Source organism: Microbacterium sp. NPDC097977, from assembly GCF_040302605.1.
Taxonomy (GTDB): domain Bacteria; phylum Actinomycetota; class Actinomycetes; order Actinomycetales; family Microbacteriaceae; genus Microbacterium.
Genome location: NZ_JBEOUR010000009.1, coordinates 1 through 55,933 on the forward strand (window position 1 = coordinate 1; position 55,933 = coordinate 55,933).

General features: G+C 68.4%; 54 protein-coding genes (1 of these 54 cut by a window edge). 23 read left to right on the top strand and 31 right to left on the bottom strand.

Annotated elements, in window-relative coordinates:
- Positions 1-91: 91 nt before the first annotated feature.
- Positions 92-547, bottom strand: coding sequence for an SRPBCC family protein (locus ABTZ43_RS03795; RefSeq protein WP_149424109.1), 456 nt, complete (start codon positions 545-547; stop codon positions 92-94).
- Between the two features lie 119 nt (positions 548-666).
- Here ABTZ43_RS03795 and ABTZ43_RS03800 point away from each other — a divergent pair, with 119 nt between their 5' ends.
- Positions 667-1,701 carry an FUSC family protein gene (locus ABTZ43_RS03800; RefSeq protein ID WP_056413708.1) on the top strand — a complete coding sequence of 345 codons (1,035 nt, stop codon included), beginning with the start codon at positions 667-669 and terminating at the stop codon, positions 1,699-1,701.
- 118 nt (positions 1,702-1,819) lie between these two features.
- Here the strand turns inward: ABTZ43_RS03800 and ABTZ43_RS03805 are convergent, their stop codons facing one another.
- Complete coding sequence (locus ABTZ43_RS03805) at positions 1,820-2,002, bottom strand: hypothetical protein (RefSeq protein WP_149424110.1); 183 nt, start codon at positions 2,000-2,002, stop codon at positions 1,820-1,822.
- Between the two features lie 155 nt (positions 2,003-2,157).
- Here ABTZ43_RS03805 and deoD point away from each other — a divergent pair, with 155 nt between their 5' ends.
- Together deoD and ABTZ43_RS03815 are read left to right on the top strand one after the other, a co-directional pair.
- Entirely contained in the window at positions 2,158-2,871 is a 714-nt protein-coding gene (deoD, locus tag ABTZ43_RS03810) for a purine-nucleoside phosphorylase (protein WP_149424111.1), read from the top strand.
- A gap of 128 nt (positions 2,872-2,999) precedes the next feature.
- Positions 3,000-5,591: a DEAD/DEAH box helicase gene (locus ABTZ43_RS03815; protein ID WP_350537862.1), complete on the top strand. Its 2,592-nt coding sequence runs from the start codon at positions 3,000-3,002 to the stop codon at positions 5,589-5,591.
- Here ABTZ43_RS03815 and ABTZ43_RS03820 read toward each other — a convergent pair.
- From ABTZ43_RS03820 to ABTZ43_RS03830, 3 genes are read right to left on the bottom strand one after another with little or no spacing between them, the layout of a single operon-like run.
- On the bottom strand, positions 5,588-6,898 hold the full coding sequence (locus tag ABTZ43_RS03820) for a glycosyltransferase (RefSeq protein WP_350537863.1): 1,311 nt from the start codon (positions 6,896-6,898) through the stop codon (positions 5,588-5,590). The two genes, ABTZ43_RS03815 and ABTZ43_RS03820, sit on opposite strands and share 4 nt — an antisense overlap.
- A complete protein-coding gene (locus ABTZ43_RS03825) occupies positions 6,895-7,869 on the bottom strand; it encodes a hypothetical protein (protein WP_350537864.1) in 975 nt (324 codons plus the stop codon). The genes ABTZ43_RS03820 and ABTZ43_RS03825 overlap by 4 nt, the downstream gene beginning before the upstream one ends.
- Positions 7,866-8,795, bottom strand: coding sequence for a WcbI family polysaccharide biosynthesis putative acetyltransferase (locus ABTZ43_RS03830; RefSeq protein ID WP_350537865.1), 930 nt, complete (start codon positions 8,793-8,795; stop codon positions 7,866-7,868). Before ABTZ43_RS03830 ends, ABTZ43_RS03825 begins: the two co-directional genes overlap by 4 nt.
- On the opposite strand from ABTZ43_RS03830, the gene ABTZ43_RS03835 reads away from it, so the two are divergent.
- The 4 genes from ABTZ43_RS03835 to ABTZ43_RS03850 are packed head-to-tail and all read left to right on the top strand — an operon-like array spanning position 8,795 to position 12,985.
- On the top strand, positions 8,795-9,979 hold the full coding sequence (locus tag ABTZ43_RS03835; RefSeq protein ID WP_350537866.1) for a glycosyltransferase: 1,185 nt from the start codon (positions 8,795-8,797) through the stop codon (positions 9,977-9,979). The genes ABTZ43_RS03830 and ABTZ43_RS03835 overlap by 1 nt on opposite strands.
- Complete coding sequence (locus ABTZ43_RS03840) at positions 9,976-11,151, top strand: glycosyltransferase (protein ID WP_350537867.1); 1,176 nt, start codon at positions 9,976-9,978, stop codon at positions 11,149-11,151. The genes ABTZ43_RS03835 and ABTZ43_RS03840 overlap by 4 nt, the downstream gene beginning before the upstream one ends.
- Entirely contained in the window at positions 11,148-12,164 is a 1,017-nt protein-coding gene (locus tag ABTZ43_RS03845) for a hypothetical protein (protein ID WP_350537868.1), read from the top strand. Before ABTZ43_RS03840 ends, ABTZ43_RS03845 begins: the two co-directional genes overlap by 4 nt.
- Positions 12,161-12,985: a galactosyltransferase-related protein gene (locus ABTZ43_RS03850; RefSeq protein WP_350537869.1), complete on the top strand. Its 825-nt coding sequence runs from the start codon at positions 12,161-12,163 to the stop codon at positions 12,983-12,985. Before ABTZ43_RS03845 ends, ABTZ43_RS03850 begins: the two co-directional genes overlap by 4 nt.
- 32 nt (positions 12,986-13,017) lie before the next feature.
- On the opposite strand, the gene ABTZ43_RS03855 is transcribed toward ABTZ43_RS03850, so the two are convergent.
- Genes ABTZ43_RS03855 through ABTZ43_RS03870 form a run of 4 tightly spaced genes read right to left on the bottom strand, consistent with a single transcriptional unit; the run spans position 13,018 to position 16,758 of the window.
- On the bottom strand, positions 13,018-14,076 hold the full coding sequence (locus ABTZ43_RS03855) for an acyltransferase family protein (protein WP_350537870.1): 1,059 nt from the start codon (positions 14,074-14,076) through the stop codon (positions 13,018-13,020).
- Positions 14,073-15,029, bottom strand: a complete 957-nt coding sequence (locus tag ABTZ43_RS03860) for a D-alanine--D-alanine ligase family protein (RefSeq protein ID WP_350537871.1) — start codon at positions 15,027-15,029, stop codon at positions 14,073-14,075. Before ABTZ43_RS03860 ends, ABTZ43_RS03855 begins: the two co-directional genes overlap by 4 nt.
- Positions 15,026-16,162 carry an alanine racemase gene (gene alr / locus ABTZ43_RS03865; protein ID WP_350537872.1) on the bottom strand — a complete coding sequence of 379 codons (1,137 nt, stop codon included), beginning with the start codon at positions 16,160-16,162 and terminating at the stop codon, positions 15,026-15,028. The genes ABTZ43_RS03860 and alr overlap by 4 nt, the downstream gene beginning before the upstream one ends.
- Positions 16,159-16,758 carry a M15 family metallopeptidase gene (locus ABTZ43_RS03870; protein WP_350537873.1) on the bottom strand — a complete coding sequence of 200 codons (600 nt, stop codon included), beginning with the start codon at positions 16,756-16,758 and terminating at the stop codon, positions 16,159-16,161. Before ABTZ43_RS03870 ends, alr begins: the two co-directional genes overlap by 4 nt.
- A 103-nt stretch (positions 16,759-16,861) precedes the next feature.
- Between ABTZ43_RS03870 and ABTZ43_RS03875 the strand changes: the two genes are divergently transcribed.
- Both ABTZ43_RS03875 and ABTZ43_RS03880 read left to right on the top strand, forming a co-directional pair.
- Entirely contained in the window at positions 16,862-17,533 is a 672-nt protein-coding gene (locus tag ABTZ43_RS03875) for a response regulator transcription factor (RefSeq protein WP_045254451.1), read from the top strand.
- A complete protein-coding gene (locus tag ABTZ43_RS03880; protein WP_350537874.1) occupies positions 17,526-18,638 on the top strand; it encodes a sensor histidine kinase in 1,113 nt (370 codons plus the stop codon). The genes ABTZ43_RS03875 and ABTZ43_RS03880 overlap by 8 nt, the downstream gene beginning before the upstream one ends.
- Positions 18,639-18,738: 100 nt before the next feature.
- Here the strand turns inward: ABTZ43_RS03880 and ABTZ43_RS03885 are convergent, their stop codons facing one another.
- The gene (locus tag ABTZ43_RS03885; RefSeq protein WP_350537875.1) at positions 18,739-19,392 is read right to left on the bottom strand and encodes an FMN-dependent NADH-azoreductase; all 654 of its coding nucleotides are present in this window, start codon (positions 19,390-19,392) and stop codon (positions 18,739-18,741) included.
- A 77-nt stretch (positions 19,393-19,469) separates the two neighbouring features.
- Here ABTZ43_RS03885 and ABTZ43_RS03890 point away from each other — a divergent pair, with 77 nt between their 5' ends.
- Positions 19,470-19,808 carry a winged helix-turn-helix transcriptional regulator gene (locus ABTZ43_RS03890; protein WP_056413753.1) on the top strand — a complete coding sequence of 113 codons (339 nt, stop codon included), beginning with the start codon at positions 19,470-19,472 and terminating at the stop codon, positions 19,806-19,808.
- A complete protein-coding gene (locus ABTZ43_RS03895) occupies positions 19,805-20,302 on the top strand; it encodes a hypothetical protein (RefSeq protein ID WP_350537876.1) in 498 nt (165 codons plus the stop codon). Before ABTZ43_RS03890 ends, ABTZ43_RS03895 begins: the two co-directional genes overlap by 4 nt.
- Before the next feature lie 144 nt (positions 20,303-20,446).
- On the opposite strand, the gene ABTZ43_RS03900 is transcribed toward ABTZ43_RS03895, so the two are convergent.
- Positions 20,447-21,964: an SDR family NAD(P)-dependent oxidoreductase gene (locus ABTZ43_RS03900; protein WP_314094956.1), complete on the bottom strand. Its 1,518-nt coding sequence runs from the start codon at positions 21,962-21,964 to the stop codon at positions 20,447-20,449.
- A 340-nt stretch (positions 21,965-22,304) separates the two neighbouring features.
- On the opposite strand from ABTZ43_RS03900, the gene ABTZ43_RS03905 reads away from it, so the two are divergent.
- The 4 genes from ABTZ43_RS03905 (at position 22,305) to ABTZ43_RS03920 (ending at position 24,372) form a co-directional block, all read left to right on the top strand.
- Positions 22,305-23,369, top strand: a complete 1,065-nt coding sequence (locus ABTZ43_RS03905; RefSeq protein ID WP_350537877.1) for a M4 family metallopeptidase — start codon at positions 22,305-22,307, stop codon at positions 23,367-23,369.
- Positions 23,344-23,655, top strand: a complete 312-nt coding sequence (locus ABTZ43_RS03910; RefSeq protein ID WP_350537878.1) for a protealysin inhibitor emfourin — start codon at positions 23,344-23,346, stop codon at positions 23,653-23,655. Before ABTZ43_RS03905 ends, ABTZ43_RS03910 begins: the two co-directional genes overlap by 26 nt.
- A gap of 70 nt (positions 23,656-23,725) precedes the next feature.
- Positions 23,726-24,064, top strand: a complete 339-nt coding sequence (locus ABTZ43_RS03915; protein WP_149421725.1) for a hypothetical protein — start codon at positions 23,726-23,728, stop codon at positions 24,062-24,064.
- Positions 24,065-24,123: 59 nt separating this feature from the next.
- Positions 24,124-24,372 (top strand): hypothetical protein, encoded by a 249-nt coding sequence (locus ABTZ43_RS03920; protein ID WP_149421726.1) that lies wholly within the window; start codon positions 24,124-24,126, stop codon positions 24,370-24,372.
- A 21-nt stretch (positions 24,373-24,393) separates the two neighbouring features.
- On the opposite strand, the gene ABTZ43_RS03925 is transcribed toward ABTZ43_RS03920, so the two are convergent.
- Positions 24,394-25,449, bottom strand: a complete 1,056-nt coding sequence (locus tag ABTZ43_RS03925) for a mechanosensitive ion channel family protein (protein WP_350537879.1) — start codon at positions 25,447-25,449, stop codon at positions 24,394-24,396.
- 81 nt (positions 25,450-25,530) lie between these two features.
- Between ABTZ43_RS03925 and ABTZ43_RS03930 the strand changes: the two genes are divergently transcribed.
- The 4 genes from ABTZ43_RS03930 to ABTZ43_RS03945 all read left to right on the top strand — a co-directional run bounded on the left by ABTZ43_RS03930 (position 25,531) and on the right by ABTZ43_RS03945 (position 34,434).
- Positions 25,531-26,268, top strand: a complete 738-nt coding sequence (locus ABTZ43_RS03930; protein WP_350537880.1) for a ribonuclease H family protein — start codon at positions 25,531-25,533, stop codon at positions 26,266-26,268.
- A gap of 43 nt (positions 26,269-26,311) precedes the next feature.
- Complete coding sequence (locus ABTZ43_RS03935) at positions 26,312-26,731, top strand: DoxX family protein (protein ID WP_314094941.1); 420 nt, start codon at positions 26,312-26,314, stop codon at positions 26,729-26,731.
- A 405-nt stretch (positions 26,732-27,136) separates the two neighbouring features.
- A complete protein-coding gene (locus ABTZ43_RS03940) occupies positions 27,137-32,749 on the top strand; it encodes a DUF7927 domain-containing protein (protein ID WP_350537881.1) in 5,613 nt (1,870 codons plus the stop codon).
- A 110-nt stretch (positions 32,750-32,859) separates the two neighbouring features.
- Positions 32,860-34,434, top strand: a complete 1,575-nt coding sequence (locus ABTZ43_RS03945; protein WP_350537882.1) for a LuxR C-terminal-related transcriptional regulator — start codon at positions 32,860-32,862, stop codon at positions 34,432-34,434.
- Between the two features lie 134 nt (positions 34,435-34,568).
- On the opposite strand, the gene ABTZ43_RS03950 is transcribed toward ABTZ43_RS03945, so the two are convergent.
- The 9 genes from ABTZ43_RS03950 to ABTZ43_RS03990 form a co-directional block, all read right to left on the bottom strand.
- A complete protein-coding gene (locus ABTZ43_RS03950) occupies positions 34,569-35,546 on the bottom strand; it encodes an SRPBCC family protein (RefSeq protein ID WP_350537883.1) in 978 nt (325 codons plus the stop codon).
- Position 35,547: 1 nt separating this feature from the next.
- Positions 35,548-35,940 carry an ArsR/SmtB family transcription factor gene (locus ABTZ43_RS03955; RefSeq protein WP_149421735.1) on the bottom strand — a complete coding sequence of 131 codons (393 nt, stop codon included), beginning with the start codon at positions 35,938-35,940 and terminating at the stop codon, positions 35,548-35,550.
- Between the two features lie 524 nt (positions 35,941-36,464).
- Entirely contained in the window at positions 36,465-37,070 is a 606-nt protein-coding gene (locus ABTZ43_RS03960; protein WP_350537884.1) for a histidine phosphatase family protein, read from the bottom strand.
- Between the two features lie 270 nt (positions 37,071-37,340).
- Entirely contained in the window at positions 37,341-37,964 is a 624-nt protein-coding gene (locus tag ABTZ43_RS03965) for a recombinase family protein (RefSeq protein ID WP_350537913.1), read from the bottom strand.
- 427 nt (positions 37,965-38,391) lie between these two features.
- The gene (locus ABTZ43_RS03970; protein ID WP_350537885.1) at positions 38,392-38,874 is read right to left on the bottom strand and encodes a hypothetical protein; all 483 of its coding nucleotides are present in this window, start codon (positions 38,872-38,874) and stop codon (positions 38,392-38,394) included.
- Complete coding sequence (locus ABTZ43_RS03975; protein ID WP_350537886.1) at positions 38,874-39,833, bottom strand: caspase family protein; 960 nt, start codon at positions 39,831-39,833, stop codon at positions 38,874-38,876. The genes ABTZ43_RS03970 and ABTZ43_RS03975 overlap by 1 nt, the downstream gene beginning before the upstream one ends.
- On the bottom strand, positions 39,826-40,239 hold the full coding sequence (locus ABTZ43_RS03980) for a TIR domain-containing protein (protein ID WP_350537887.1): 414 nt from the start codon (positions 40,237-40,239) through the stop codon (positions 39,826-39,828). The genes ABTZ43_RS03975 and ABTZ43_RS03980 overlap by 8 nt, the downstream gene beginning before the upstream one ends.
- A 473-nt stretch (positions 40,240-40,712) precedes the next feature.
- Positions 40,713-41,612, bottom strand: coding sequence for a hypothetical protein (locus ABTZ43_RS03985; protein WP_350537888.1), 900 nt, complete (start codon positions 41,610-41,612; stop codon positions 40,713-40,715).
- Entirely contained in the window at positions 41,602-43,278 is a 1,677-nt protein-coding gene (locus ABTZ43_RS03990) for an N-6 DNA methylase (RefSeq protein WP_350537889.1), read from the bottom strand. The genes ABTZ43_RS03985 and ABTZ43_RS03990 overlap by 11 nt, the downstream gene beginning before the upstream one ends.
- Before the next feature lie 286 nt (positions 43,279-43,564).
- On the opposite strand from ABTZ43_RS03990, the gene ABTZ43_RS03995 reads away from it, so the two are divergent.
- A complete protein-coding gene (locus tag ABTZ43_RS03995) occupies positions 43,565-43,849 on the top strand; it encodes a hypothetical protein (RefSeq protein WP_350537890.1) in 285 nt (94 codons plus the stop codon).
- Between the two features lie 82 nt (positions 43,850-43,931).
- On the opposite strand, the gene ABTZ43_RS04000 is transcribed toward ABTZ43_RS03995, so the two are convergent.
- The 3 genes from ABTZ43_RS04000 to ABTZ43_RS04010 all read right to left on the bottom strand — a co-directional run bounded on the left by ABTZ43_RS04000 (position 43,932) and on the right by ABTZ43_RS04010 (position 45,958).
- Positions 43,932-44,411 (bottom strand): hypothetical protein, encoded by a 480-nt coding sequence (locus ABTZ43_RS04000; RefSeq protein ID WP_350537891.1) that lies wholly within the window; start codon positions 44,409-44,411, stop codon positions 43,932-43,934.
- A 111-nt stretch (positions 44,412-44,522) separates the two neighbouring features.
- Positions 44,523-45,065 carry a hypothetical protein gene (locus ABTZ43_RS04005; RefSeq protein WP_350537892.1) on the bottom strand — a complete coding sequence of 181 codons (543 nt, stop codon included), beginning with the start codon at positions 45,063-45,065 and terminating at the stop codon, positions 44,523-44,525.
- The gene (locus tag ABTZ43_RS04010) at positions 45,062-45,958 is read right to left on the bottom strand and encodes an HAD family hydrolase (RefSeq protein WP_350537893.1); all 897 of its coding nucleotides are present in this window, start codon (positions 45,956-45,958) and stop codon (positions 45,062-45,064) included. Before ABTZ43_RS04010 ends, ABTZ43_RS04005 begins: the two co-directional genes overlap by 4 nt.
- A 110-nt stretch (positions 45,959-46,068) precedes the next feature.
- Between ABTZ43_RS04010 and ABTZ43_RS04015 the strand changes: the two genes are divergently transcribed.
- Positions 46,069-46,272: a hypothetical protein gene (locus tag ABTZ43_RS04015; protein ID WP_350537894.1), complete on the top strand. Its 204-nt coding sequence runs from the start codon at positions 46,069-46,071 to the stop codon at positions 46,270-46,272.
- A 242-nt stretch (positions 46,273-46,514) separates the two neighbouring features.
- Here the strand turns inward: ABTZ43_RS04015 and ABTZ43_RS04020 are convergent, their stop codons facing one another.
- The 5 genes from ABTZ43_RS04020 to ABTZ43_RS04040 all read right to left on the bottom strand — a co-directional run bounded on the left by ABTZ43_RS04020 (position 46,515) and on the right by ABTZ43_RS04040 (position 50,737).
- Positions 46,515-46,637 (bottom strand): thioredoxin domain-containing protein, encoded by a 123-nt coding sequence (locus ABTZ43_RS04020; protein ID WP_350537895.1) that lies wholly within the window; start codon positions 46,635-46,637, stop codon positions 46,515-46,517.
- A 770-nt stretch (positions 46,638-47,407) separates the two neighbouring features.
- A complete protein-coding gene (locus ABTZ43_RS04025) occupies positions 47,408-48,064 on the bottom strand; it encodes a hypothetical protein (RefSeq protein ID WP_350537896.1) in 657 nt (218 codons plus the stop codon).
- 631 nt (positions 48,065-48,695) lie between these two features.
- Entirely contained in the window at positions 48,696-49,847 is a 1,152-nt protein-coding gene (locus ABTZ43_RS04030) for a Cmx/CmrA family chloramphenicol efflux MFS transporter (protein WP_350537897.1), read from the bottom strand.
- Positions 49,848-50,057: 210 nt separating this feature from the next.
- Entirely contained in the window at positions 50,058-50,384 is a 327-nt protein-coding gene (locus tag ABTZ43_RS04035) for a DMT family transporter (protein ID WP_350537898.1), read from the bottom strand.
- Positions 50,381-50,737 (bottom strand): DMT family transporter, encoded by a 357-nt coding sequence (locus tag ABTZ43_RS04040; RefSeq protein WP_350537899.1) that lies wholly within the window; start codon positions 50,735-50,737, stop codon positions 50,381-50,383. The genes ABTZ43_RS04035 and ABTZ43_RS04040 overlap by 4 nt, the downstream gene beginning before the upstream one ends.
- Positions 50,738-50,855: 118 nt before the next feature.
- Between ABTZ43_RS04040 and ABTZ43_RS04045 the strand changes: the two genes are divergently transcribed.
- The gene (locus ABTZ43_RS04045) at positions 50,856-51,464 is read left to right on the top strand and encodes a TetR/AcrR family transcriptional regulator (protein ID WP_350537900.1); all 609 of its coding nucleotides are present in this window, start codon (positions 50,856-50,858) and stop codon (positions 51,462-51,464) included.
- A 22-nt stretch (positions 51,465-51,486) separates the two neighbouring features.
- Here ABTZ43_RS04045 and ABTZ43_RS04050 read toward each other — a convergent pair whose 3' ends face one another.
- Positions 51,487-51,933 carry a hypothetical protein gene (locus tag ABTZ43_RS04050; RefSeq protein ID WP_350537901.1) on the bottom strand — a complete coding sequence of 149 codons (447 nt, stop codon included), beginning with the start codon at positions 51,931-51,933 and terminating at the stop codon, positions 51,487-51,489.
- 126 nt (positions 51,934-52,059) lie between these two features.
- Between ABTZ43_RS04050 and ABTZ43_RS04055 the strand changes: the two genes are divergently transcribed.
- Positions 52,060-53,088, top strand: coding sequence for a YdcF family protein (locus ABTZ43_RS04055; RefSeq protein ID WP_350537902.1), 1,029 nt, complete (start codon positions 52,060-52,062; stop codon positions 53,086-53,088).
- 47 nt (positions 53,089-53,135) lie between these two features.
- On the opposite strand, the gene ABTZ43_RS04060 is transcribed toward ABTZ43_RS04055, so the two are convergent.
- Positions 53,136-55,933: the 3' portion of a DUF5107 domain-containing protein gene (locus ABTZ43_RS04060; RefSeq protein WP_350537903.1), read on the bottom strand. The gene runs 196 nt beyond the window's last position; 2,798 of the gene's 2,994 nt are visible here — the last part of the coding sequence; its start codon lies off the right edge, out of view; it ends in the stop codon at positions 53,136-53,138.

A 55,933-nucleotide genomic window follows, 5' to 3' on the forward strand; every position in this document is an offset into this window, starting at 1 on the left:
GCCATAATTTTGCGACATCGACGGCCGCCCCGCACAGCACGAGGCCCGGGCGGAGATGCGAGATCTCCGCCCGGGCCTCGGGTCTCGTCGCTCAGGCCTCGACGTCGCCGCGCCAGGAGCCGGTCTCGGCTCCGCGCTTCTCGATGAACTCCTTGAAGTTCTTCAGGTCCTTCTTCACCGCGTGCGAGCCCGCACCGACCAGCGAGCCGACCTTCTCGAGGAGCCCCTCGGGCTCCCAGTCGATCTGCACGGTCACCCGCGTCGTGAGCTCCTCGAGCTTGTGGAACGTCACGACACCCGCGTGCTCGGTGTCGCCACCCACGCTCTTCCACGCCACACGCTCGTCGGGGTGCTGCTCGGTGATCTCCGCGTCGAACTCGCGCGTCGCCCCGCCGACCTTCACGACCCAGTGGTTGTGAGTGTCGTCGATCTGCGTGATGGACTCGACCTCGTCGAGGAACTCCGGGAAGCTCTCGAACTGGGTCCACTGGTTGTACGCGATGTCGACCGGAACGTGGACGTCGATGGTCTCGATGATCTGCACCATGGGATGCTCCTCTGCTGAGTCGTCGTTCGTGTCCTTCTATTCAGCGCGAGAGGCCGGGTCTTCGCGACGGGGTTGACAGACCGACGGCGAAGGGGCGCTTCCCGAGTAGCGTTGACGGCATGCGCATCCATGCCGCGATCCGCGCCTCGAAGCGCTCGCCCCTGTTGCAGGTGGTGAAGTCCGCCGCGGCCACGATCGCCGCGTGGATGCTCGCGGGATGGGTGGTGCCGGGGCAGCTGCCGGTGTTCGCCGCGATCGCTGCCCTGCTGGTCGTGCAGCCGAGCGTGAACCAATCGCTGTCGAAGGCGCTGGAGCGCAGCATCGGCGTCATCGTGGGGGTGCTGATCGCCGTCGCGCTGGGGCTGCTGCTCGGGTCGCCCAGTTGGATCGTGCTGCTCGCCATCGTCGTGGCCATGCTCGTGGCCTGGGCGCTGCGGGCGACCCCGGGCACCGGCAACCAGGTCGCGATCTCGGCGATGCTGGTGCTGGCACTGGGCTCGACCCCCGACTATGCGATCGCCCGCATCCTGGAGACCCTCATCGGGGTCGTCATCGGCATCGTCGTGAACGCCCTGATCGTGCCGCCCGTGCTCGTCGCGCCCGCCCGCCGTGATCTCGGACTGCTCGGCAGTGAGCTGGCCGCGAGCCTCGACCGGCTCGCCGACGCCCTGCCCGAGCCGCAGGCGCCGGCGAAGCTGCAGGAGCTCATGCTCGAGGCCCGACTGCTGCGTCCGATGAAGGACGTCGCGGAGGCCTCGATCGCTGCCGGCGAGGAATCACTGACCCTGAATCCACGGCGCTCGACCCACCGCGAGGAGCTCGTCGAGATGCGCACGCTGCTCGAACGGCTCTCACCGATCGTCACCCAGACGATCGGGATGACCCGCGCCTACTTCGACCACTACGACGACTCGATCGGACAGGAACCTGCGGTCGCGGCGATCGCCGAGCAGTTGCGCCGGGCCGGGCACGACGTGCGGCTCGCGGTGCAGATCGCCGACGTCTCCCCCGAGCCCGAGGCGCTGACCTCGGCGATCCCCGCGCTCACGGCGCCGCTGGTGATCCGCCCTCCGTCGTCGATGCACTGGATCCTCATCGGCTCCCTCATGGAGGACCTGCGTCGCATCCGCGGGGAGCTCGTCGAAGAGGAGTGAGCGCGGGAGCGCGGGAGCGCGTTCACAACTCAGCACAGAACTGCACCGCAGGCAGCTCCGGCGCCATTCCGGGGCCCGCTGCGGGATTCATGCTGAGTCGTGAACGGGAACCTCCCGGTCAGTCGGCGTCGGGGTCGTCAGCGAGCATGTCGCCGTCGTCGTCCGAGGCAGGGCCGGACGGGGCGGCCGCGGGCTCGCCCTTGTTGTCCTCGGTGCCGAGGTTGTCGTTCTCCTCCGCGCCGGGCGACGGCTCGCTGCTGATGTCGGTGCGGTCGGTGCTGATGTCGGTCTCGCTGTGCATCGTGTTCCTCTCGTCGGTGTGGGGCTGATCGGGCGAGGCTACGGTGAGCGGCGCTCCGAGACGCGGGCCTTGACAAGACCGACAGGCTCACACGAAGGCATGCCGGCGACGCGAAGGCTGAGCATCCTCATCGATCGGCCTCGTACGCTGGGTGCATGAGCACGCACATCGCCGCACAGCCCGGTCAGATCGCCCCCATCGTCCTGTTCCCGGGTGACCCGCTGCGCGCGAAGTGGATCGCCGAGACCTTCCTCGATGACGCCGAGCTCTATTCCGAGACCCGCGGGATGCTGGGGTTCACCGGCACCTGGGAGGGACACCGCGTCTCGGTGCAGGGCTCGGGCATGGGCCAGCCGTCGATGGCGATCTACGCGAGCGAGCTGTTCGAGGAGTACGACGTGCAGACGATCGTCCGGGTCGGATCGTGCGGTGCCCTGACGGAGAAGCTGAAGGTGCGCGACATCGTCATCGCGAACGGCGCGTGCACGGACTCCGGCATCAACCGGGTGCGCTTCCACGGGCTCGACTACGCTCCCGTCGCGGACTTCGGCCTGTTGCGTGCGGCGGTCGAGGCGAGCGAGGCCGAGCCCTCGGACTCCGCCGTGCACGTGGGACTGCTCTTCTCGAGCGACCAGTTCTACAGCACCCGGCCGGAGCTGACGGCGCCGTTCGTGCAGCACGGCGCACTGGGCGTCGAGATGGAGGCGGCCGGCCTGTACACCCTCGCGGCGTTCCACGGCCGTCGGGCCCTCGCGATCTGCACGGTCTCCGACCACATCGTCACCGGCGAGCAGACCACCGCGCAGGAGCGGGAGCAGACCTTCGGCGACATGATCCGCATCGCGCTGCGCGCCGCGACCTCGGTCTGAGCCGTTCGCGATTCAGCATGAGATCTCGCTGATCGCTCGAATCCCCGTCATCTCGGCTGCCTCCGACGGTTCCGTGCTGAAGACGGAACAAGGTTCGCGCGTGCCGGAGATGGGATGATCGACAGACCATGCCTGCGATCCTCGACCCGACCACACTGACCGACGGATCCGATGCGGATGCCGTCTACACGGCGTTCGTCGAATGGGCGGAGTCCACCGGCATCAGCCTCTACCCGGCGCAGGACGAGGCCGTCATCGAGATCGTCTCGGGCCACAACCTGATCCTCTCCACCCCCACCGGCACCGGAAAGTCGCTCGTGGCGGTCGCCGCGCACTACGCCGCCCTCGTCCAGGGACGCCGCTCGTACTACACCGCACCGATCAAGGCCCTGGTCAGCGAGAAGTTCTTCGCCCTCGTCGACGTGTTCGGCGCCTCGAACGTCGGCATGATCACGGGGGACTCGTCGATCAATCCCGACGCGCCGATCATCTGCTGCACGGCCGAGATCCTCGCGAACCTCGCACTGCGTCACGGCGCGGATGCCGCGGTGCACCAGGTCGTCATGGACGAGTTCCACTTCTACGCCGACCCCGACCGCGGATGGGCCTGGCAAGTACCGTTGCTCGAACTCCCGCAGGCGCAGTTCATCCTGATGTCGGCGACCCTCGGCGATGTGTCGCAGCTCTCGAGCGATCTCACCCGGAGGACGGGCCGCGAAACGGCATCGGTCACCGGCGTCGAGCGCCCGGTCCCCCTGCACTACTTCTACGAGACGACCCCGATCCACGAGACGATCGACGACCTGCTCGGCACCGGACAGGCACCGATCTACATCGTGCACTTCTCGCAGGCCGCGGCGATGGAGCGCGCCCAGGCGCTGTCGAGCGTCAAGGTCGCGACGCGGGAGCAGCGCGATGAGATCGCGGCACTGATCGGCGGGTTCCGTTTCACGACGGCGTTCGGCAAGACCCTGTCGCGCTTCCTCCGTGCAGGCATCGGCGTGCACCATGCGGGCATGCTGCCGAAGTATCGCCGCCTGGTCGAGCAGCTCGCGCAGCGCGGTCTGCTGCGTGTGATCTGCGGCACCGACACGCTCGGGGTCGGCATCAACGTGCCCATCCGCACGGTGCTGCTCACGGCCCTGACCAAGTTCGACGGCACGCGGATGCGGCAGCTCAGCGCCCGGGAGTTCCACCAGATCGCCGGACGGGCGGGACGCGCGGGCTTCGACACCGCCGGCACGGTCGTCGCGCAGGCGCCCGAGCACGAGTCCGAGAACGTGGCCGCCGTCAAGAAGGCCGGCGACGACCCGAAGAAGAAGCGCAAGATCGTGCGCAAGAAGGCGCCGGACGGCTTCGTCTCGTGGGGAGAGCCGTCGTTCCGCAAGCTGATCGACGCCGAGCCCGAGACCCTGACCTCGCACATGCAGATCACCAGCGCCATGCTGCTCAACGTGATCGGGCGCGGTGGCGACGTCTTCGGCAACGTGCGGGCCCTCGTCTACGACAACCACGAGCCCCGCGCGCGTCAGCGCGAGCTGGCCATCCGTGCGATCGGCATCTACCGGACCCTGATCGAGTCGGGTGTCGTCGAGCAGACGGATGCCGGAGAGATCCGCCTCACGGTCGACCTGCAGCCGAACTTCGCCTTGAACCAGCCGCTGTCGCCGTTCGCTCTCGCGGCGTTCGACCTGCTCGACCCTTCGGCAGGCTCAGGGGCCCAGGAGGGGACGACGGGCACCGGCACCGGGTCGTACGCCCTCGACATGATCTCGATCGTGGAGTCGACGCTCGACGACCCCCGCGCGATCCTCGGCCAGCAGGAGTTCCAGGCCCGAGGAGAGGCCGTCGCCGCCATGAAGCGCGAGGGCATCGAGTACGACGAGCGCATGGAGCTGCTCGAGGAGATCACGTATCCGAAGCCGCTCGACGAGCTGCTCAGCGCGGCGTTCGAGACGTTCAGCGCGGCGCAGCCGTGGATCCGCGACTTCGAGCTGCATCCGAAGTCCGTCGTGCGCGACATGTACGAGCGGGCCATGTCGTTCGGGGAATATGTCGCGTTCTACAAGATCGCCCGTTCGGAGGGCGTGGTGCTGCGCTACCTGTCCGACGCCTATCGCGCCGCGTCGCAGACGATCCCCGAAGAGGCCAAGGACGAGGATCTGCGCGACCTCATCGAGTGGCTCGGGGAGCTCGTCCGCCAGGTCGACTCGAGCCTGCTCGACGAGTGGGAGACCCTTCGTCTCGCTCCGCTCGCTCAGGGGCCGGACGGTGCGCTCGCTCAGGGACCGGACGGTGCGCTCGCTCAGGGGCCGGGCGGTGATGACAAACCCATCGTCCCGCCGGCTCCCAGGCGGCTCACCACGAACGTGCGCGCGTTCCGCACCCTGGTGCGCAACGAGCTGTTCCGCCGGGTGCAGCTCGCCGCGCGCGAGGACGTGGATGCTCTCGCCGAACTCGATCCGTCCTTCGGTGCCGCCGCGTGGTCCGACGCGCTCGACGGCTACTTCGCCGATCACGACGAGATCCTCACCGGAGCGAACGCTCGCAGCTCGCAGCTGCTGCTGCTGACGGAGGGCGGGACGGAGTGGACCGTCCGGCAGATCCTCGACGACCCGGCGGGGGACCACGACTGGGGCATCTCGGCCACCGTCGATCTCGCCGAATCCGACGAGCAGGGTGCCGCGGTCGTGACGGTGACGGGCGTCGACCGCCTCTAGCAGAAGGACTCGACGCCGCCCCACCCTCCGACCCAGGCCTCGACCCGCGGATCGGCTCGCAGCGCGTGCACGCCGACCGCCGGCATCCGGGCGGTCTCGAATCCCCGCGAGTCACCCCAGCGCTCCGCGCGACGCGCCGCACGGCGCGACGTGAGCACCCCCAACGACGAGCCGTCGTCGGCCGTCAGCTCGACCGACCCCACGTCTCCCGTGCCGAGGCAGCGCACGACGTCGACGATCCACGCCGGATCGAGCACGACCACCGGACGCTCCAGCAGCCAGGTGACCCGAGCATCGACACCGGCGCTCGGGATGGCGCTCGCGACGACGGCCCGCGGATCCCCCTGCAACACGTCAGGCGCCGCGTCGAGAACGAGCCGGGCGCGCGGGAGGGCGCCCCACAGCGAGTCCGCCGCGATGAACAGGGCGGCGGCGGAGTGGTCGCCGCGCACGCGCACGACGAGGTCGGCCGCGCCTGACCACACCGCACGCGGCGCCGAGCCCGGCACCGGGATCTCCGCCTGCAGGCGCAGGGTCTGGGCGTTGGCCCGATCCATCCCCGACCCGTCGCGATCCGCCCACTCCGGTCCGTCGTGCCACGCCACCGCGTCAGGCACGTGAGCGAACACCGCTCCGGCCTGCCACATGCGGTGCGCCCACTCCCAGTCCTCACCCCCATAAGAGGTGAACGACTCGTCGAAGCCCCCGACCTCGTCGAACAGTCGTCGCGAGCAGCCGATCACGGCGCCGATCACGAACCGGTACGACCGGTCGTCGGCGTCGAGCAGATCGCGGCTCCTCGCGTACTCCTCCGCCAGCCACGCGGGCTCGGCCAGCTCGCGCCCCCGGGCCGCCTCGACCACGGGGACGTCGACGGGCAGGTCCGAGAAGTCGGCGTGGCGACGGCGCCCCACGGTCACGGCCTCGGGCAGCAGCGCGGGGAGCCGGGAGAGCGCGCGCACGTACCCGGGCTCGGGAGCGGTGTCGGCGTCGACGAAGCACAGCACCTCGCCGCTGCTCGCTCGCACTCCGAGGTTGCGCACCGCAGCGAGCCGGAAGCCCCGATCCTCCTGACGGACGAGGATCACGCCCTCAGGCACGTCGACGGCGCCGGGCGACCCGTCGTCCGCCACGACGACCTCGAGCAGATGGCGAGGGTAGTCCTGGGCGGCGAGCGCGTGCAGGGTCCTCGCGAGTTCCGCGGGCTGGTCGAAGTGCGACACGATCACCGACACGAGCGGGAGGGGGTCGGGGCGGTGGCCGTCCCTGGCATCCCACCGGTTGCCGACGACCCAGGGCTGCGTCACCGCTGCCCCCGCTCCCAGACGCGCAGGTAGGCGTCCGCGACATCCGCGCGCGAGAGCGGAAGCCGCGCGAGCCCGTGCCAGGTGATGCGGGGCACCTCGACGGCCCGGCGCACGGCCTCCGCGAGATCGGTCGCGTCGACGGGGGAGAGAGTGCCCGGACGCAGCATCGCCATCTCGTCGATGTAGCGGTTGCGCACCGCGACCGGGCGCCTGCCCCACCCGATCCAGGAGGCGAGCGAGCCCGATGCGGAGATGTGCCGGTGCGCGATGACGGGCACCGCCACCGCGCGACCGCGTCGGGCGATCTCCCGGTCATCGAGCCAGCCGGTCACCTCGACCTCGACGCCGAGATCCGCCGCCCGTCTGACGAACGCGTCGAGGTCGGCGGCGTGCCCGTCGGATGCACGTCCGAGCACCGTCATCCTCGTCATCCCGGCGGTGGCGGCAGCCTGCGCGGCCTCATCGTGCCCCTTGCCGGGGTAGAAGTAGCCGAGCACCCCGAGCGACCCGTCGGACGACTGCTCCACAGCATCCGCCTGCAGCTCGACGGGCAGCGGGATCGCGGTGGCCGGGCCCGTCCACACCCCCTCCTCCTGCAGCAGCGCGCGCTCGTGCTCGCTGTTCACCGTCACGCCGGTCGCGGCGGCAGCGACGAGGGCGTAGGCCCGGCGTCTGCGGGGCAGGTTCCGCTCACCATCGGATTCCTGTGGCAGGTCGTGCAGCGTGACGCTGATCCGGAGCCTGCGGGCGAGGGCCCCGAACGTGCTCGACGCCTCTTCGGGAGAGTCGCCCCACAGACGATCGGTGAAGTGCGCATGCACGGCGGTCCCCGCGGCCAGGCTCGTGAGCGCCGGCGGGTCGACCGTGCGGACCTCGTCGCTCCGCTCGCGGATCGCCGACGCGAGCTCCCTGGCGTACACGGCGACGCCGTGATCTCCGGGGTGGACGAGCAGCAGCGGCACCCCGGTCACGCCTCGCGCCAGACGGCGACGAGCGGAGCCAGACGTTCGACCGCGGCAGCGACGAATGCGGGATGCGCGGCGTACCAGGCCTCGTGGGCATCGCGCACCTCTGCGTCGTCGAGCATCTCGCCCTCGACGATCCACTCCGCGCGCGGGTCGTCGGGCAGCGACCAGGCCTCGACCACCTCGGGGGCGAGCGGCGCGCGCACGGCGTCGAGCAGGGGCCGTCCCCGATCCACCGGTCCCCCGTCGGCGCCCAGCGCCTCGAGCACCCGGGCCCCGAGGGGCAGCCAGATCGCGTTGCCCGGGTGGTTGACGGTGCGGGCGTGGTCGGCCGTCACGGCGTCGTACAGGTCGGCGACGCGCACGTCGGTGGTGAGCTCGCGCGTGCGCAGCACGTCGACCGACGCGCGGCCGATCTGCCGGACGGATGCCGGGGTCAGGGATCGAGCGACGGGGATGCCGGCGACCGCCGCGAGCGTGCGGATGTCGTGATAGGCGACGAGGGGCGGCTCCTCCTCGACACCGGGCACGCGGATCGCGGCCTGGAAGGGGTGCAGCCCCGCGAAGCGCACCGGCGGCACCGTCAACACGCGCGCGGCGGTCGCGGCGGCGACCTGGCGGGTGCCGAGCGGCAGGTCGTGATAGTCGTCGCGCACCGGCTGGGTCACGACGGTGTGCGCGGACGCGACCAGCTCGTGCAGGCGGGCGGCGTCCTCTGCCGTCATCTCGTGCACGGGCGGCACCCGCACGTAGCGGCGCTCGGGAGCATCCATCACGAGTCGCAGCGACTCCGCCTGGCAGTTGCCGAGCACCACCCCGAAACTCTCCGGCAGAGGGAGCAGGCCATAGAACTCCCCGTAGTGCATCCGGCGCCCTAGCACCGCCGACCCGGAGGGCGCAATGGTCGTGACGTCGGGGGGAGGAGGGTTCATTGTTCGAACGTATACCTCCCTCCTTTTCTGCCTCACCCCGTTGCATTCCGGCGCCTCCGCCCCCTTCGATTCGTGCATTCAGAGCGCTCAGCCCTGCAAGGAAGACCTCCATCGGTACAGTCACCGCCCCCATCCGCGTCGCCTCCATCCCTGCCGCGCACCCCTATATCCACGCGATCACCGATCCGCAGCTCGTCCGCATCCTCCCCGACCCCCCGGTGCCGGGAGCGCCCGCCGGGCAGTGGTGGCCGCCGGTCGCGATGACCCCGGAGTGGCTCGCCGCGCATGCGCGCGACTACGACGTGCTGCACGTGCATTTCGGACTCGAGTCCTTCTCCCCCGCCCAGGTGCGCGCCGGCCTCGACGCCGCCCGTCTGGCCGGCCGCCCCGTGATCTTCACGGTCCACGACCTCGACAACCCGCAGCTGATCGATCAGGCGCCGTATCGCGAGCTGCTCGACGTGATCGTCCCCGCAGCCGACCGCCTGGTCACGCTCACCGACACGGCGGCGGCGGAGATCGATCGACGCTGGCAGCGCTCGAGCCTGGTGGTGCCGCACCCGACGCTCACCGCGGGCACCACCCCGCCTGCACGTCGCCGCGACGACGGCATCCGCGTCGGCATGCACGTGCGCGATCTGCGTCCGAACATCGACGCCGAGCGTGCCGTCCAGGCGATGGTCGACGCCGCCCAGCTGCTCGACGGGTTCGGGCTCCGCGCACGGTTCGAGGTGCTGATGAACGAGCGGGTCCGCGACGACGAGGCCGCCGCGCGCGTGGTGGCGGCCGCACGGGACAGCGCGGCGGTGCAGGTGCGTCGGACCCCGTATCTCAGCGATGCGGACGTCGAGCAGTGGCTGAGCGGCCTCGACCTGTTCGTGCTCCCGTACCGGCACGGCACCCATTCGGGGTGGGTGGAGCTCTGCTACGACTTGGGGGTCCCCGTGGCGGGAACCGACGTCGGGCACATCCGGTCGCAGCATCCGTCGGAGTTCTCCGTCATCGATCTCGACGACCCTCGCACGCTCGTCGACGCGGTGACGTCCGCCCGCGCGACAGCGGCCGTGCTCCCGGACGACGGCCGGCTCGCGCGGCGGCGCTCGGAGCGCCTCGCGGAACGACAGGCCGTGCGCGACGCCCACGCCCGCCTCTACTCGACCGTGATGGCCGAGGTCTCGGCATGAGCGCGGTGCAGCGCCTGCGCGTGCTGGTCGTCGCGCCGGAGCGGCATCCCCTCCGCCAGCCGCACGCGGGCGGACTGGAGGCCGTCGTCTGGAACCGGGTGCGGTGGCTGCGCCGCCGAGGCCACGACGTCGAGCTGTGCGCCGCCGAGGGGTCGGACTTCCTGGGCGGCACGGCCGACTTCCTGCTGCCGAGTCCGCGCTGGGAGCGCGCGGGCGACGTCTCCGACTCCGACAACCCGGTGGGACACCGCCGACGGATGACGGACGCGTTCGCGCGCGTGCAACGACGGCTCGCCGATCCCCGCAGGCGCGTCGACGTCGTCGACAATCACAGCCTGCACAGCGATCCCATCCTGTGGAGCCGCGATTCGGGCGTCCCGGTCGTGACGACCCTGCACACGCCGCCCCTCCCCGAGATGGTGAAGGCCGCCCGGTCGCTGCCGGGCTCGGCACCGCACCGGTTCCTGGCGGTCAGCCAGTACACGGCACGCGCGTGGTCCGCAGAGGGCGTCGATGCCTTCGTGTTCCCGAACGGCGTCGACAGCAGCCACTGGCGTCGGGGCCCGGGCGGCGACGGATGGGTCTGGTTCGGACGCATCGTCCCCGAGAAGGCCCCGCATCTGGCTATCGAGGCCGCTCGTCGCGCCGGTGCACGGCTGCGGATCGCGGGCCGCATCGGCGACCCGGAGTACTTCGCGCGCGAGGTGCAGCCCCGCCTCGGTGACGGCATCGAGTATCTCGGCGCGCTGCGACAGCCTGAGCTCTGCGAGCTGGTCGGCGCCTCGTCGGTCGCCCTGGTGACGCCCGTGTGGTCCGAGCCGTTCGGGCTCGTGATGGCCGAGGCCCTGATGACGGGCACTCCCGTCGTCGCCTTCGATTCGGGCGGTGCGAGCGAGGTTCTGGCGGGACTCCCGGGATGCACGGTCGTCCCCGCCGCCGACGTGGACGCCCTGGCGCGGGCGGCCACCGCGCTCGCGCACGGCTCGCAGTCCGCGACGATCCGTGACCATGTGCGTGCCGGAGCCGCGGCCCGCCACTCGGTCGCTCGGCGGCACCGCGAGATCGAACGCGTGCTCGCGATGGCCGCCCAGGGCGTGGGCCGTGCGGACGAGCCGATCGACACCGGCGAGGCGATCCGGACCGGCGACGTCGTCGAGGCGGTCGGCGCATGATCGGCTGGTACGTGCATCACCATGGGTGGGGACATGTGACGCGGATGCAGGCCATCCGCCCGCACCTCGTCGACGACGAGGTGACGGTCTTCTCGAGCCTGCCGCGCCCCGACACCCTCGACGAGCGGACGACATGGGTGCGGCTGCCCTCGGATTCCGGCCCTATGACCGGATCGGACGGAGTGCGCCGCGAGGCCCACGAGCTCGGAGATGTCACCGCGGGCGGTGCGCTGCACTGGGCACCGATCGCCCACCCCGGCCATCAGCAGCGCCTGGCGATCATCGCCGAGTGGATCGCGCGCACCCCGGTGTCGGCGTTCGTCGTCGACGTCAGCGTCGAGGTCACCGCCTTCGTCCGCCTCCTCGGCGTGCCCACGGTCGTCTTCGCGCAGCCGGGCGACCGCACCGATTCTCCGCATCGGCTCGGTTACGACGTCGCTGACCGGATCGTGGCGCCCTGGGCGGACGGCACGATCGATGCGCGGGAGCTCGTCGATCGCGACGAGCACGTGCGCCGTGTCGGGGCGATCTCGCGATACGACGGCCGCGATCGCACGGGGGACCACGACGACGATGCTCGCCGCGTGCTCTTCCTCAGCCGCACCCTCGACCCCGCACGTCTCGCGGAGACCATCCGTCTGCTGAGCGCGCGCGGCTGGATCGTCGAGACGGCCGGGGCGGGCGACGACGACCGCGTCGATGACGTGTGGCCGCTCCTGTGCCGGGCGACCGTCGTCGTGAGCGCGGCAGGTCAGAACGGCGTGGCCGACCTCGCGGCGGCGGGCGCACGTGCGGTCGTGCTCGCCCAGGACCGCCCCTTCGGGGAGCAGGAGCACACCGGCCGCGTGCTGCAGGAGCAGGGCTACGCCTGCACGGGGTGGGCCGATTCTTCGCCCGCCGAGGTGGTCGAGCTCGTCGAGCGGGCCGCCGCATCGACCCCCGACTGGGGCGGATGGGGCGTCACGGGTGCGGCCGCGCGGGCCGCCGCCGCGATCGAGGGGGCGGCGTCATGAGCACACGGATCGGCGTGATCACCCCGGCCTCCGAGAACCGTCTCGCGCACCTGCATCGCCAGCGCCGCTTCCTGCGCGAGGTGACGCCGCCGGGGCTCGAGGTCGTGCGCGTGGAGGCGTGGCTCGACCACTCCGAGCCTCCCGCCTTCGACGGCGCCGTACACGTGCACGTACCTCCGGGATCCGACGGCATGCGCGTCGGCGCCGCACGCAATGCGGCCGCCGAGAGGGCGCTCATGGAGGGCGTCGACCTGCTCGTCTTCCTCGACGTGGACTGCCTTCCGGGGCCCGGCATGCTCGAGCGCTACGTGGAGGCCTCGCGCACCCACCCCGACGGACTGCTCTGCGGACCCGTCACGTATCTCGAGAGCGTCCAGCGACCGTCATCCCCCGACGATCTCGCCTCGACCACGAGGCCGCATCCGGTGCGCCCGAGCCCCGCGGACGGCGTCGTCGAGACGGCGGCCGCTGCGGAATACGACCTCTTCTGGTCGCTGTCGTTCGCCCTCACACCGACGACCTGGCGACGTCTGGGCGGGTTCGACGAGCGCTACCAGGGCTACGGCGCGGAGGACACGGACCTCGGCCGTCGGGCACGGTCGCTCGGCATCCCGCTGCACTGGGTCGGCGGCGCGCATGCGTATCACCAGTGGCACCCGGCCGGCGCCCCGCCGTGGCGCCATCTCGACGACATCCTCCGAAACGGCGCGCTGTTCGCCGAACGCTGGGGCGAGTGGCCGATGGGCGGCTGGATCGACGAGTTCGTGCGGGCCGGGGCCGTCGAGCCGCATGAGGGCGGCTACCGCCGCACGACAGTCTGACGGAGAGCCCCGACCTCATCAGGGGCCGGGGTTCATCGGCGGCCGGGGCGCCGAGGCGAGCGCAGCCGTCGACGTCGCGAGCCGATCGTGACGGCCCGCAGCGGGTCGAAGAGCCTGCCCAGACGCGCCCGCACGAGCAGCGCATCCGCTGCCAGGCAGCTCGCGATGACGACGGCCGTGAGCACGACCGGCCAGACGACCTCCACCGCCGGGGTCGTGATCCAGTCCAGACCACGGAGAGCCCCGTCGATGAGTGCGAGCGGGATCATGTGGATCACGTAGATCGGCAGGGTTCGCTGACCGATCCACCGCAGCGGGCGCGCGATCGCCCCCGCACGTCGGTCGAGCAGCGCACAGGCCGCGACGCCGACGGCGACCGCGATCATCGCCAGCAGCGGCCAGACGCCCGGCCACTGCCGCATTCCGAGGATTCCGACGGCGCCGACCGCCGCGACATATGCTCCTCCGAGCATGAGAGTGCGAACGGGCCCGGATGCCGCGGCGAACCGCTCGATGCTCGACCGCAGCCGAAGGCCCGCGAGAAAGAAGAACATGTTCTGCACGAGCTGCCACAGGTTGCCCAGATCCGGCACGAGTCCCGCGCCGGCGATGGCGGCGATCACGAACGCGACGGGCAGCACCACCCTGGTCGGCACCCGACGAACCAGCCGCGCGATCACCAGGTACACCGCGAGGGCCAGCAGGTACCAGAGGTTCGTCGGGCTGATCGTGAGCTGCGCGAGCAGCTGCCATCCGTTCTCCGCCCTGGCCGTGTCGAAGTCGGGCGTCCACGCGAGCACGATCGTCTGGATCACGACCCAGATCACGTAGACACCGGCCAGTCGCCCCGCGCGGCGACGCCACGAGAACCCGGCCGGCGCATTCACGGCGCCTCCGGCGAACATCCCCGAGATCAGGAAGAACAGCGGCATCCGCAGCGGGAGCAGCTGCGCGTTGAGCGTCGACCAGGCGTCGGTGATCGGCCCCGCCCCCTCGAGCCCGATCGCGTGCTTGGTGACCACATGCCACAGCACCACCAGGATGATGCAGACGCCCTTCGCGACATCGGGCCAGCCGACGCGTGCGGTCACCGCCCCGGCACCTCGGCGGCACGCACGAGGCGCGACACCAGGTCGACATACGACACGTCGGCCGCCGCGAACATCCGCGGCACCTGGGATGCGGGGGTGAGCCCCGGCATCGTGTTGACCTCGTTCACCACCGGCCCCTCGGCGGTGAGGAAGAAGTCCATGCGGGCGACACCGCCGCATCCGAGGGCGTCGAACATCGTCACCGCCGCCCGCGTGAGTCTCGCGCGGTCCGCGGTCGACAGCACGGCCGGCACGGTGAACCGCGCGCTGCCGTCGTACTTCATGGCGGTGTCGAAGAGCCCGGCCGCGTGGATCTCGAGCGGCGGCGCCGCCCAGCGCACCCCGCCGGCCTCCCGGATCACCGCGACGTCGATCTCGCGCCCGTGCACCACCTCCTCGACGAGGATGCGGCGGTCGAACCGCGCCGCCTCCTGCAGCGCAGCCCCGAGCTCACCTTCGTCCCGCACGAGCGAGACGCCGTGGCTCGAGCCCGCAGACACCGGCTTGACGACCACCGGGCCGTCGAACTCGGCATCCCCGCAGTCCGCCGCATCGATCAGGCGCCCGCGCGCCGTGCGCAGTCCCGCAGCCTCCGCGACGAGTTTGGTGACCCACTTGTCCATGCCGACGGCTCCCGCCCGAGGCCCCGATCCGACCACTCGCACGCCCGCCAGCGCGCACAGCGCCGCGAGCGCGCCGTCCTCCCCCACCGCTCCATGCACCGCGGGGAATACGACGTCCACCTCTGCGATCAGCTGCATCGCGAGAGCGAGGGAGTCGGCGGCGGCGGCACCCGCTGCGACGCCCGCCACCTCCCAGATCCCCTCGCGCGAGATCGTCACCGTGCTGACCTCGTATCCCCCGACAGTGAGCGCCTCGGCGACCCCCGCGGCAGAGGCGAGCGAGACCTCATGCTCGGAGTTCTGCCCTCCTCCGACGACCAGCACCCTCACGCGATCGCCCTCTCGACCCGCGCGCCGATGCCCGTGACGATCGTGTGCGGGATGCTCTCCGCCCATCGCGCCCACTCCTGCAGGCTCGGCACCGCCCCGCCCTCCGGGCCGAACACCACGGCGGTCGCGCCCCGCGGCACGCTCAGCTCCCCCGTGTCGACGACGATCTGGTCCATCGACACCCGTCCGACGATCGGGCAGCGGATGCCGTCGATCGTCACGCTCGCCTCCGCCGACAGCTCGCGGGGGATGCCGTCGGCATACCCGACCCCGATCACGCTGAGGTGCGTGGCGCGCTGTGTCACGAACACACCGCCGTACCCCACGGGAGTGCCCTCGCGCACGATGCTGCTGTGCACGACGGATGCCGTCAGCCGCGCCGCTCCTCGCAGCGGCACGGTCTCGGACGGGTCGATGCCGACCAGCCCCGCGCCGACCCGCACGAGATCGAAGTGGGTCGCAGGGTCGGTCAGAGTGCCGGACGTCGCGGCCAGGTGCACGAGCAGGGGACCGAACCCGGCGCGCAGCACGGCGTCCCGAGCCTGACGCATGCGCAGCACCGCGGGGGCGTTGAGAGCAGGGTCGCCGGCGTCGGCGCAGGGCAGGTGTCCCATGACCCCGACGACCTCGATGCTCCGCCGACCCGCGCGTGCCCGTCGAAGGAGCTCCGCCCAGTCCTCCAGCGGCACTCCGCCCCGCGACATCCCCGTGTCCATGTGCAGGTGCACGCGCACGCGGCCCGCAGCGAGCGATGCGGCGTCGGCGATGAGCTGTCGCAGCTCCTCGACCGATCCGACGGCGATGTCGACGCGATCGGCGATCGCCCGTGCGGCATCGACGCCCGAGGGATTGAGCCACGCGAGGATCGGCACCGCGATGCCCGCGCGGCGCAGCTCTACGGCATCCTGCGCATCCGTCACGCCCAGCCACTCGGCGCCCGCGTCGATCGCCGCGCGGGCGACCGTGACGGCTCCGAGGCCGTACCCGTCGGCCTTCACGACCGCCATGATGCGGGCGTCGGTCGCCGACCGCATCCGCTCGACGTTGGCCGCGACGACCGAGGGGATCGTGTGCAGAGTGGGCGCATGCAGGCGCGAGAAGGTGAGGGGCGGGGTCGTCAGTGTCGTGGTCATCGCTGGGTCCTCGGGTCGGCGGTGGGGTCGTCGTACATCAGCGGGCAGCCGTTGGCCACGGCGGCGGGGCGCAGCTCGAAGTGCCAGCGCTCGTTGGCATAGATCTGGCAGAGTCCGAATTCGGCGCCCCGCCGCGACAGCCAGTCCTGCGCGGCGAGAGGTCCGAGGTCGACGGCGTCGCCCGACACGTGCTCGGAGTTCTCGGGAGTCGCCACCCATCGCGCGGCCTCCTCCTCGGATCCGTACTGATCGACGGCATCCTGGCGCAGCACCTGCTGATACGCGGCCGACCGCCAGCCGCTGTTCACGTGCATGTCCACACCGTCCTCGGCGGCCACGGTGGCTGCCTCCCGCACGGCGGTCAGCAGCTCGGCGTCGAGGTTCGTCACGGCCGGGGTGTCGTCGAAGACCGAGACCTCGCCTTCGACACGGATCACCCCGTCGGCCTCGGTGAGCGATGCGGCAGAGGGCGCGGCAGCTGCCGCGAGCGACTGCTGACCGATGAGGAAGACCGCGCCGACGAGGGCTGCGGCGACCAGTGCGACGCCGAGCAGCGCCGTGAGACGATGACGACCGAGGGTGGAGCGTGTGTTCATGCGACTCAGTCAACGAGCGCGGCTGTTGCGACACCGTATGCCGTTTTGCATACGCTCGCGATATCTCCGGATGCGTAAGCTCTGAGCACATGGGAGTCCTGCCGTGCGCGTGCTGATCGTCGAGGACGAGCCGTACCTCGCGGAGGCCGTGCGAGACGGGCTGCGCCTCGAGGCGATCGCCGCCGACATCGCCGGCGACGGCGACACGGCCCTCGAACTGCTCAGCGTCAACTCCTACGACCTCGCGGTGCTCGACCGCGACATCCCCGGTCCCTCAGGAGACGACGTCGCCCGCTCGATCGTGGCGTCGGGCAGCGGCATCCCGATCCTCATGCTCACCGCGGCCGACCGCCTCGACGACAAGGCCACCGGGTTCGAGATCGGGGCCGACGACTATCTGACCAAGCCCTTCGAGTTGCGCGAGCTCGTGCTGCGGCTGCGCGCCCTCGACCGCCGGCGTCAGCGGGCGCGACCGCCCGTGCTCGAGGTCGCCGGGCTGCGACTCGACCCCTTCCGTCGCGAGGTCTTCCGCGACGGACGGTACGTCGCCCTCACTCGCAAGCAGTTCGCGGTGCTCGAGGTGCTGGTCGATGCGGGCGGCGGCGTCGTCAGCGCCGAGCAGCTGCTCGAACGCGCCTGGGACGAGAACGCCGACCCCTTCACCAACGCCGTGCGCATCACCGTCTCGTCGCTGCGCAAGCGTCTCGGCGAGCCCTGGCTGATCCTCACGGTGCCGGGCGTCGGCTACCGCATCGGGGCGGATGCCGATGGCTGACCGGATCCGCATGCCCAGGCGCCGCGGCATCAGCGCGCGCTGGAAGCTCACCCTGAGCTACGCGGCCGTCGTCGTGGTGTCCGCGGTCGGACTGCTCGCGGCGGTCGCCGCCTATCTGTTGCGCTACGTGCCGGAAGTCGTGAGGGTGACCGAGTCGTTCGTGCCCAACCGCTCCGATCTCATCCGCGCGTTCGTCCCGGCGGCGATCATCATGCTGCTCGTGCTGCTCGCCATCGGCCTGCTCGGGGGCTGGCTGATCGCGGGGCGGATGCTGGCACCCCTCGACCGCATCGGGCGCGCCGCGCAGCTCGCCGCGCAGGGATCCCTCTCGCATCGCGTCGCGCTCGAGGGACGGCGGGACGAGTTCCGCGATCTCGCCGATGTCTTCGACTCGATGCTGGAGCAGCTCGAGGCCCACGTCGCCGAGCAGCAGCGGTTCGCGGCCAACGCCTCGCACGAGCTGCGCACGCCGCTCGCGATCTCGCAGACGATGCTCGAGGTCGCGCGCAATGACCCCGAGCGCGATGTCGATGCGCTGATCGACCGACTGCACGAGGTCAACACGAGGGCGATCGAGCTGACCGAGGCCCTGCTGATGCTCAGCCGCGCCGAGCGGCGGATGTTCACCCGCGAGCCCCTGGAGCTGTCACTGCTCGCGGAGGAGTCCGCCGAGACGCTGCTCCCCCTCGCCGAGCGGCGCGGCGTGACGATCGATGTGGGCGGCGACACGGCGAACGTCCTCGGGTCGCCGGCCCTCCTGCAGCAGCTGATCACCAACCTCATGCACAACGCGATCGTGCACAATCTGCCCGCCGACGGGACCGTGACCGTGCGCACGCACGTGCTGCCGGAGGCCGTCGCGCTGGTGGTCGAGAACACCGGGCAGGTGCTTCCCGCCCATCGGGTCGCGATCCTGGCGGAGCCCTTCCAGCGGGGCTCCGAGCGCACCCGCGACGACGATCACGGGGGCGTCGGGCTCGGGCTGGCCATCGTGCACCGCATCGCGCAGGCGCACGACGGATCGCTCGTGCTCACGGCCCGCAGCGGCGGCGGGTTGAACGTGACGGTGTGGCTGCCGCATCCGTTCCCCGGTTCGCTCGCCTGATCCCGGCGGCCCGCACCGGATGGCTGACGTCCGCACGCCTGGCTGCCCGTTGACGCCTGCGGGGTCAGCCATCGGGGCGTCGGTCCGCCATCCGGGCCGGTCAGGCGACCCGGTCGCGCAGAGCGGCGAGTTCGCGACCGTAGACGCGGGCCGATTCCTCGGCGTTCTCCTTGAGCTCCCGGGCGGTGTCGGCGAAGGCGTCGAGCGCCGGGTTGACGCCGACGAGGGTGAACGGACGCTCGACGATGCGCAGGTCGAGGCCCCAGACGTCTTCGAGCACGCGGCGGAGCCACCCGGTGGAGTGGTCCCAGCCCTCCTTGGGTGTTCCGGGGGCGTAGTTGCCCCCGAGCACGGTGACGAGGGTCGCCGGCTTGCCGCGGAGAGCCGTGCCCTGCGGATCGATGCGCGGGTCGGTGTAGGCCAGGTCGAACCAGGTCTTGAAGTGCTGCGACACGCCGTAGTTGTAGAGCGGCACGGCGAACAGCAGCGCATCGACGCCGATCAGCTCGTCGGCGAAGGTGGTGGCGAGGGCGCGCGCCGCACGCTGGGCGTCGGTGCGCTGGGCCTCGTCGACGAAGCCTCCGGTCACGGCATCCGCCCAGGCCGTCGCGGGCACCGGGTCTGCGGCCAGGTCGCGGCGCGTGACCGTGGAATCCGGGTGCGATGCGGTCCACTCGGCTTCGACGAGGTCGGCGAGCGCACGGCTGGCGGACGACGCGGGAAGGATGCTGGCATCCAGGCGGAACAGGGACATGAGACTGCCTTTCGTTTGCGTAGTCACTCCGTTTTTCTTAGCGACTCGCGTTAACGTAGCACAGGTAGGATGGTCGCATGGCTGAGATCGACGAAGAGCGTCACGTGTGCGACGCCGCCGTCACCCTGGCCTTCAGCGTGCTCGGCAAACGCTGGAACGGCATGATCGTCTCCTCGCTCGGCGGCGGCCCGTCGACCTTCGTCTCACTGCGTCGCGGAGTCGCCGGCATCAGCGACACCGTGCTCTCCGACCGCCTCGCCGAGCTCGCCGATGCCGGCCTCGTCTCCCGCGCCGTCGACCCCGGACCGCCCGTCGCGGTCTCGTACGCCCTCACCGACAGCGGGCGCGGACTGCTGCCGATCCTCGATCAGCTCGGCACCTGGGCGTCGGAGAACCTCGAGATCCGCGAGCGATGACGGCCCCTCAGGCACGACGACCGCGCCGCGCCTGGTGGATCCTGCTGGTGATCGGCGCGCTGGTTCTCGTCGGCGCTGCCGCGCTCGCGTTCAGCCCCGGTCTGCGCCTCGCGCCGCCCGTCGCCTTCGGCGAGGAGCTCACGGTCGACCTCAGCGAGGGCGATCATGCGATCTACGTGACCCCGTCGGACCGGTGGAGCGACATCGAGTGCACCGGCACGTTCCCCGGCGGCGGCGAGCTGATGCTGAGGCCGGACATGCTGCAGCAGGCGATCGCGGTCCCCGAGGCCTGGGATGCGCAGGGCAGCTTCTCGCTGGGCGTCGCCTCCCCCGGCACGATCACGTGCGACGGCCCGGTCGCCGACGGGCGGTTCACCGTCGGACCGGTGGTGTCGTTCTTCACGGTCGTCGGCGCGGTACTGCTGGCCATCCCCGGCATCCTCCTGGTGATCGCCGGCGCAGTCGTGAGAGTCGTGCAGGCTCGGCGCCCCTAGGTCGCACCCCGCGCCTTCACATGGCTGACCGATTCCCGCCCGGCTGACCGATGGGACCCGTTCAGTCGGCCATCCGGGGATTCGTCAGCCAGACGGCCGCGCTCAGACGGCCGCGCTCACGCCGCCGCGCTCACGCCGCCGCCCTCACCAGGGGCTGGGCTCGTAGTCCTTCAGGAAGACGCCGTGGATGTCGTCGCCCGCCTCGCCGCGAACGATCGGGTCGTACACGCGAGCCGCTCCGTCGACGAGGTCGAGCGGGGCGTGGAAGCCCTCCTCGGCGAGGCGCACCTTCGTGTAGTGCGGCCGCTCGTCGGTGATCCAGCCGGTGTCGACGGCGGTCATCAGGATGCCGTCGGTCTCGAGCATCTCGCCGGCGCTCGTGCGCGTGAGCATGTTCAGGGCGGCCTTGGCCATGTTCGTGTGCGGATGCCCCGGGCCCTTGTACCGGCGCGAGAACTGGCCCTCCATGGCCGAGACGTTCACCACGTACTTGCGATGCGCCGACGACGCGGCCATCGATGCCCGCAGCCGGCTGATGAGCAGGAACGGCGCCGTCGTGTTCGCGAGCTGCACCTCGAGCATCTCGAGGGGATCGACCTGATCGATCGACTGCACCCAGCTGTTCGTGCGGTTGACGTCGGGCACGAGCCCGCCGGCATCGATCGCGGTGCCGTCGGCGTGCTTCTCGAGCGACGACGACCCCGGGGCCATCGCGAGCCGGGCGAGGTCTTCGGCGGTCAGCGCCTGGCCGCCCTGCTCGGCGACGGTTCCGCCGAGGGCTGCGACCGACAGCAGCGGGTGCGCATCGACGGACGCCTGGAGCGCCTGCGGATGCGGATCGGCCGTGTGCCCGAACGTCTCCATCTCGGGCAGCGGTCCGTCGGGAAGCGGCTGCAGCTCGGCATCCGCCAGCAGCGAGTACGAGCCGGGCGAGCGGCGCACGGTCTGCGCGGCGTTGTTGATCAGGATGTCGAGGGGCCCCTGCGCGGCGACGGAGTCGGCGAGCCCGATGACCTGGGCGGGGTCGCGCAGGTCGATGCCGACCACGCGCAGCCGGTGCAGCCAGTCGGCCGAGTCGGGCAGCGCCGAGAACCGCCGCACGGCGTCGCGCGGGAAGCGCGTGGTGATCGTCGTATGCGCGCCGTCGCGCAGCAGCCGCAGCGCGATGTGCATGCCGATCTTGGCGCGCCCGCCGGTGAGCAGTGCCCGCTTGCCGGTGAGGTCGGTGCGCGCGTTGCGCTTGCCGTGGCTGAAGCGCGCGCAGTCGGGGCAGAGCTGGTGGTAGAACGCGTCGACCACCGTGTACGGCTGCTTGCAGATGTAGCAGTTGCGGGGCTTGAGCAGCTCGCCCGCGATCGGGGCGTCGACGACGCTGGTCGCCAGGTCATGGCCGCGGGTCTCGTCGTCGATGCGGTCGGGCGCACCGGTGGCGGTGCGGGCGACGACGGCCTTGTCGGCCTCGGCGATCGCATCGCGGATCTCCTTGCGGCGTACGCGCTTGACGGCCTTGAACATCGCGGCGGTCGCGTGACGCACGGCGACGAAGTCCGGATGCTCGTTGTCGATCGCGTGAAGCTCCGAGAGAACCCGCAGCGTGGTGGCGAGGTCTTCGGGGTCGATGCCGGCACCCAGGTCGGAGGTGGCGTCGGGTGCGTCGGTCATTGTGCTGATTTTACGCGAGATCCCGGGGTGCGTTCCTGGGAGCCCGGGGCGGCTCCGCCGGTCGCCGTTCAGGACTCAGCATGGATGCACAGGCTCGTCGGCCGACACTGCGGAACAGCGGGGTCGACGAGCCCGGACCTGCCCGGTCGTGCTGAGTCCCGAACGGGGCGCTGCCGGGACTGTGCGGCCGTGGCGTGCGGTGAACGGCGCCTGCCGCGGCCGGATGCCGGGAATGCGGCCGCCGCAGGCGCATTCGACCTGCCGACGCACGCGCGAGTCGACTTCGCGGAAGGCCCGGGATGCCCGCGCGAACGTCGGTTCCCCGGCGTAGGGTCTGACCATGAGCAGCCACATCGCATGCCCCGGAGTCGTCCCGTCCTACCTGCTCGCGCGTCTGGCCGAGTCGGGCCGCTATCCGCGAGCGGCCGCCGCCGCCCGTCAGACCCTGACCGCGGGCAGACCCCCGTTCCGCGCCCGCATCGATCTGTCGATCGACGAGAACGGCGACCTGGTCGCCGAGCTCTCCGACGCCCCGAACCGCACGATCAGCGACGCGGGAAACACGCAGACGCTCCCCGGAGCGATCGTGCGCGGCGAAGACGACGAACCGGTCGCCGACGCCTCGGTCAACGAGGCGTTCGACGGACTCGGGGCCACGTTCGAGATGCTGCTCTCGGCCTTCGGCCGCAACTCGCTGAACGACGCCGGGGCTCCGCTCGACGCCACCGTGCATTACGGCGTCGACTACGACAACGCCTTCTGGGACGGCGAGCGCATGGTCTTCGGCGACGGTGACGGCGAGGTGTTCGTGGGTTTCACGGCCTCGACCACGGTCATCGGGCACGAGCTCGCGCACGGCGTCGTGCAGTACACCGCGAACCTCGAGTACCAGGGCCAGCCCGGCGCGCTGAACGAGTCGATCGCCGACGTCTTCGGCGCTCTGACCGAGCAGTTCCTCCTCGAGCAGAGCGCGGCGGAGGCCACGTGGCTCATCGGCGCAGAGATCTTCACCGATGCGGTCGAGGGCAGCGCTCTGCGTTCGATGATCCGGCCGGGCACCGCCTACGACGACGACGAGCTCGGCAAGGATCCGCAGCCGGATCACATGAGCGGGTTCGTGCGCACGACCGAAGACAACGGAGGGGTGCACATCAACTCCGGCATCCCGAACCGCGCCTTCGCCCTGTTCGCGATCGACCTCGGCGGCAATGCCTGGGAGACGGCGGGCACCGTCTGGTACCGAGCGCTCACCGGCGGTCTCTCGAGCACCGCGAACTTCGCGGATTTCGCCGATGCGACGGTGGCCGCCGCATCCGCCATCGACGACGCCACGGGTGCAGCCGCTCGACGCGCGTGGACGACCGTGGGAGTCTATGCAGATGAGCGAGTCCCCTCCACCGACTGATGCGCAGGTCGTGGTCGCGGTCGTGCGCACGGGTGGCATCGCCGGCATCCGGCGGCAGTGGCGGGTCCAACCCGATCCTCCCGACAGCCACGACTGGATCGCGATGATCGAGAGCTGTCCGTGGGATGCCGACGACGATGCCGCGTCGGGAGCAGACCGCTTCGTCTGGCTGATCCGTGCGCGCACGCCCTCCGACGAGCACGAGCGCGAACGTGAGCTGTCCGACTCGCAGCTCGACGGCCCCTGGCGAGCGCTCGTCGACGCCGTGCGCGCGGCATCCGACTGAGCCCTCGGCGCGCGTCGACAGCGGCGACCCGCCGCGACGACGCATCATGGAAGGACACGAAAGGGACCCCATGCCGACGACCGAAGAGGCCACACGTCTGCTGCAGCTCTCACGCGACGCGTTCGACCGGGGCGATGCCCTGCTGCACCTGCAGACCGAGGTCAGCCGCCTCACCGGCCAGCCGTCGTCGTGGGGCTCCGCCGAGAACGACTTCGTGAGCGATGAGCACGTCGGCTACTTCCTCGGCGAAGTGGAACGCATCGGCTGGCGTCTCGAGCACACCGCCTACACCTTCGTGGAGTCGGGCGCGACGACCTCGGCACGCATGCTGAGCACCGGCACCGGTGTCGTCAACCACGGCCACGTCGCGGGGTACTTCACCTTCCGCCGCATCACCCCGTCCGCCTGAACCGAGCAATCCGATGTGAATCTCCGCATCGCACCGCGGCACGGGTCAGAATGGGGCACATGGGACTTTTCCAGCAACGCCCCGAAGAGCAGGAGAACGAGTGGGCTCTGCCCTCGGAGCCTCTCGAGCGTCCGGAATCCGAGGTGCTCGACGCGGCTCCGACCGTCGATCCCCTGTCGATCGGTCTGGGCCTGGGACCCGGCGCCTCCGTGAGCTCCGTCGCCTTCCCCGTGGCACCGCCCGCAGCGGAGGCATCATCGATCGAGAACCGCGAGCCGGAGCCCGAACCCGACTCCGACGAGGACTGACTCCGCGGCCCACGCGTCGAGTCAGTCGGCGTCGCGCGCAGCGCCCATATCGACGCGCGTGCGAGGCAGTGCCTCGGGATGCTCGCGCTGCAGCCAGCCGATCATCTTCTCCCGCACCTCGCAGCGCAGAGACCACTGGTCACCCGAGTCCTTGGCCGACATCACCAGACGCACGGTGACGACACCGCCCTGCGCGTCGGTCACCACCGCGTCGAGCGAACGGCCGTCCCAGGCCGACGACGCCTCGACGACGCGCGCGAACTCGGCACGCAGTTCATCCATGGGCACCCGCCAGTCGAGATCCAGGTACACGGTGCCGAGGATCTTGTCGGATCTCCGCGTCCAGGTCTCGATCGGCGTCGTCGTGAAGTAGCTGCACGGCACGACGAGCCGCCGCTCATCCCAGATGTAGACGACGACGTACGAGAGGTTGATCTCGCCGATCCGTCCCCACTCCCCCTGGATGACCACGACGTCGCCGACCTTGATGGCATCGGTGAAGGCGACCTGCACGCCGGCGATCAGGTTGCCGAGGATCGACTGCGCGGCAAGGCCCGCGATGATGCTGACGATCCCGGCGGACGCGAGCAGGCTCGTGCCGACCGCGCGCATCTCGGGGAATGTGAACAGCACCGCGCCCAGTGCGAGAACGGCGATCGTGACGAGCACGAGGCGATGGATGACGAGCAGCTGCGTGCGCCGACGACGCGCCTCGGGTCCGACGAGCGCGCTCTCCTCGCGGTCGATGAGCCTCTCGAAGCCGAACGAGGTCGAGGCGGCGACGAGCCAGGACCCGGTGAGGATCGTGGCGATCAGGAAGAGCCTCGAGACGGCCGGCCACCAGTCCTGCGCTGCGGGCTCGGTGACGGACAGGGCGATCCAGACCGCCGACACCGCCGCCGTCACGATCATCGCGTTGCGGATCCGTCGGGCGAGATCACGCACCCACGGCACGCGACGACCGATCAGGCCGGCGACCAGCGCCAGCACCACGAGCGCGGCCGCGGCGACGACGATCGCGACGCCGAGGGCCGCCGTCGTGCCGATCCAGGAATCCCAGGTGAAGTCGGAAGGCATCCGACCACACTATGCCGCGGCCCCGCAGCCCACGAAAAGAGCGCGACGGGCGGTGTCGCCCGTCGCGGCTACGGTGGAGGGATGACGATCACCGCCGCCGCAGACGGCTCCGCCCTGGGCAATCCCGGCCCCAACGGCTGGGCCTGGTACATCGACGACGACAACTGGGCGGCGGGCGGGTCCCCGCACGGCACGAACAACCAGGGCGAGCTGCGGGCCGTGCTCGAACTGCTGCAGGCCACGGCCGGCATCTCCGAGAAGCTGATGATCGAGTGCGACAGCCGCTACGTGATCGATTCGGTGACCAAGTGGATGCCGGGGTGGAAGCGCAAGGGCTGGCGCAAGTCCGACGGCGGTCCGGTGCTCAACCGCGACCTGCTCGAGGGCATCGACGAGGCGATCCGCGGACGCGACGTCGAGTTCTCCTGGGTCAAGGGCCACGCCGGTCACCCGCTCAACGAAGCGGCCGACGAGCGGGCGAATGCCGCCGCCAAGGCCTACCAGGCGAAGCAGGAGCCGCGCCGCGGACCGGGCTTCACGATGGCAACGGATGCCGGCGCGGCCGCGGCGGCATCCGCTCCGATCGCGGCCGCCGCGACCCGCGACGCTGATGCCCCTGCGGCGTCGCCGACCGTGACCACGACGATCGCCGAGCCGCTCTGGGCCGAGACATCCGATCTGCTCGACAGTCTGTACGCCCCCGTCGACGATCCGATCGAGGTGCGGCTGGCGCTCTCGAGCGACGAGCATGCCCGCCTGCGCGACCGTGCCGAGGCACAGGGCATCACACTCGAAGAGGCGCTCCGCCGCCTGATCTGATGTTCTCGATGCTGCGCTGAGACGTGCCGCGTACACTCGCACCATGTCGAAGAAGAATGTCGCACGCACGGTCGGTCGGATCTTCCTCGGTTCCTTCCTCGTCTTCGCCGGCGTCTCGCATCTGACGTTCGCGCGGGACGAGTTCCAGGCGCAGGTGCCGGACTGGGTGCCGCTGGATCCCGACGTGACCGTTCTCGCCTCCGGCGTCGTGGAGGTCGGGCTCGGCGCGGCTCTGCTCGTCGCGCGCAAGCGCCGCGGGCTGGTCGGAGTCATCACGGCACTGTTCTTCCTCGCCGTCTTCCCCGGCAACATCGCCCAGTGGGTGGAGCACCGCGACGCCTTCGGGCTCGACACCGACGCCAAGCGCTTCGTGCGCCTGTTCTTCCAGCCGGTGCTGATCGCCCTCGCCCTGTGGTCGACGCGCCGCCCACGCGCTCGGGGCGGCGATCGATCCGCTCCCTGACCGCGGAGCAGCGCGTCGGCGAGAGCCGCGCATCAGCGACACGGAAGACCGGTCGGTTCCCGAGGAACCGACCGGTCTTCCGTCGTTGTGGGCGGAGGACCGCGAGCATCCGCCCGCGAGGAGGGTCGTGGGCGTGTCGGCCGCGATACAGGTGAAAACAAGGGTGAATCAGGGCACCCGAACTATGGATCCGCTGAGAACCGGCCGCCCCGACATGTAACTTGCAGAAAACTCGCCACCGTCGCGTGGGGGTATTTCGTCGCAGTTCTCACACGGTCTCTTCACCCCGTGTGAATGGGAGAACCCACGTGTGAGCACCTGGGTGAGCAAAGGAAACCGATCACCATGGGTCGAACCCGTACTGATTCAACGCGCGGTCTTCTCCGCAGGTGGCGCGCGATCGCGATGGGCGCATCGGGCCTCCTCGTCGGAGGGATGCTCGTCGCCGGAGGAGTTCTGACGGCACCGCCCGCCGTGGCAGCGGTGAACGATCCCATCTCCTGCGGCCAGGTGTATGCCCTGGATCAGAGCCCCGATGCCAACGGCCTGCACAACATCTACAGCATGAACACCGCGACCGGGGTCCTGACGCGCAACAACACCCTGACGTACGCCGGCACGCACAACGCTCTGGCGGTCGACGGCGAGGCCGGACTGTTCTGGCTGGCCACCCAGCAGCCAGGTCAGTCGACCGCGTTCGTGACCAGTGTCACCGCGACGACCGGAGCGGTGGCGAACTACCCCGTCACCCTCACCGGTCTTCCCGCGACCAGCGGCGGCATCGTCATGGGCGCCTTCAATGCCGCCACCGACGTCTACTACTACGGAGCCGTCGCCGATTCGACGCTCTACATCTACGGTTTCAACCGCGCCACCGACACCGCGATCTCCGGGATCGTCGCCAGAGTGCCTCTGGGCGCGGGGAACAACGGCGACTTCGCCTTCGACAACGCCGGGCGTCTGTACATCGTCAGCGCGGGCCTGCTGCTCTCGGTGAACGAGACGATCCCCACGACCGGAACGGCCACCGGCGCACTGCTCACGACGACGAGCATCGCCTCGCCTCCTGCCGGGTCGCTCGGTTCGATGGCGTTCGGCGGCGACGGGCTGCTGTACCTCGCAGGCATCCCCGACGGCGGCACCGATCGTGTCCGCTACGCGGTCAACCCCAGCACCGGAGCGACGATCAACACGGTGACGATGACGCCGACGACGAACACCGTCGCCGACTTCGGCTCCTGCGCGTCTCCGAACGTGGTGCGGGTGGTGAAGGACCTCCCGGGTGGCCGTGTGGTCGCCGGCGACCAGTTCACCGTCTCGGTCACCGGAGGAGCCATCTCCCAGGGCAACACCGGCACGACGCAGGGCTCGGACTCGGGCGTCCAGGGCACTCCCGCCGAGGTGGCGGGTCCGGTGATCGGTACGCCCGGTCAGACCTACACGATCACCGAGGCGGGCTCCAACGGCACGATCCTCGGCAATTACACCAGCACGTGGACGTGTGTGGACTCCGTCAGCGGACGACAGCTCGCACAGGGGAGCGGGCCGTCGGGAACATTCGTCATGCCGAACAACGGTTTCGCAGGCTCTGATGTGCTCTGCACGTTCTCCAATGCGGCGACGCCACCTGATCTGGCGATCACGAAGAGTTCCGACGCGTCGGCGGATGCGCGGCCCGGCGACGTCGTCACCTACACGGTGACGGCGACGAACACCGGCACGGGCGCGTACACCGACGCGAACCCCGCTGTGGTGTTCGACGACCTGTCGAAGGTCATCGACGACGGCGCCTACGGCAACGACGCGGCCGCCAGCCGTCCGGGCGCACTGACCTACACCAGCCCCCTGCTGTCGTGGCGCGGTGCGCTCGGCGTCGGCGAGTCGGTGTCCCTGACCTACAGCGTGACGCTGGGCTCCTCCGGCGACGGCACTGTGCGCAACGTCGCCTGGCAGCCGAACGATCCGAACACCCCCGTCACCCCGGCGTGCGATCCCGCAGACGCTGCCGGCAACGACCCGGTCACCGGTGAGGCGTGTGCCGCGGTGACGGTGCTGCTTCCGCGCCTGACCATCGAGAAGTCGGCGGACCGCACCGAGCTGCCCGCGGTCGGCGAGACCGTGCAGTACACGATCACGGTCCGGAACCCGGGCCCGGGTGCGTACACGGCCTCCGCCCCGGCGAGCGTCACCGACGACCTCTCCAACGTGCTCGATGCCGCGGACTACAACGGCGACGCCACAGCCTCGACGGGTGCGGTCACCGTGACGGACAGCACGCTGTCGTGGTCGGGAGCGCTGGCTGCGGGCGCCGAAGCCACCATCACATATTCCGTGACCTATACCGGCGCGGGAGACATGAACCTCCGCAACCTGGCATGCGTCCCCGACGAGGATGTCGCTCCCGGAGCACCCGCGTGCGACTTCGTGCAGATCCCCGGATCGGGCCTCACCCAGTGGAAGCAGGTGCGGGCGTCGGCGACGCCGACCGTCGCCGGCACAGTCCTCACCTACACCCTCTTCTTCAAGAACGACGGAGCGGCTGCAGCGACGGTCGACGCCACCGATCACCTGATCCACGTGCTCGACGACGCGGACATCGCGAGCGAGCCGACCTCGGCGAACCTGACGGCTGTGCGCACCGGCGACGAGATCGCCATCACCGGGAGCGTGGCGCCCGGCGCGACGTACACCGTCACCTATCAGGTCGTCGTTCGCGCCGATGGGCAGCGCGGTGACAGCGTGGCGACCAACTTCCTGCTGACGACCGGGGAGGACCCGCCCACCGACCCGGAGTGCGACCCGGACGACACCCAGCTCCCGAACTGCACCAGCACGCCGATCACCGGCATCAGCTACACGAAGAGCGTCGTCGCGTCGGCGAGTCCTGTGCAGTCGGGGACGGAGCTCACGTACACCATCACGATCACCAACACCGGTGCGACGACGGCAGCGGTGAACCGAGACGACGATCTCAGCGGCGTGCTCGATGATGCGACCCTCGTGGGGAGCCCCGAGTCCGACACCGACTCGGTGACGCTCGACGGGCCGACCGAGGGCATCCTCGAGCTGCGCGGCACGCTGCCGGCAGGCGAGACCGCCGAAGTCACCTATACGGTCGAGGTCAAGCCGTCGGGTGAGCGTGGCGACAACCGCTCGGACAACTTCCTGGTCCCCCCGGGAACGACCCCGCCGGCGGAGTGCGACCCCGCGACCGAGCAGTGCACGACGACACCGATCGGCGGGTACACCGTGTCGAAGGCGGCGAGCGTCGCGACGGTCCTGCCCGGCGGCGTGGTGACGTATTCCGTCACGGTCACCAACACCGGCTCGGTGGCGTACACGGACGATGCCCCTGCGACCTTCTCCGATGATCTCTCCGCGGTTCTCGACGATGCCTCGTACAACGGCGACGTCTCCGCCGGAGGGACGGTCGCCGGCGAGACGCTGTCCTGGTCCGGTGCGCTCGACGTCGGCGCCACGGTCACGGTGACCTATTCGGTCACGGTGAACGACCCGGCGACGGGCGACGACGCTCTGAAGAACCGGGTGACGCCGACCGGCCCCGGAGGCGAGTGCGATCCGGACGCGACATGCGTCACGGAGACGCCGGTGTCCTCGTTCGCGGTCGCGAAGGCCGCATCGGCCGACACGGCGATGCCCGGTGCCGTCGTCACGTACACGATCACCGTCACCAACACCGGAGCGGTGGCCTACACCGACGCGGCGCCGGCATCCTTCACCGACGACCTCTCGGCGGTGCTCGATGACGCGACGTACAACGACGACGCCTCTGCAGGTGCGGCACTCACCGAGACGACCCTGTCGTGGTCGGGCCCCCTCGGTGTCGGAGAGACGGTCGAGGTGACCTACTCGGTCACCGTGAACGACCCGATCACGGGCGACCAGAACCTCACCAACACCGTCGTCCCCAATGCACCCGGCGGATCCTGCGGCGAGGGCGATTGCGGAACCACCACGCCGGTCGCCTCGTTCACCGTCGACAAGACCTCCAGCGCCGCGACGGCGATGCCCGGTGACACCGTCACCTACACCGTCACCGTGACCAACACCAGTGCCGTGCCCTACACGGATGCCGATCCGGCGTCCTTCCGTGACGATCTCTCGGCGGTGCTCGACGATGCCTCGTACAACGACGATGCGACGAACGGCGCCACGCTGTCGGGCACGACCCTCACGTGGTCCGGCCCGCTCGCTGCGGGGGCGAGCATCGACATCACCTACTCGGTGACGGTCGACAAGCCGGTGACGGGCGACTTCGTGCTCCGCAACGTCGTCACCCCGACCGGACCCGGAGGGTCGTGCGCGACCGCCTGCGAGACGACGACGCCGATCGGCTCCCTCCGTGTGGAGAAGTCGACGGATGCCACCGCCGTCCTGCCCGGAGACGTCGTCGAGTACTCCATCACCGTCACCAACACCGGACAGGTGGACTACACCGACACGCAGCCGGCATCGTTCACCGACGACCTGTCGCAGGTGCTCGACGACGCCGCTTACGACGGCAACGCGGTGAGCACCAGCGGGGCCGGGGTCTCGTACGACGAGCCGACCCTCACCTGGGCTGGTCCGCTCGCGGTCGGAGACACGGTCACCGTGACCTACTCGGTCACCGTGAACGACCCGGCGACAGGCGACCAGACGCTCGAGAACGCCGTCGTCACCCCGCCCGGCATCGGTGGGAACTGCGAACCGGGCTCGACGGATCCCGCGTGCATCGCGAACGTCCCCTCCGGATCGTTCACGGTCTCGAAGTCCGCTCAGCCCGGATCGGCACTGCCGGGCGACGTGGTGACCTACACCGTCACCGTCACGAACACCGGCGAGATCCCGTACACGACGGAGGAGCCGGCGTCGTTCACCGACGACCTCTCCCGCGTGCTCGACGACGCCGCCTACAACGACGACGTCTCGCCGGGCGGCGCGGTCAGCGGAACGACGCTCACGTGGTCGGGACCGCTCGCGGTCGGCGAGGTGCGAGAAGTGACCTACTCCGTCACGGTCGATGACCCGGTGACCGGGGACTTCACCCTCCGCAACGTGGTCGCCCCCTCCTCCCCCGGAGGTGAGTGCGTCGACGGACAGTGCATCACCGACACTCCCATCGCCTCCTACACGGTCGTCAAGCAGGCGGACGTGGACGACGTGACGCTCGGCGGGACGGTCGACTACTCGATCACGGTGACCAACACCGGCCAGGTCGCCTACACCGACGACACGGCCGCGTCCTTCACCGACGACCTGAGCGAGGTGCTCGACGATGCGACCTACAACGGAGACGCCACCGGCGGCGCGACCGTCGATGGCGACACCCTGAGCTGGAGCGGTCCCCTGGCGATCGGCGAATCGGTGACGATCACGTACTCGGTCACCGTGAACGCACCCGCGACCGGTGACGGCAACCTCCGGAACGTGGTCGTCCCCGACGGTCCCGGCGGCGGATGCGCGACCAGCGACGGATGCATCACCGACACTCCGGTGGCGGCGTACCACGTGCGCAAGACGGCATCGACAGCCGTCGCCGTCGTCGGAGACACCGTCACGTTCACGATCGCCGTGACCAACACCGGACAGGTGGCGTACACGACGGAGCGTCCGGCGACGTTCACGGACGATCTCAGCTCGACGCTGGAGATCGCGACGTTCAACGACGACGCAACCGGTTCGGCTGTCTACACGCGGCCGGTTCTCTCCTGGGCAGGCGCGCTGGCACCGGGCGAGACGGCGACGGTCACCTACTCGGTCACAATCCGGCAGGTGGGCGAGATCCTCAACGTGGTCGTCACTCCCGACGGATCCGGTGCCAACTGCATCCCCGGCTCGAGCGACCCCGACTGCCGGACGCAGACGACCATCGTGCCTCCGGGCCTGGCCACCACCGGCATGGCGCTCTGGATGACCGCGCCCGTCGCGGGACTGGTGCTGCTCCTCATCGGATACGGCCTGATCCGACGGCGCAACGGCCGGCGCGATGGCGCCGAGGCGATGGAACCGGCCTGACAGCGAGCGGGTCCGATGGCAGCCGCATGTCATCGGGCCCGTTTTTCGGGGGAGATAGGCCTGTCCGGCACGGATAGGCTGCGAAGTGGGATAAGGAACGGGGCGAGAACGTGGCGCTGAGATCCGAATCGTTGCGCATCACGATGGATGCGCTGATCACCGCTGAGGCGTGGGAGGACCTCGTCTCCTTCATCCAGGGCAACTGGACGGAGCTCCTCGCACAGGATCCGATGTCGGCCAGGGAGGCGCTCGAGGCCCTGCCCGATGAGGTTCTGGTCGCTCACCCCCGCGCCTCTCTGGCGAAGGGCTACCTCGACCGCATCGCCCCGGGAGATCACGCGCACACGATGCGGTTCCGCAAGGCGACTCCCGCGGGTCCACCGCGCGGCGTCTTCGATGAGCTCGTGCAGTTGAGCATCCGGGCGACGGCGCGACGCGCCAGTGGCGAGTACGACGCCGCCGAGAAGATGGCCCGCGAGGCGCGAGAGCTCCTCGACGCGGCGGAGTCCTCGGACCGCGAGCAGATGCAGCAGGCGCTGCCCGAGATGACCTACGCCTGGGGCTACGTCCGTGAGCTCGCCGGGGATCTGGACGGTGCCAGACGGGAGTTCGTCGACAGTTACGACATCGCTCTGATGATCGATGATCAGATGGGCCGCGCACGAGCGGCGGGAGCGCTGGCCTGGGTCGACGCACTCGCCGGCAGGAACACCGAGGCACGCGCGTGGCTCGCCCGCCTGCCCGAGATCGGCGATGCGTGGTGGGCCGGGCGCAGCATCGTGCCGGCGCAGCTCGCGGAGGTCATGCTCCTGATCGGCACGTTCGAGTTCGACGAGGCACGTCGAGTCCTCGCTCAGATCGATCTGCGTCCCGCCCGTGAACGCTGGCCGGCTCACAAGCTCCTCAGCGCGCTGCTGGTCGGGTCGCACGTGGATGCGGTCACCATCCTCGCCGAGATCGATGCCGCCTCCGCCGACATGCCCGACGAGCGCGCCGAGCGAGGAGAAGGCGCGGCCTTCCTCGCCATCGCCCGACACAGACTGCTGGCGAAGCTTGGTTCGCAGTCCGCGGCACGTCTCGAGCTGAACGGCGCCGTCGTTCCGCCGGCGTCTCTCGGCGCGAAGATGATCGAGCTGTGGAAGATCGCCGACGACGCCAGATCCGGTCGCGTCGAGCGCGTCGAGCGCTCCGCCACCGCTCTGACGCTGTCGCCGGCCGCGTCGCCCTGGGTCATGGTCGCGGCGCTCGCCCTCAAAGCCGGCGCGGAGTCCTCTCTCGGCGTGCCGACGGCGTCGAGGACGTGGGAGTCAGCGGTGGCGCTCGCCAACCGGGAACACCTCTACAGCGCGCTGGCGGTGGGAGACGGTCGCGAGATCCCGACGCTGATGCAGAGCAGTTCCGAGTCCCTCCCTCCGGAGATCGCCGCACACATCCTCCGCACCGCCGGATCCCGGGTGCACGACCCGTTCCTCTCGCTCACCCCGCGTGAGCACGTCGTGCTGGCCGCACGACTGCGCGGACTGACGGTCGGAGAGACCGCGGAGGCCGTCTTCGTGTCGGTGAACACCGTGAAGACGCAGCTCAGGACCGTGTACCGCAAGGTCGGCGTCACCACCTTCTCGCAGTTGAAGCGCGCCGCCAGCATGCACGGCTACATCCCCCTTCCGCAGGACGACGGGGGCTGAATCGTCCTGGCGCGCGCGGGGCGGCGATCGCGCCGCCCCATGACCCCGACTCCGACTCCGGAGAAGCGCACCAGGAACGCGGAAGACCGGCCGATCCCTTCGGGGAACCCACCGGTCTTTCGGCGTCTCACCCGTCAGACTGCGAGCAGCTCCCGTTCGAGGCGTGCGTACGACGTCTCCATGCCCTCGGCCATGCCGGTGGCGAGGATCATGTCGCGCGTCTCCTTGTCGGGGTACTCGATGTAGAGGGTGATGAGAGTCGCCCCGTCCTCCTCGTAGAGGTTCAGGTCGTTCAGCGTCTCGACCGGCATCCCGACCATCCGCTCCGTCTGCACCGACCGCCGCGGGGCGTCGATCAACAGCGCCTCCCCCTCGAATCCGAACGGCTCCCCCTCGGTGTCGCCGACCGGCGCCCAGGAGGTGCGATAGCTCTGCCCCACCTCGGTGGCGACGGTGACCTCGGTCATCTCCCACCCATCGGGCCCGAGCAGCCACTGCTTCATGAGGTCGGGCTCGTTGTGAGCGCGCCAGACCAGCTCGCGCGGCCCTTCGACGAGGCGGGTGATGCGCACGTGCACGTCGTCGAGGAGCGTGACCTGCGTGCCCTTGCCCTGCGCGTAGTCGCGGAGGTCCTGCAGCACGGCGTCCATCTGGCTCATTGCCATGGTGGTCCCCTCGATCGCGCCCATCGCGATGAGCTGCTCGAGCGCCTCGGCCGACGCGAAGTGGCTGGTGTTGACCATGCGCGTCCCTTCGGCGGTCTGCTCGAAGGTGAACGTCATGCGCATGGAGGGCAGGTCGGGGTTCGGATGCCCGTCGTCGTCGGCGAACGCGTCGATGACCGCGAAACCGTGCGGTCGGTCGATCTCGAGGAACTCCCAGGTGCCTGCCGCCTTCTCGCCGCGAGGCCCATGCATCGTGTAATCGGCGCGGCCGCCCACCGTCTGATCCCACGAGGTGAAAGTCGCGGGCCACCCGGGAGGACCCCAGAAGCGCTCGAGCTGACGGGGGTCGCTGTACACGTCCCACACCCGCTCGACGGGCGCCGCGAGGTCGGCGATGACCGTCATGGTGAGGTTCTCGGTATCGGTGATGACGTCGGTGACAGGCATATCAGTCTCCTTCTCCAGTGGTCGTGCGGGTGCTGTCTTCGGTGGTCGGTCGATCTGCCGGCGCCTCGGCCAGCAGGTCGTCGAGCCGGGCGATGCGCGACCGCCACAGCTCTTCGTATCGGGCGAGGAGCGCCCTGGCGCGGGCGATCATCTCGGGGTTCGCGCGAACGAGCCGCTCGCGCCCCTCGGCGCGCTTGACGATGAGATCGGCGGCCTCGAGCACGGACACGTGCTTCTGCACCGCCGCGAACGACATGTCGTATTCGGAGGCGAGGGTCGAGACGGACTGCTCCCGCTCGATCGTCCGGCGCAGGATGTCGCGTCGGGTCGACGTCGCCAGTGCGTGGAACACACGGTCGACCTCCGCTTCGCTCAGTTCTCTTTGTGCAACCATTTGGTTGTACGTTATGCCTGCGCGGGGTGGATGTCAAGAGTGTCGATGTGAATCGCGTCTTTAGATCGGACTAGACGCTTTACATCGGACTACCCGCCGCTGGATCAGACTGAGTCCGGACTAAAGCAGGTCTTGGGAGATTGTCCGCGGTGTGAGGCGTGATCGTGCGGGCGAGCCACAACGTGTGACGGACCTGATGCTCCACCCCTCGGGATGGCGATGAAGCCGGCTCAGGTCACGCAGACGAATCTGATGTTCAGACTGGCTCGCGAGCGACGACGGTCCGACGGGGGAACCTGTAGACCTCAAAATGGGGCGCTTGTTGCTGGCTGACCCTGCGCAAAACGGACACACCATCCGTTTCGGTGCCCTACGGTTTCGCCGGGGGGGGGTACGGCGGGGAAGCACCGCGTGTCGCGCTTTCCGCCAGCACTTCGGATGCCCGCCGCAAACGATCGTTTTCGGCGCGAATCGTGCTCGAAACGGTCGCCAGATCTCACCGTGTTCTGCAGGACCCGCGTGACTCATGAGCCGAGGTGGGCGGTGTCGTTCAGGTGAGCGACAGTGCGGTTGTGGAAGTAGTCGTCTTCAACCAGTCGGGTGATGCTGCCGGAGTCCACCTTGAAACTCGCGTGGGTGAGAGCATCGAGCGGCATGCCGATCCAGCGAGCAATGACCAGGGTCGCGGATCCTCCATGGGTGACGATGATCTTCTGTCGAGGGGAGTCGGACAGGATCATCTCCATGCCTGCGTAAACGCGACGCGCCCATTGAAGTTTCGTTTCGGCACCTTCGAGTCCTTCGTCATGGTCCATTCGTTCGCCGTCCAGCGGTGGCGGCACGAATCTCTCACGGAACCAGGCATCGCGCTTGCCCTCGCCGGCGCCGTAGGACTTCTCGCGTAGCTCGGCCAGCCATATCGGCTGAAGATCCAGTTGCTCCCCGATTGCAGCCGCGGTTTGGGCGGTCCGGCGAAGGTCGGAGCTATAGAGGGCTGCGTCCGGCTGCACGCTCGCTGCGAGGGCCGATGCAATTCGTTGAGCCTGTTCGACTCCGCGCTCCGTCAGTTCCGAGTCGAACCATCCTCCGACGCGATGTTCCACGTGATGGGTTGCTTCGGGATGAGTCACGACAAAGAGCTCTTTCACATCCGCGATCTAAACACGCCACTGCGCATCAGTTTGCCCCCCACTCGGTGTTCGCATGGCCTGCCGAAAGCGATCATTTTCGGTGGACTGGTCGACTTCGACGGTCAGGTGCGCGACACGCCGACGATCGATCTGCCGATACCCCCTGCCGAAACCAAAACGCGCCGAAACTTCGGCAGCCCTCTTTTCGGCGCGGTCGTGGGTGCCGCCACCACAGACGCTTTCACACGTCATGTCTCGGCTGTGAAGGGATCAGTCGGCGAGGGCTCGAGACCGTCGGTAGAACGTCGCTCGAGACATGCCTAGGTCTCGAGCAACCTGGGCGGCGGGTTCGCCAGCTTCAACCAGGCGGACAGCGCTGCGGATCTGGCTGTCAGTGATCCGCTGCGGCAGGCCGCCGAGATCGTGGCCAGCGGCTCGTCGCTTGGCGATGGAGTCGGTGACGCGTTCACGTTTGATCTCGTGCTCCATCTGAGCGAGCGCGGCCATGATGGTGAAGAGCATCGAGCCCATTGGGGTGGATGTGTCGACGTCGCCGCCGCCCAGGTTGAGGACTCGAAGGCCGGCGCCGCGGGCACGGAGCTCGTCCGCGAACGCGAGCATGTTCTGCGTGGAGCGGCCGAGCCGGTCGAGGGTCGTGATGATCAACGTGTCACCGGGCTCGAGCGCGGCGAGAGCGAGGTCGAACTGTGGCCGTGAGGCGCGGGCACCTGAAACTCCGCGATCAACGTAGAGGTCATCCCGTCGGATGCCGACAGCGAGCAGGTCCACTTCCTGCCGGTCAGTGGACTGCTGTTTCGTCGACACCCGCGCATACCCAATGAGCTTCGTCGTCCCCTGCCCACTTCCTGTCTCATAACTAACATCGCGTAGCACGCGACGAGTCGCTGGTTGCGACACGTAGTTATGAGAATCTGACGGCGCGGGATTACGGTGCGTTCGCTCCATGCGCCTCGGGTCGGGCGAGACGCCTCGTAAGGCTAGGGTTATTAGACACGTTCGGCGCGGGCGGGCTCGTCCGTATGTCGCCTCCCCATCGGGCTTATGTCGAACCACCTAAACGGGCAGCTCTGCCCCGCGCGGGAGCGCCAGGCCCCCCATGGCCGCCAGGAGCGCTGAGGGACCGGCTTGCGCGCGCGGCCGACCGTCGACAGAGCACCAAGTCGCGGGTTCGACTCCTGTCGGGCGTGTCAGAAGAGCCGGGCTGCGACATTCGGTTCTCTTGGCTCTCGATGGGACGTCGGCCGGCATGGGTTCGACTCGTTGAGAGCCTGTTGGGTCGAACCGTCAAGTCGCCAACCCCCTACTTTCGCGCTGATCCCGGCGGCCAGACGATCGTCACGACCCGTCCGAGCTCTTCAGCGTGTCGCACTACGTCAGCCGTTCCTCCGAGTCCTACGGCCGGTTGGCCGTTCCAGACTGCGATCACTCGATCCGAATGTTCGACGACGTATTTTCCGGCAGCCCAGTAAGCCTGTTCGTTGGACTCTTGGTGGTCGAGGCAAGTGACCGCAGCCGCCATGGAAAGGAGTCGTCGATAGTTCGCGAGCCCCACATCGTCGAATGTCGACTCGTAGTCGAGCGCGGGAACGACAACATGCAGCTCCCCCCCGTGTTCGAGCACGAGGTCCGCAAAGATCTGGTCCGCGCCCTCCGCGAGCGATGACAGCCCGATCAAACCCGACGCGGCGGAAATTACCGCGTCGAGTTCTTCACGGACGCGAACCTCCGTGTCTGGCGTGAGCCCTTGGTGCCCGGTGAAGCCGATGCGTTCCGCGCCCGCCATCAGATCCGTCGCTCCGCAGCTAGCTTTCGGTAGCGCTGGCCCAGCAGGGTGAGCCTGCAGCCCGTGCTGTTCATGGCGGCGAAGTAGAGGAAGTCTTCATCCACTGCTTCGATCAGCTTGGCGTCACGACACTTCTGGAGCTTCTTGAAGATTGCCACCTTGGCCGGGTCGTGGCCCAGCTCGGTGTCTTCGTACTCAGGGTCAAGGGGGAACACGTGGTCGGGCGCCGGGAACCATTTCGGCAGCTGCCTCAGTGTTTCTACGGAAACCGCAGGTAGTGCCTTGCGGAGTGACTCGACTTGCCCGAGATGAGCTTTGAAGAGAGGCCTCTGGTCCCATGCGCCGAGCGCTTCCTCGACGTACGTGTAAATGGCCGGCGCCGACACGTTCCCCAGAACGTCAGCCGCGCCGCCGTCAAGTGCTGCACACACCAGCTCAGTGAACATGCCGTTGCCATTGATTTCGGCGGCAGTCTGCCCGGCTCGCGCCGCAGTAAGAATCGAGACGCCCTCGCTCACCGCCGCAGCATTGTTATTCGCCGACGGCGAAGCCCCGAGCGCGCCACTCATGCACGAGTCGAGAATGATCACGCTCTCCTTGGCGGGAGAAGCGTTGGCTCGACTCAGGATCTCCGACAGATTGACGCCTTCGTCCCCGGACGCGAAGTCCGGTGTCATGATGTAGCCGCCGAGATCATTTTCTGTCCCATGGCCGGCGAAATAGAAGAGCGCGACGTCGGCGTCACGCGGCACGAACAATCGCTGGATATCCTCGCGAAGGCTCCCACGAGTGATCGAGTCGACATCAGAGGTCCGAAGGACTACCTCGAAGTTCGGCGAACCATCGTGATGCGCCTCAAGAAGCGCGGCAATCGCTTTCGCGTCGTTGACACAACCGAAGAGCGGCGAACCGGGGTAGTCGTCGATTCCGATGACTAGGGCACGACGCCTGTTAGGCATTCTTGCCTTCGCCCATCATCTGGTCGATTGCGGCGGCGACGCCAGCCCACGTCCACGAGATCACACGGTTACGTGCCAGGCCGGAAGGAAGTGTGCTGCTCGTCGTCGCGTTGTCGACGTACACGCCAAACACTGGCACGTTCTTGTTCTTCGCCATGGCGATCTCCGCCGCCACTCCGTAGGCGCTGCCCATCGATCGGCCAACGAGCACGATCACCATGTTGCAGGCAGAGATCTTGGCCGCGATCTTCTCCTCCCATTCGTCCTCCTCCAACGCCGACTTCGACGACCAATCCTGGATGATGAAAGGCGTGGGCGAATTCTCTTTGCCCTGCCCGGCAAAGAGTCGCCGCGACTCTTCGTTGTTATCGAAATCAAAACTGATAAATGCACGCGGTTCTGCCATGGCAACTCCTTTGTTAGATTTCCCCACCCGGGGACCGGCGATAGCCGATTCATGACTTCACCCTGATCGTAGCGGCAGCCCACGACACGGCCGTTCCGGTGCGGCTTACGTGCCTACCGGTTCGGCAATCTAGTGCTTCGGTGACCCGGAGGACCGAAGGTGCGATGGACCGTCCGAACACTGACGGACAGTTCGCGGGCGAGGGCGACGACATCGAATGCGGGTCTCTGAAGTGTGATTCGATAACGGTTTGCGCGGCCATGAACAGCCCATCGTGATGGCGGGAGTCGTGGCCGATCTCGTCGCTTCCGGCTTCGTCGAGGGAGGCGGCGATGAGGTGTTCGAGGGCAATGCCTAGGTGTCGCTGCGCCCGGGGGGTGGAGAGCGGCGACGAGAGCGCTGCCGTCGTGAACGAAACTGAGCTCTGAACACCAAGAGCTCTCGACTCTGGGTCGGTGGACTCAGAAAAGTTCCTAGATCAGACCAGTCTCGGTGTCGTCTTCGGCGACGGGGATCTCGCGTCGTTCGTACTTGCTCCGAACTTCGACGTGGTGGGTGACTGAGGTTGCGGCGAGAATCTGCTCAATCATTTTCGTCATGAACTGCTCGGGGCGGACATCTTCGGGTACGCGGTCGAGTTCGACCTTCACCGTTGGGTCTTCGTCTGACCAGCTGACGAGAGCAAGACCGGTGGCGGTGTAGCCGTTGCCGCCGCCAATGTCGCGGAGCTTGCGCATCATATCGACGGTCTTCTCGAACGCATCAGGCTCTTGGGTGAGGATGGTGTCGCGTTGGACGAAGAAGAATCCTACGGCGGCGAGGGGATAGCGGCTGCGGAGGTTGCCGGCGTCGCCGTACGCCTCCTCGAACCGGTTGCTAAGGTTCTTCCCGAACGAAGACACCATGGTCTTGGTACTGAGGAGAAGCTCGGGGCCGCGGTCCCATCGGGCGATCGCGACATCGACTTGCTTGTCGTAGGCGCGGCCAAGAATCTTCGCGTCCGTCGGGGCGACGACCGGCATCGCCATGAGCTTTGCTCGCACCTCGTCGGAGAGCGCGCGGGGGAGCTTCTCCAGAAGTACGGCGATGTCGCGGGGCATGATGCGTGGTCGGTTTGCGCGGGGCCAAACTTCGTCGGGCCCAAAGCCGGCGCGGCGAAGTTCGTGGGCAAGCCACGAGTCAACGCCGTTGGCGAGAGCACCGCTGGCCCATCCCTTGTTCGCCGCGACCGGAATAGTGAGGAGACTTTGGGCGAGTGAGTAGTCCGGTGCGTACGCCGGCTGCTGTCCAGGACCGTGCGTCCACGGGTCGCTGAGCAGCGCGGCAGCAAGCGTGGCGTCGAATGGGGTGAACGAGTCCGGCTTAGCTGCCATCGGCCTGCCCCCGCCCGCCGCTGCGTCCTCGGATCGTGCGTCGGGACGTCAGAGCCTGGTGATCTGCGCGCAGGACATTCAGCTCGAGCGTCGACAGCACCCCTGGGAACAGGATGTCGTCGACGAGTGCAACGGCGCTGAGGAGATCCTTTCTCTGCAGGAGTCTCTGTACTCGCGGCTTCACCGCTGCAAGCGCATCACGGTGCTTGGTGAGCATGGCGGGGGAGGGCATCCACCACCGGTCTGCTTCACGCGGTTCGATCTTCAGGATTCCGCCACCGTAGGAGCGTCCGACGAGTTCTGCAGAGAGCAGCGTCATCGAGTTCAGTGACGCCACGGGGAGTACCTCGCGGCCGATATCTCGCAGCTCGTCGCGCAGGTAGACGCCGTGGATGCTGTTTAGATGGCGCGCTCCAGCAGCGTTCGTGGTCAGCCGTGCCGTGTCGGCATTCATGCAGGTGAGGAAGAGGTCCGGGGCATCGAGGATGGGGACGCGCCACCAGGACTTTCTGACGCGGCACTTGTAGGCCTGGTCGACACCGGTGGCGTGTCCGAACTCGATGTAACGGAGCGTGGCCTCTGCTGGGGTGTTACTTGGCCAGAGCAGCCAGGTGGGCAGGTCTCGTTGACCAAGGCGAGTCAGGCCAGAGTCCGTAAGTGCGAGCCCGCGGAGGTGTGAGCTCCCCGGGGGGCTGATGCGGAGTAAGTCGCGCCGAGGGATGCCTAGTTCCTGGACACGCGCGGGTGAGAGCGCGAAGAACCGGTTCCCTCCGGTGACGGCTCCGAGGGTGGTGTCCCCGTACGTTTCCAGCGGCCCGAAGCTGTCATCTGCTGCGAGGCGTGACATGACGGCCGTGGTCGTCTCGGACAGTGCCATCGGTGTCCACCGGTCAGCGGTGTCGATTGGGGCCCAGGTAGTGCCGGATTCCAATTTCTCGAGCGTCGTGGCGTTGCGGGTTTGTCGCAGCGAGGCGTGACCGGCAGGGGCTTGCTTCCACCCATCGGCTTTGACGAGCACCGTGTCCGCCTCTGCATCAGGGAACACTTGCTCGTCAAAGACGACGAGCTCGACACTGGCGAAGTTCTCCAGCAGGAATCGTCTGATCGGGGCGGCGTAGTTCACGCTCAACAGCTCTGCTGGAAGGACCAAGCCGAGCCGGCCACCGGGCTTCAGGAACCCTGCGGCGTGCGCCACGAACGCCGCCCAACTCGACGCCAACCCCGTGAGCGCGACGCCTTGATGCAGCGCTGCGAACCGGGCACGGTCCCGCTGATCACCCGTCCACTCCTGGTAACGGATAAATGGTGGGTTACCGATGATCGCGTCGAAGGCCTGGGTGGCTTCGACGACGAAGAAATCGCTGACCGTGATCTGCGCGCGGCCGCCGATCGCCGCGACCACGGCCTGCGCGGCCTGTGCGCTCGGTCCATGGATCTCGACACCATGCACGACTGGCTCGGTCCCGCCGAGCGCGATCAAGCGCTCCACAGCGGCAGTCAGGAAAGCGGCCTCGCCGGTGCTGGGTTCAAGCACGGAGTCTGCGGAAGTTCGGATCGCCCACTGCGCGATGTGCTGCGTGATCCCGTCGGGGGTGAAGAACGCTCCGCGTGCTTTTCGCGCCGTCGACGTATCGAGCGGGGCGGGCGTATCGGAGTCACGGAGCACAACATCACACTATGCGACCAGCTCCCGACATTCCCATCGCCAGGCGGCTACCCGCCTACATCCTTTCGGACCTGCGCAGCTCGAGATCGTGCCGGACAAGATGTCACAGTGACGGTGACCATCTCATCGATCTAGTAGAGCGTTGGCACTAGAGCACCATCAGCTGACCCAGCCGCGAGGATGAACCCGTCGGTGCTAATGAGTCCTGTCCCACGGGCCAGTGTCGGAGGGCATGTATATCGTTTGGCCATCCGCGCCCTGAGGCGCACTACGAAAGGACCGCAGGATGGCGAACTACTTAGTCTCATACGATCTCGTCGGCCCCAAGCGGGATTACGACAAGATCACGAAACACATGCTCACCTATACTCCGCGGATGAAGCCGCTCGAGAGCGTGTGGATCGTGGGATCTAACAAGACCGCGGGCGAAGTGCGCGACGACGTCAAAAAGCATGTCGACCCCAACGACATGGTGCTCGTGATTGAGGTTCGAGACCTCAGCTGGGGTACCTCCAACATCGCCAAGGTTGTTACCGACGTGATGAAGAGCGTCCTGCAGCCGAAAAACTGAGAACCCTCGCCCCGCAGGCGCCCATACGGGTCCCGCGTACGCAGGTGTCTGCCTCGCGTCCTAACATAAGTACCCTGTCTGCTCAGCCCTCTAGGACGCTGACGGGCAGTCGTTCTTGCACGAGAACACCATTCACCCAAAAACCGGCATAGGCGCTGTCGTGCGGCTCCGAGCCGAGCCCGACCTCGAAGAACTGGACCGACACCGACCCGGCCCCGACGATCACGTCACCCGCGCGGCTCGGACCTCGCGCCGCGAGCACTAGTTCATGAACGTCAGCGACTACTTCTGGATCTTCCGTTCCAACGAAACGAACCGAGAACGTCCGCACAAAGCTGCCCCGGTTACCTGTGACGGCAACCGAGTAAACGAAGTCCTCCACGGGATGCGCTGAAACGGGCTCGCCCAGCCTCCAACTGATGTGCACTCCCGCAGCATCTCCGACAAGTTCCACCGACGTCACGCGCCGTGGCCGCACCACACCATCAATATGAGTCACGTCGTCAACATACGCTTTCCGGAGCGCCGCGGTGGCGAGGGGATCACGCGCGCCGAGAGCCACGAGTCCACCTTGGCTTGTGCCACTGACTCTACGTGCGGAATCCGTGACATGTCTTTCGGCGGGACGGCGAACTGACAGCCTCTCGCTGGATGGCTTCGGGCGTTCGCCCAATCACGGGGTGGGACTGACCGTCGGGACTGGCTGTAGCGTGCCGCCCTGCCCTGCCTCAAGGGTTAGCAGCGCGATTCCGACGCCAACAAGACACAATATGCCCACGCCTGCCCCGTAGAAGATGTTGAGCTTTTGAGTGGAGTTCATCTCCGTGAATGGTCCCCATCCCGCTCGACTCGCCTTGGTGATCTCGGTTGAGAGGCCAGCGTCGATCCCAAGCTGCTTCAAGGATTCTTCGATCGGGGTGGCGGCGGCCTGCGCGCCTTTGAGCAGCCGGTGGTACCACACGCCATCGGCGAACCAGAACAGCAACCAGATCGACAGCCCCAGCAACGGGACCAGTGCGCTGGGGTTGAAGCTGACCGAACCGAACGAAACACTTTCTGCGTTGAGGTACCCAAAGAAGGCAGCACCGAGCGTGAAGGTAAGCGCCGTAATTGCTAGGGACCTGATCCGCCAACCGATGTCGTTGAAGTGCTGCTGCACCCCCACGACCGTCTTCCAGAGATCTATCGTGCGTTCTGGCTCGGAGTCCTGGGTCATGTTCGCCTGCTCCCTGTTGGCCCGAAATCGAAAATACCCAGAAGCTCAGCGAAACTCTCTCGCAAGGTGTAGCGCGGCTCGGGTTGGACTCCAGGGCGCTCGTCCTGCTCCTTTTGCACCATCTCGTCCGTCCAGTGCGACACACGCTGGAGCAATTCGTATCGGGGGTCCCGGTGGTTTACACCGTACTCAGCCCAGACGTCGAGCGCTCCGACGCGCTGCGCCATCTCTACGTCCTTCATTAGCGTGTCGCCTACGTACACGGTCTCTTCGGGTGAGACTGCGTGGTCCGCCATAATCTGCTCGAGCACTGCAGGTGCCGGCTTGAGTATCCCAGCCGCTACATGTCGGTGCTGTGTGTGGGTAAGAGCGTAGGCGTCCCCCGAGACGTGCCGGATCGCGCTCGGCTCCAAACCGATCGGGGCATCATGGTCGGGCGAGGAGTAGTACTCGTCTAGCACTCCATCGAGCTTGTTAGTGATGATGCGCCAGCGAGTCCAGAATTCGAGTGATTCGGTGTAGGCAACGACCGTCGTTCCTCTCGCCTTAATATCCTCCAAGGTTTCCCGGACGCCGAGTCGGAGCCGGGTTCCATTCAGTCGGGCGGCGTTTTGAGCATGGATAGCAGGGTCGTAGAACTCGCGAATCGAGCATCCCGAGGGCACCGCAGACTCGAGGGTCTTCATCTCATCGATCAACCACGAATATTCTGACGTGCCCCTCCGCTGGTGGATCGTTCGGATCTCAGCGACCAGGTCCTCTTCGGGCTGCCCCGATTGCTTCACCAGTCCGTCAAGCAGAGCTGAAAAGGACGCGTGCCAGGGATCGAACCAGTGCCAGATCGTGTCATCGAGGTCTACCACGAGCAGTCGTGCAGGGATCAGTTCGAGCATGCCCCCAGAGTAGAGCGACGCAGCGACATCGATGCAGAGACTGACATAATTACTATTATAGGCTTAAAGTGGATCGCTAAAATTCGAATATCTGAACTACCATTATCCGCATGGGTCAGAACAAGCGCTACCCCGAATTGCTCGAAGGGGATATCGCGCGGGCGAGTGACAAGATCGATCGCCAGGCGCGGCCTGTGGGGCTCTCAGAGCCCGAGCTAAGTAGCTCAGGGATGCGCCAGGACGCCCGCGAACCGATCCCGGTGACCGCGTGGATTCCTCACCAGGTGCTGTGGACTGAGCCGCAGCTCGTCTAGGCCGAAGCGATTGCCTGGACGCGTGATGCCGTGCTTGTGCGCTGGGGGTCGCACTTCAGCGTGTACCCGCACCACACATGGGTATGGGCTAGCGCCGTCACGTACAGAGACGCTTAGCCGGCCGCTGCGAGCGTCAGCTGCCACAGCTCCACGATGTTGTCCAGCCGTAGCCCGGTCCACCTATCGCCGCCATCAACGACGACGTACGGCAGTTCCCGGATGCCTCGATCGCGCAGTTCGTCTCAGAGGCCGGCAGCGTCGACGTCGACGACCTGGTGCACGACGCCGGCCAGCTCCAATGCTCTCGCCGTGTTCGTGCACTTCCAGCAGCCCTCAGCTCCATAGACCGTCACCTGTGCGCTCATCGTTCGTCATCCTCTCCGCCTTGTCGGCTCCCAGCCGATAACTCGGCATCGGTTGGCACTTGCCGCCTCTGCGCGGCGTGGAGAGTGGGTCAATGGCCAGCCCTGGCTGGATTCCGCAGGAATCGCGTAACGCCCTTGATGCGATCGGAACGTCGTGTAACTCCCCCAGCTGGCACAGCACCGTATCGCGGCGTTAACACCAACTCGGCGTGTCACTCTGGCCGACGCGGTGTTAACACCAATACACCTGCACTACGAGGTGAAGGTGAACGGCGAGTACGTGAACCCGCAGACCTTCATGGAGGGCGTCGGCGTCCCCCTGCCTCGCTAGCACGATGCCCCGCGAGTTCCACGATGACGTCATGTCCGGCGACGTGCTGGGCGGTGTGCTCGTGGGCACGACCCGGCCCACGCAGGTACATGATCAGACCGGGCATGCTGCCGCCGCGGGTGATGTTCGGCATCATCGCGAGTTCACCAGCTCAGGCAGCAGCGCGTCGATCTTCGCGGACACATCACGGACGGCACGGAGTGGGTGCGCAACCGGGCGGCTGCGGGAGGCGTCCAGCCCTGCGTACGCTCGCGCTGACAGTGGGGAAGGGTGCACTGTGATGTGCGAGCCGGGGTAGGGCGGGTCTCCTGGGGGAGTCCTGCCCAGCCCCGACGGCGCTTCTGCTGCGCGACCGACCACAGCGGGCGAACACCACGCCCCGTTCCGAGGATGGCAGCGATCAGCGGCAATGGTCGCCGCGTAGCTATCGAGCAGTCCTCTAACCGCACTGGAGCTTGTAATCGCCGGAGCTCAGTTCGGCTTCTGCAGCGATGACATCTTTTGCCCCGGAGGCTTTGAAGTACGAGACGACGCGGAACGTGTGCTGCCCGGTCCCGTTGCACGCGTACAGGACGCTCTTCTGCTCCATGTTCCACGTGCCAAAACTTTCGACGGCGTTAGTCACGGGAACCCACAGCCATCCGTTGTGCATGAACACGACTGATCTGATGTACGTCTTCTTAACCGCGCCCCAGCAGCTTGTGATGGAGGGCTTGGCGCCCACACCGCCGGACGGTAGACCCTTCGCGGAAGATCGTTTCCACATGTTTCCTACCGCGAAGTGGCAGTTTCCTACCACCGTCGCTCGCGCTGTCGCACCCGGCGTCGATTCAGGAGTGCTGACATCCGTGCCCGATCCGAGCGCATCCATCTCCGCATCCGTCATCACCACAGCGTCAGCCGGGAGGGGTGTTCCATCCGGGTAGACGAGGTACTCATCAGGTACGTCCACCGAACTTGTCGCCGTGAGCGGCGGAAGGTCGAGCTCATCGCTTCCCGCTGAGGCCGCATAGGCCGGGCTACCGGCTGCCACGGTTCCGAGGAACAGCGACCCAGCGATAAGAAGACCGATCCCGCGATAGTGAAGGTGCCTCATCGTTAATTACCTCTTTCTGATCAATTGCAGTGCGCTTCACGATGGGCAATGCCAATGGAATCGAGCTACGCGCTCTCAGGTCCTACTGAGAGTAGAGATCCATGTTCAGGCCCGTTGCCCGATACGGAACCGTGACTGGTGTCAGCAAAACGGACAGGCCACTGTCCGCTGCGTACTTCTCCTGGAACTCGTACGCGTCATCTTCGACGTCAAACACTCCGAGGAAACCAGGAGCATCCTCCAAGTACACGATCCACACCATCATGAAGGGAACGTAGCAGTTCCGGCCCAGTGATGAGAACTGGGCTGCGCTGCGGAGGGATCCGCGTGCAGCAGACCCGTCACATCACCCTCGGGCTGCGCCGACGAAAGTGGGAAACACTGCCCCGGGAGAGGGTGGCCCGCACCGCCAGAGTCAACCTAAGTTGACATAGGTACTAATATCGGGAGTACTCCCGGCTGGATTCGCCATCAGCTCGAATCCCGGCCGAGAGCGTGTTGCAGTTCGCGGGGCGGCAGACGACGCGTTCACATCGATGTGAACGACAGCAACAGTAATCAGGAATGTGTCACGGCAAAGAGCAACTCGAGAGCGCCATACGGTCTCACACGAACGGCAACCATCTTCATCTCACGTCGTTTCCGACAGCTTCTGCGAGACCACGAATGCGAGTGCGGCGGCACAGAGCAGCGCCGCACTCACCAGGAGCGGCCCGGTCGCTCCGGCCGTGGTCGCGTAGGCCAGCCCGCCGAGGATCGGGCCTGCGGCAGCGCCGATGTTGAGGGACGCCGTCGCGAATGCCCCGGACATGGTGGGAGCGGTCACCGCGGCACGGATCGACGAGGCGATGAGCGTGCTGCCGACAGCGAAGGACAGCGCCCCCTGGAGCAGTGCGAACGCGAACACCGCGAACGGGATCGTGGACAGGGCCGCGAACGCTCCCCATCCGAGGAGCAGCGCTGCTCCGCCGATCGTCAGGATGGGGCCCGAGTGGCCATCGCCGAGCCGTCCGGCCACCCACACCCCCGCGAACGAGCCGACCCCGAAGACGGCCAGCACGGCCGGCACCGCCCCTTCCGGCAGGCCTGCGGACTCCGTCACGACAGGCGCGAGGTAGGTGAACGCGCAGAAGGTGGCGCCGTTGACCAGCGCACCGAGACCGAGCGGCATGAGCAACGCCGGATGGCGCAAGGCTGCGAGCTCCTTCGCGAGCGCCGCGGGTCGTCGCCCACCGACGGAGCGCGTCGGGGTCGCCAGCATCACGGCGACGAGGGCAGGCAGGGAGATGACGGCCACACCCCACAGGGCTGCGCGCCAGTCGAGCAGCGTCCCGATGACCGCGCCGCCGGGAACTCCCGCTATCAGCGCCAAGGTCGTGCCTCCGAGGATGACGGCGAGCGTTCGTGCGATGCGGTCGGCGGGGACGAGGGCCGAGACCGTGGAGAGAGTGACCGCCAGAAAGCCGGCGTTGGTGAGCGCGGACACGACGCGGGTGATCAGGAGGACGGTGAAATCGTCGGTCACCGCACCCAGCACGTGCATGGCGATGAACACGAGCAGGAAGCTCGACAGCGCGATCCGGGGCGACCATCGGCGGCTGACCGCGGCCATGAGCGGAGCCCCCACGATCATCCCGACAGCGAAGGCGGAGGTCAGCAGTCCCGACTGCGGGATGCTGATCGCGAGATCATCGGCGATCGCCGGGAGGAGACCGGCGAGCATGAATTCGGAGGTCCCCTGTGCGAAGACCGCGACGGCGAGCAGGACGATGAGAAGTGGCATGGTGAGTCCTTCGAAGTGAGGTGTCGGTCGGGGCGGACCGGCATCCAGTACTCACACATGCGAGAGGGAACGCGAAGCGGCGCCCGCTCAGATGGGGCGACGTCGAGGGTGTGAGCTACCGGCGTGCCGGCAGCTCGACCGTGGATGCTTCGGGTGAACTCACCCGACCACGGTAGCCAGGGTCGCCGGCAGGACGCAAGCGTCGCGCTCTCAGTGCGTGGAGACTCCCACCTCGATGATCAGCACTCCGACCGCGATGAGGCCGATGCCCCACCCCATCCTGCGGGTCAGCGCATCCTTGAAGAACACGCGTGCGCCCACAGCCGTGAGCGCCACTCCACAGGCTGCCCAGATCCCATAGGCGATGCCGACCGGCATCCCTTGCGCGAGCGCGATCGTGAGCAGCCCGAACGCGGAACCGTAGAACAGCGCGATCGGCGCGATCCAGTTCTTCTTGCGCAGTCCTTCCGACGCTCGCAGCGAGAGCGTCGCCGCCACCTCGAACACGATCGCTCCGGCGAGCAGCACCCAGCTCATCTCGTCACCTCCGCCGTTCCCGCCGCCTCGGGTGCAGAGGCGTGCCCCGTCTCGACGAGCACGACACCGGCGATCACGACGGCGATGCCCAATGCGATGACGAACGTGAACGCCTCGTCGAAGATCACGGCACCGAACACCGCAGTGAGCGCGACTCCGGCTGCGGCCCAGATTCCGTACACGGCACCGATCGACGCACCCATCCGAAGAAGCGCCGACAAGGAGACGAAGGCGGCCGCGTATCCCCCGACCGTCAGCACCGCCCACCACGGGTTGTCGATGGCGGCGCGCAACGAGAGTGTCGCGATCACCTCTGCCACGATGGCCCCCGCCAGAATGATCCACCTCTTCATATCCGCCCCGCTCTCGTGTCTGCGTCCTGTGAGCACGATCGTATGTCGTAGTTGGTCGCATGACCAAGTCATACGACCAAGTCTTCAGCATTCTCGGATCTTCGTTAGGCTCTCGCCCGTGACGGTCAAGTCTTCGAACAGTCGCGTCCCGCTCGTCGAGCGACGCCAACAGCTTCTGGATGCCGCTGTTCTGGTGATGAGCCGACGGGGCGTGGCGGCAGCGACCACCCGAGCGATCACTGACGCAGCGGGAGTACCGCAGGGGCTGTTCCACTACTGCTTCGACTCGCGGCACGCTCTGCTCCACGCACTCCTCGAGCGCGAGAGCGAACGGGCGCTGGCGATGGCGGCGACCCTCGATCCTGTGCCCTCCTCTCTCGAGGAGGCCCTGACGATGAGCTTCACCGTGCAGCTCGCACGCGTGAAGGACCAGACCGATCACTTCGTCGCGCTGAGCGAGCTCTCGGCCCTCGCTCGCACCGATCCCGATCTCGCCGCGCTCACTCGCCATCAGCGAACCCGAGACCTGGACCTCGTCTCCGCGATGCTGCGGAGATGGCAAGGGCATCCGGCCGGATTCGACGTGGAGGCGTGGGCGTCCGTCATCCTCGCCGGGCTCGACGGCATCACCGAAGCGTGGTTGACGGATCGGGACGACGACGCACGCGATCGGACGGCCACGCTTCTGGCCCGCGCGGTCGCCGCCGCCGTCGACCTCAACTCCTAGACCTATGGACGTACGTTCAGGGTCAGTCGAAGGCCGGGGTGACCACCTTGCAGGTGACAGGCTCCCCCGGCGCCTCGGAGGTCGCCGTCGCGATCTCGCGCGTCCCGTCGATCATCACGCGACACGTGGCTATCGATCCGGACGGCGGGGTGGCGCTCACCCGTGCGTCATCCCCGGCGAGCACGATCACCTCCCGCTCCCAGAGAGCCCCCTCCCCGCCAGAGGAGGCAAGAGCTGTCTGGGACCCCAGATCGGTCACCTCCGGAGACGCGCCTCGTTTTTCCGCGCCTTCGACTGCGACCTCGGTGAGCTCGACATCCTGGGGCCGGTCCACAACCACCTGATAGGTGACCGACCAGGCGTCACCGAAGCTCTGGTTCACGACGCTGCAGGCGGTGAGGGGGAGCAGCGCGATCGCGGCAGCGGCGGCGAGGAACGGGCGGAGGGGGTTACGCAGAGATGTGCTCATACGTCAACCCTCACTCGCCGCCGTCGTCCCGCGCGTCAGCCTGCCGGGGCATCCGGGTCCTACCCGCGGATGATTTCACCCCCTCGCCTGCGGGGCCACCAGACGCTGCCGGGTACCGTCTAGACCATGTCCACGTTCCTCACCGTCGTTCTCGCAGTGACGGGAATCGTGCTCGCAACTCGCGATCCGCGGCGGCTGCTGCCGGGTGTCCTGCTCACCATCGCCGGCACCTCGCTGCTTCTCTCGATCGTGGATCTCCTGGTCGGCACAGGCGCGGTGCTGATTCCGATTCCCGACCGGATCCGCGACATCACGTGGGCACTGCTGCTCCTGCTCGTCCCCATGCTCGCCGGCGTCGGCCTCGGCTGCGCGTTGGTCGCGAACGGGATCGTCATGATGAGACGAGAGGGAGGGTCGCTCGCCAACCGGCTGTCCCAACTCGCAGGCGTCGGGGTGCTCGGCGTACTGGCGGCGGGCATCATCGTGGCGCTGAGCGGCTGGGTCGAAGCGGCGATCGGTCTCTTCCTCCTCATCGGTCCGGTCGGCTACGTCGGGATGGGATTCGTCGCCTATCTCTGCTGGTCCGCTGTCTACGCACGCCTCGCGCGACGGGCTCCAGCCCCGTCTGCAGTCATCGCGCTGGGGTCGGGCCTGCGGCCGGATGGAAGCGTCCCGCCCCTGCTCGCACAGCGAGTGCGGTCAGGGGTCACCACACTGCAACGCTTCCCCGACGCCGTCCTGGTGCTCTCCGGGGGACAGGGCGACGATGAGCCGCGCAGCGAAGCTGCCGCGATGCGCGAATTCGCCGCATCGATCGGCGCCTCACCAGAGCGCATGCTCGTCGAGAGCGCGTCCCGCACCACGGAGCAGAACCTCACCCTCACACGAGAGCTCCTCGCGGACCGTGGCATCACCGGACCCGTGCTGGCCGTCACGAGCGACTATCACGCCTTCCGTGCAGCCACGCTGCTGCGCGCACTCGGCATCACAGGTCATGCGATCGGCGCCCGTACCGCCCGGTACTACCTGCCCAGCGCGTTGCTCCGGGAGTACCTCGCCCTGCTGCGCGACCACCGACTGCTGAACACGATCGCACTCGCGACGCTCATGGCACCACTTCTGGCGTTCATGTTCATTTCGATCACTCCCTTCTGAACCAGGCTCACCGCTGACGGTGATGCCGGGGCTGTCGCTGCGGCTCGTCACCGCCCGTCGTCGCCGGTCTCCCTGGCGAAGAGCAGCAGCTCGGGAAGACTCGTCGCGAAGTAGTCCGTCGAGCCGTCGTCACGGCGGGCGGCCGGCGGCGTGTACTGCGCCCTGGCCTCGCCGAGCGACGCCGGCGGATCGGTGCGCGCGAGGCCGAGCGCGTCGTGCACGGCATCCCATGCGGCGAGCGCCTGTCCCTCTCCCCCCTCCCACGGGCGGAAGCGACGATCGATGAGGATGCGGTGGGCGCGTGCCGCCTCACCCTCAGCCACCAGCAGCCTGAGGTACTCGATCGTGAAGTCGTCGCGGGTCAGCACCAGGTTCTCCACGGAGCGCAGGCGGTCGAGACGCTGCGCCGCGGTGCGCCCCACGCGGGCAGCGAGCTGATCCTGCTCGTAACGGAGTCGGGCATCGCGCGGCGCTGCGGCGATCGCGCGCTCGTACAGCTCCTCCGCGCGAGCGTCGTCATGGCTGATGTTGTAGGCGGCGAGCGCCGCGTTGCGCAGGAGCACGGCATCCGCACGCCCGAGGGCGATCGCCCGCTCCAAGTGCGCGGTCGCTGCGTGACGCCGGCCGTGGGCGTACAGCAGCATGCCGAGCAGCGAGTGGGCGACCGCATCGTCCGGGTCGACCGCCAGCGCCGCTTCCAGCGCATCGAGCGCGTCGAGCCCGAACGGGAACGCCCAGGTCAGGTCTGCCTCGCGCGCGCGGCGACGCTCGTCGGCGGCCCGGGTCTCGTCACCCCGCGCGCGGTGGATCTGCGCCGCGACGTAGTGGGCGATCGGCCGCATGTTGCCGCTCGCGGTCACGGGCAGCGCCGCCGCATCCCCGAGCACACGCAGGGCGTCGTCGAGGGCGCCCGCATCGCGCAGGTCCCGTGCGACGTCGAGCATCAGGCCCGCATCGGGTGCGATCTCGCGTCCGGCGAGCACCCGCAGGGTCGCATCCAGCGGATCGGCGACGAGGGCGTCGGCGATCAGTGCGTCGGCCGCGGCGTGCTCGCCCGCCCGCCGCTGGAGGATGGCCCGCAGCGCGATCCTGCGGGTGTCGTGGCCGACGATGCCGTCGAGGGTGTCGAGCACACGCACCGCAGCGCGGTTCTGCTGACGCGACGCGAGCGATCGGGCGAGGGCGAGCCCTGACGCCGCCGCCCAGGTTCCGTCCCACCCGGCCTTGCCGAACGCCTGCTCGGCATCGATGTGGCGGCCGAGCCGGCTCAGGATCAGGCCCCGCAGGTAGAAGGCCTCGGCATCGGCGGGATTCGCGTTGCGCCGGGTGAGCCGCGCCAGCGCCCGCTCGACCCGCTCGAGGGCGCGCGCGTAGTCGCCGGCCCGGTAGTCGCGGTCGGCGAGGGCGAGGTTGGTGCGCACGTCGCCGGGATCCCGCTGCAGCGCGGCGTTCCAGTAGCCCGACGGCGATCGCGTGGGGTGGCGGTACTGGCTCAGATGCAGCCCGGTCAGATACAGCTCCTCGACGGAGTCGACGTCGTCGGGCAGCGGAGGCTCCTCGGCCACCCACGGCTCCTCGGCCGCGGCGACCGACGGGGTCCAGCGCACGAGCACCTGTCCGGAGGCGCTGAGCAGTTCCGCTCGCACGTCGTCGCCTGCATCGATCCCGCCCGCACCGAATTCACCCGGGCCGGATCCGCCCGCGCCCTCCGCCGTGACCGTGAGCGGCACACCGGGCACGAGATCCTGCGTCCGCAAGGCGACCACCTCGTCGCCGCGGAGGATGCGCGCGGTGGCCCCCGCCTGCGGTGCGGTCACCGCGAACGAGGCCGAGATCTCTCCCTCACGCTCGACGTGCACCGCGGCATCCGGTGTCGCCTGGTGGGCGACGCCGATGCCCGGGATCGGGTACCAGTACTGCGTGAACACCTTCGTCTCGCCGGGGAGGATCCAGGTGAAGTCGGGCTGGTTGTCGGTGTAGACGCCCGCCATGAGCTCGACGTACGGCCCGTCGCCGTCGGTCAGCTGCGCGTCCCAGGCGTGCCCGAAGGGCGCATCACCCCAGGTCCACTGCTTCTTGCCCGGCGACACCCGCCGCTCGGCCCAGTGCACGAACCCGGCCCCCACGGCATGGTCGTACCCGCCGAAGAAGTCCTGGGCACTGTCGACGATCATGTACGACGTCGGCACCGGGATGTTGCGGTACCAGTCGATGCGATCGGCATCCGGATGCTCGGCGGCACGCCCCGGGTAGTCCACCCCGTAGTACTCGCGATCGGCGGCGGGGAACCGCGTCAGCGCGCGACGTGCGTGGTCCGCGACGTAGCCCACGTCTTCCGGGAAGAACGACTGGTAGTCGTCGTGCACGCGCGCCGCGACGTTCGCCCACCACAGGAACGACTGCCGCTCGTCCGTGCGGTTGTGCAGGCGCACGGCGAGCTCGACCACGGAGCTGTGCGCGCGCAGCCGCACACCGTGCTGCGCCGACATGCGGGCGAACGGATCGTGATCGTGACACCACACCGTCACCGTGCCGTCCTCATCGACCTCGATCGAGGTCTGCACCGGCAGGTAGGTGGCGGGGCGGTGGTGCTGCGGCCAGTTGAACTCGACGCCGCCCGAGATCCAGGGCCCGGCGAGACCGACCAGGGCCGGCTTGATGACGTTGTTGCGGTAGAAGAAGTCGTAGTCGCTCGTCTTGTCGTACCCGACGTGGATGCGACCGCCGAGCTCCGGCAGCACGACCAGCCGCACGTACTCGTTCTCCAGGTGCACGGCGTCCCACTCGCGGACGACCGCCTGGTCGGCGATGCTCTCGGTGAAGGGCAGCGGATAGACCCGCCCGC

Bases quoted from the DNA above. Each gene is read 5' to 3' on its own strand.
- ABTZ43_RS03795 (WP_149424109.1), bottom strand. From the start codon at position 547: ATGGTGCAGATCATCGAGACCATCGACGTCCACGTTCCGGTCGACATC.
- ABTZ43_RS03800 (WP_056413708.1), top strand. From the start codon at position 667: ATGCGCATCCATGCCGCGATCCGCGCCTCGAAGCGCTCGCCCCTGTTG.
- ABTZ43_RS03805 (WP_149424110.1), bottom strand. From the start codon at position 2,002: ATGCACAGCGAGACCGACATCAGCACCGACCGCACCGACATCAGCAGC.
- deoD (WP_149424111.1), top strand. From the start codon at position 2,158: ATGAGCACGCACATCGCCGCACAGCCCGGTCAGATCGCCCCCATCGTC.
- ABTZ43_RS03815 (WP_350537862.1), top strand. From the start codon at position 3,000: ATGCCTGCGATCCTCGACCCGACCACACTGACCGACGGATCCGATGCG.
- ABTZ43_RS03830 (WP_350537865.1), bottom strand. From the start codon at position 8,795: ATGAACCCTCCTCCCCCCGACGTCACGACCATTGCGCCCTCCGGGTCG.
- ABTZ43_RS03840 (WP_350537867.1), top strand. From the start codon at position 9,976: ATGAGCGCGGTGCAGCGCCTGCGCGTGCTGGTCGTCGCGCCGGAGCGG.
- ABTZ43_RS03845 (WP_350537868.1), top strand. From the start codon at position 11,148: ATGATCGGCTGGTACGTGCATCACCATGGGTGGGGACATGTGACGCGG.
- ABTZ43_RS03850 (WP_350537869.1), top strand. From the start codon at position 12,161: ATGAGCACACGGATCGGCGTGATCACCCCGGCCTCCGAGAACCGTCTC.
- alr (WP_350537872.1), bottom strand. From the start codon at position 16,162: ATGACCACGACACTGACGACCCCGCCCCTCACCTTCTCGCGCCTGCAT.
- ABTZ43_RS03870 (WP_350537873.1), bottom strand. From the start codon at position 16,758: ATGAACACACGCTCCACCCTCGGTCGTCATCGTCTCACGGCGCTGCTC.
- ABTZ43_RS03880 (WP_350537874.1), top strand. From the start codon at position 17,526: ATGGCTGACCGGATCCGCATGCCCAGGCGCCGCGGCATCAGCGCGCGC.
- ABTZ43_RS03885 (WP_350537875.1), bottom strand. From the start codon at position 19,392: ATGTCCCTGTTCCGCCTGGATGCCAGCATCCTTCCCGCGTCGTCCGCC.
- ABTZ43_RS03890 (WP_056413753.1), top strand. From the start codon at position 19,470: ATGGCTGAGATCGACGAAGAGCGTCACGTGTGCGACGCCGCCGTCACC.
- ABTZ43_RS03895 (WP_350537876.1), top strand. From the start codon at position 19,805: ATGACGGCCCCTCAGGCACGACGACCGCGCCGCGCCTGGTGGATCCTG.
- ABTZ43_RS03900 (WP_314094956.1), bottom strand. From the start codon at position 21,964: ATGACCGACGCACCCGACGCCACCTCCGACCTGGGTGCCGGCATCGAC.
- ABTZ43_RS03905 (WP_350537877.1), top strand. From the start codon at position 22,305: ATGAGCAGCCACATCGCATGCCCCGGAGTCGTCCCGTCCTACCTGCTC.
- ABTZ43_RS03910 (WP_350537878.1), top strand. From the start codon at position 23,344: ATGAGCGAGTCCCCTCCACCGACTGATGCGCAGGTCGTGGTCGCGGTC.
- ABTZ43_RS03915 (WP_149421725.1), top strand. From the start codon at position 23,726: ATGCCGACGACCGAAGAGGCCACACGTCTGCTGCAGCTCTCACGCGAC.
- ABTZ43_RS03920 (WP_149421726.1), top strand. From the start codon at position 24,124: ATGGGACTTTTCCAGCAACGCCCCGAAGAGCAGGAGAACGAGTGGGCT.
- ABTZ43_RS03925 (WP_350537879.1), bottom strand. From the start codon at position 25,449: ATGCCTTCCGACTTCACCTGGGATTCCTGGATCGGCACGACGGCGGCC.
- ABTZ43_RS03930 (WP_350537880.1), top strand. From the start codon at position 25,531: ATGACGATCACCGCCGCCGCAGACGGCTCCGCCCTGGGCAATCCCGGC.
- ABTZ43_RS03935 (WP_314094941.1), top strand. From the start codon at position 26,312: ATGTCGAAGAAGAATGTCGCACGCACGGTCGGTCGGATCTTCCTCGGT.
- ABTZ43_RS03940 (WP_350537881.1), top strand. From the start codon at position 27,137: ATGGGCGCATCGGGCCTCCTCGTCGGAGGGATGCTCGTCGCCGGAGGA.
- ABTZ43_RS03950 (WP_350537883.1), bottom strand. From the start codon at position 35,546: ATGCCTGTCACCGACGTCATCACCGATACCGAGAACCTCACCATGACG.
- ABTZ43_RS03955 (WP_149421735.1), bottom strand. From the start codon at position 35,940: ATGGTTGCACAAAGAGAACTGAGCGAAGCGGAGGTCGACCGTGTGTTC.
- ABTZ43_RS03970 (WP_350537885.1), bottom strand. From the start codon at position 38,874: ATGGCGGGCGCGGAACGCATCGGCTTCACCGGGCACCAAGGGCTCACG.
- ABTZ43_RS03975 (WP_350537886.1), bottom strand. From the start codon at position 39,833: ATGCCTAACAGGCGTCGTGCCCTAGTCATCGGAATCGACGACTACCCC.
- ABTZ43_RS03980 (WP_350537887.1), bottom strand. From the start codon at position 40,239: ATGGCAGAACCGCGTGCATTTATCAGTTTTGATTTCGATAACAACGAA.
- ABTZ43_RS03985 (WP_350537888.1), bottom strand. From the start codon at position 41,612: ATGGCAGCTAAGCCGGACTCGTTCACCCCATTCGACGCCACGCTTGCT.
- ABTZ43_RS03995 (WP_350537890.1), top strand. From the start codon at position 43,565: ATGGCGAACTACTTAGTCTCATACGATCTCGTCGGCCCCAAGCGGGAT.
- ABTZ43_RS04005 (WP_350537892.1), bottom strand. From the start codon at position 45,065: ATGACCCAGGACTCCGAGCCAGAACGCACGATAGATCTCTGGAAGACG.
- ABTZ43_RS04010 (WP_350537893.1), bottom strand. From the start codon at position 45,958: ATGCTCGAACTGATCCCTGCACGACTGCTCGTGGTAGACCTCGATGAC.
- ABTZ43_RS04015 (WP_350537894.1), top strand. From the start codon at position 46,069: ATGGGTCAGAACAAGCGCTACCCCGAATTGCTCGAAGGGGATATCGCG.
- ABTZ43_RS04020 (WP_350537895.1), bottom strand. From the start codon at position 46,637: ATGAGCGCACAGGTGACGGTCTATGGAGCTGAGGGCTGCTGGAAGTGC.
- ABTZ43_RS04025 (WP_350537896.1), bottom strand. From the start codon at position 48,064: ATGAGGCACCTTCACTATCGCGGGATCGGTCTTCTTATCGCTGGGTCG.
- ABTZ43_RS04030 (WP_350537897.1), bottom strand. From the start codon at position 49,847: ATGCCACTTCTCATCGTCCTGCTCGCCGTCGCGGTCTTCGCACAGGGG.
- ABTZ43_RS04035 (WP_350537898.1), bottom strand. From the start codon at position 50,384: ATGAGCTGGGTGCTGCTCGCCGGAGCGATCGTGTTCGAGGTGGCGGCG.
- ABTZ43_RS04040 (WP_350537899.1), bottom strand. From the start codon at position 50,737: ATGAAGAGGTGGATCATTCTGGCGGGGGCCATCGTGGCAGAGGTGATC.
- ABTZ43_RS04050 (WP_350537901.1), bottom strand. From the start codon at position 51,933: ATGAGCACATCTCTGCGTAACCCCCTCCGCCCGTTCCTCGCCGCCGCT.
- ABTZ43_RS04055 (WP_350537902.1), top strand. From the start codon at position 52,060: ATGTCCACGTTCCTCACCGTCGTTCTCGCAGTGACGGGAATCGTGCTC.